Here is a 57,468-nt window from a genome sequence, read left to right on the forward strand (position 1 = left end):
CCACGTGTTACTCACCCGTTCGCCACTGATCCACCCCGAAGGGCTTCACCGTTCGACTTGCATGTGTTAAGCACGCCGCCAGCGTTCGTCCTGAGCCAGGATCAAACTCTCCGTGAATGATTACGGGGCCCCGACATTAAACAGAGCCCGTTCACACCCGCGTTGAGCGGCACGGCAACCACCGGAATAGGGCGGCCCCGCGCACTGCGTCCTCGCTGTGTTATTTCAAAAGGAATCTCCAACCCCGGAACAGGTCCGAGGCCGGGGATGTCAACATATCTGGCGTTGACTTTTGGCACGCTGTTGAGTTCTCAAGGAACGGACACTTCCTTCGGACCGCCTTCCAGCGGGCCCTCCGGGCGCTTCGTTCTTTCGTGTTCCCAGCTTAGCAGATGCTTTCCGCTCCGTTTTCCGGTGCTTTTCGCATCTGAAATCTGCTGTTAACCGTCGTCTTGCGGCGACTCGACCAACCATAGCGGGTCCCGAGCCGGAGCGCGAACCGGGCCACGCCGGGCATCACCCGGTCGGCGGCATGATTTGTTGCTCTCGCGAGCATATACAGCAATGGTCCCGATTCGCCAAGATGCCTGTAGAGTGCGGCGCATCGGTGAAGAGGACTAGACCACTGTCGGTCGGTGAGATGTCGGCCGAAGTGGGCGGACGGGCGCGGGTTCTTCGCCCGGGAAGTCAGCAGATGTCCGAAGTTGACATGATTTAGGCTTCACGCGATGTCCTGCCGCAGCTCGCGGCCGCTCGCTGTACTGCGCACTTGGGAGGCTCAACCATGACCACTGTGACGTCGCCGCTGACCGGCCGTGTCGTCGGGCTCGCCGGCGTGCCCGATCCGGTCTTCTCGGGCGCGATGGTCGGTCCCGGCACCGCGATCGATCCGGTTCGCAGGCCAACCGAGGCCGTGGCTCCGGTGGACGGTGTCGTCGTCTCCATGCACCCGCACGCGTTCGTCGTCGTCGACGCGGACGGGCACGGTGTACTGACGCACCTCGGGATCGACACCGTCCAGCTGAACGGCGAGGGCTTCGAGCTGCTCGTCAACAAGGGCGACACGGTGACCCGCGGCCAGGCCGTCATCAAGTGGGACCCGGCCGCCGTCGAGGCCGCCGGCAAGTCTCCGATCTCGCCGATCGTCGCGCTGGAGGCTGCGACCGACTCGCTCGGCGACGTCCGTGAGGACGGGGAGGTCGCCGTGGGCGACGCCCTGTTCAGCTGGAACTGACCTCCTCCCCCTTTATCCCGACACACCCGCCCCGCCGCACTCGCCGGGGCGGCCCGGCACACAGCGGTACCCGGCGGGGCCGCTTCTCTCAGCGGAGACAGTGAGTATGGAGAAGACGCTGCGCGGCGTGGGTGTCAGCCACGGGGTCGCGATCGGCCAGGTGCGGCACATGGGGACGGCGGTGCTGGAGCCGCCGGCCACCCAGATCCCGACCGAGGACGCCCCGCGTGAGCAGGCTCGCGCCCAGGCGGCCGTCGAGGCGGTGGCCGCGGACCTCAACGCTCGCGGCAACCTGGCCGGCGGCGAGGCCCAGGCGGTGCTGGAGGCCCAGGCGCTGATGGCGCAGGACCCGGAGCTGATGGCGGACGTCGCCCGCCGGATCGCCGTCGGCAGCAGCGCCGAGCGTGGCGTCTACGACGCCTTCGCCGCCTACCGCGCGCTTCTCGCGTCGGCCGGGGACTACCTGGCCGGCCGCGTCGCCGACCTTGACGACGTCCGGAACCGCATCGTGGCGCGGCTGCTGGGCGTCCCGATGCCCGGTGTGCCGGACAGCGACGAGCCGTACGTGCTGTTCGCCCGGGACCTGGCGCCGGCCGACACCGCGCTGCTGGACCCGACGCTGGTGCTCGGCTTCGTGACCGAGGAGGGCGGGCCGACCAGCCACAGCGCCATCCTCGCGCGCGCCATGGGCGTGCCGGCCGTGGTCGCGCTGCCGGGCGCCGCCGGCGTGCCCGAGGGCACCGTCGTCGCGGTGGACGGCAGCTCGGGCGACGTGCTGGTGGAGCCGTCCCAGGACAAGCAGGACGAGCTGCGCCGGATCGCCGCCGAGCGCAAGGCCGCCCTCGCCGCCTCCTCCGGTCCGGGGCAGACTTCCGACGGTCACCGGGTGCCGCTGCTCGCCAACGTCGGCGGCCCGGCGGACCTGCCGGCCGCTCTGAAGGCCGGGGCCGAGGGCGTCGGCCTGTTCCGTACCGAGTTCCTCTTCCTGGACGACTCCGCCAAGGCGCCCACCGAGGAGAAGCAGGTCGAGGCGTACCGCAAGGTGCTGGAGGCGTTCCCGGAGGGCCGGGTCGTCGTCCGGGCGCTGGACGCGGGCGCGGACAAGCCGCTGGACTTCCTGACGCCGGCGGACGAGCCGAACCCGGCGCTCGGTGTCCGCGGCCTGCGCACGCTGCTGGAGCACCCCGAGGTGATGCAGACCCAGCTGCGCGCTCTGGCGAAGGCCGCCGAGGGGCTGCCGGTGCACCTTGAGGTGATGGCCCCGATGGTGGCCGACCGCAAGGACGCCCGGGACTTCGCGGACGCGTGTCGTGAAGCCGGCCTGAACGCCAAGTACGGCGCGATGGTGGAGATCCCGTCCGCCGCGCTGCGGGCGCGGTCGATCCTGCAGGAGGTGGAGTTCCTCTCGCTGGGGACCAACGACCTCGCCCAGTACACCTTCGCCGCCGACCGCCAGGTGGGTGCGCTGGCCCGACTCCAGGACCCGTGGCAGCCGGCGCTGCTCGACCTGGTGGCGTTCTCGGCCGAGGCCGCGCAGGCCACCGGCAAGAGCTGCGGCGTCTGCGGCGAGGCGGCGTCCGACCCGCTGCTGGCCGTGGTACTGACCGGTCTCGGGGTCACCAGCCTCTCCATGGGTGCGGCGTCGATCCCCTACGTGCGGTCCACGCTGGCCAAGTACACGCTGGCGCAGTGCCGTCGGGCGGCCGAGGCGGCCCGGGCCGCGGACAGCGCCGAGGGCGCACGGGCCGCGGCGCAGCAGGTGCTGTCCGGCGAGTAGCGGACGCGTGGCTGCCGCGCCCGCACGCGTGCCAGCGCACCCGGACACGACGAAGGGGCGCCCCGTCATGGGGGCGCCCCTTCGTCGTGTCCGGGGTCAGGCCTGGCGGTCGCGGCGGAGCTGCTCGAAGAAGCGCAGGTGGTCGAGGTTGTCGACGGAGCCGGGGTTGACGGCCTGCTCCAGCGGGGTGCCGGAGAGCAGGCGCTTGACCGGGACCTCGATGCGCTTGCCGGTGAGGGTGTGCGGGAGGCCGCGGACGGCGATGACCTCGTCGGGGACGTGGCGCGGGGAGAGTTCCGTGCGCAGCGAGCTGCGGATCCGGCCGATCAGGTCGTCGTCGAGCGTGGCGCCGGGGGCGAGGACGACGAAGAGCGGCATCCAGTAGCCGCCGTCGGGCTCCTCCAGGCCGATGACCAGGGACTCGGCGATCTCGGGGAGGCGCTCGACGACCTCGTAGATGTCGGAGGAGCCCATCCGGACGCCCTGGCGGTTGAGGGTGGAGTCCGAGCGGCCGTGGATGACCACGGTGCCGCGCGAGGTGACGGTGATCCAGTCACCGTGGCGCCAGATGCCGGGGTACATGTCGAAGTAGCTGTCGTGGTACCGGGTGCCGTCGGGGTCGTTCCAGAAGCCGGTGGGCATGGACGGGATCGGCTTGGTGACGACGAGTTCGCCGACGGCGTCGGTGAGCGGGCGGCCCTGGACGTCCCAGGACTCGACGGCGGCGCCGAGGCAGGGGGCCTGGATCTCGCCGAGGTGAACGGGAAGGGTGGGGACGCCGCCGACGAAGCAGGAGCAGACGTCGGTGCCGCCGCTGACGGAGGCGAGCCAGACGTCCTCCTTCACCTCGTCGTAGATCCAGCGGAAGCCGTCGGGCGGGAGCGGGGAGCCGGTGGTCCCGATGCAGCGGACGGCGGAGAGGTCGAGGTCCCGGCCGGGGTGCAGGCCGGCCTTGCGGCTGGCGATGACGTAGGCGGCGGAGGTGCCGAGGACGGTGGCGCCGGTGCGGGCGGCCACCGACCAGAGGGCGCCGGTGTCGGGGTGGCCCGGGCTGCCGTCGTAGGTGACGATCGTGGACCCGGTGAGGAGGCCGGCGAGGAGGAAGTTCCACATCATCCAGCCGGTGGAGGTGTACCAGAGGAAGCGGTCCTCGGGGCCGAGGTCGAGGTGGAGGCCGGCCTGCTTGAGGTGTTCGAGCAGGATGCCGCCCTGGCTCTGGACGATGGCCTTGGGCAGGCCGGTGGTGCCGGAGGAGTAGAGGACCCAGAGCGGGTGGTCGAAGGGGACGGCCTCGAAGACCGGCTCGACGTCGTCGGCGACCAGGTCGTCCCAGTGCAGGGCGCCCTCGGGGGCGGGGCCGCCGAGCAGGGGGACGTGGACGACGGTGTGCAGGGTGGGGAGTTCGCGGCGGAGTTCGGCGACGACCTCGGTGCGGTCGTGGTCCTTGCCGCCGTAGTGGTAGCCGTCGACGGCGAAGAGGACGGCGGGTTCGATCTGCTGGAGGCGGTCGAGGACGCTGCGGGCGCCGAAGTCGGGGGCGCAGCTGGTCCAGACGGCGCCGACGGCGGCGGTGGCCAGGAGGGCGACGGCGGCCTGCGGGATGTTGGGCAGGTAGGCGCTGACGCGGTCACCGGGGCCGATGCCGCGGGCGCGCAGGGCGGCGGCGAGGGACCCGACCTGGCGGCGCAGCTCGGCCCAGGTGAGGACGACCGGGTGCTCGGTGGTCTCGTCGAGGTGCAGGACGGCCGGCCTGTCGGCGTTGGCCGGGGTCTCGGCGGCGCGCAGGGCGTGCTCGGCGTAGTTGAGGCGGGCTCCGGGGAACCAGCGGGCGCCGGGCATGGTCGCGTCGGCGAGGACGGCGTCCGGGGCCTGGGTGAAGCGGACGTCGAACCACTGGGTGACGGCGGTCCAGAAGCGGTCGAGGTCCTCGGTGGACCAGGCGTGCAGGTCGGCGTAGCGCTGGGCGGCCTGCTGGTCGTCGGTGGTGGGGGCGAGCGGTGCGGCCGGGGCGCCGTGCTGTTCGGCGGCCCAGGCCTGGAAGGCCACGATCGCGGTGGCGGCGGCGCGAGCGGGGGTGGGGCGCCAGAGCGGCTGGTCCTGGGGTGGGGTGCTCACGGTGGTGGTCTCCCGGCCGGTGGATGGGACGGGATGCTTGTGGCAGGGCCCGTCCGGTTGGGGCTGTCGGTGCAGACCCTGCCATGTGATCGCCCGGTGCGCCAGGGTCTGCCCCGGGGGTGCGGGCCTGGTCAGCCCGCTGCCGCTGCCGGTCAGCGAGGGGTGAACTCGCCGTTGAACCAGGACTGGGAGACCCGGGTGTGGAAGGCGAAGGCGAGTGGGGTCTCCGGGGTGGAGAGCTGCCAGCCGTCGGTCTCGTCGGTGGGCTTGGAGGGCGGGAGCTCGGCGAGCGGGCGCGCGGGGAGCAGGCCGAAGAGGCAGAGGAAGCCGCCGCGGGTGTCGGAGTCGGTGGCGACCAGGGTGATCTCGGAGGCGTCGGCGAGGATTCCGGTCTCCTCGCGGAGTTCGCGGACGCAGGCCTGCTGCCAGCTCTCGCCGTAGTCGACGTAGCCGCCGGGCAGGGCCAGTTCGCCGTAGCCGGGCTCGATGGTGCGGCGGATGACGACGAGGCTGGGCTCGCCGCTCCCCTGGGTGACCGGGAGGAGGGTGACGACGACGGGCAGCGGGTTGCGGTAGCTGATCTCGGAGCAGCCGGGGCAGGTGCGCGGCCAGGTCTTGGTGCCGGCGGGGTAGGGCGTGCCGCACCAGTGGCAGTGGGAGTTGGGCCGGTTGGTCGTCCTGCTCACCTCTTGAGTGGTCATGGCCGGATGGTAGTGCCGCCGGGTGCAGGACGGCAGCGGTCTGCTGATCTCGGTCGGCCGTCGGTGAACCGGCGGGCGCCGGGACGGCGGGTGCAGGGACGGGCCGCGGCGCGGCGGTCAGCGGATCTCGTCCTCGCGGGTGGGGCGCAGCAGGGCGGGGTGGAGCAGTTGGGCGTCGCCGGCGCAGTAGTTGCGGGCGCGGGGGCCGCCGCGGGCACCGCCGCGCTCGGTGGTGGTGCCGGTGCTCTCGACGAAGCCGGGGACGGAGAGGACCTTGCGGTGGAAGTTGCCGGCGTGGAGCTTCTCGTCCCAGACGGCCTCGTAGACGGCCCGCAGCTCGGGGATGGTGAAGTCGTGCCGGAGGAAGGCGGTGGCCAGCGGGCTGTACTCGATCTTGGCGCGGGCGCGGTCGAGGCCGTCGGCGAGGATGCGGGCGTGGTCGAAGGCCAGGGTGATGGGGGCGGACCGGTCCGCCTCCGCTCGGGACGTCTCGGCTGGGCGCGTCTCGGTTTCGGACGTCTCGGCTTCGGAAGAGGGGCCGGCAGGCCCGTCGACGCCACCCCCGTGGGTGTCGACGGGCCTGCCGGCGGCTGGTGACCGGCCGATGGACGGCCGGAGGTCAAGGCCGGTGACGGGGTGCCAGGCCGCCCGCGCCGCGTCCGAGCCGGCTTCGGGGTCCGGCAGGTCGGGTGCGAAGGCCAGGTAGGCGACCGAGACGACGTGCATGCGCGGGTCGCGGTCGGGGGCCCCGTAGGTGCCGAGCTGTTCGAGGTGTATGCGGCTGAGGGCGGCTTCGGCGCCGGAGCTGCCCTGCAGGCCCGTCTCCTCGGCGAGCTCGCGGGCGGCAGCCTCGTCGAGGCCCTCCTCGCCGGCCTTGAGGAAGCCGCCGGGCAGTGCCCACGAGCCCTGGTAGGGCGGGCCGGCCCGCTCGACCAGCAGGACGTGGAGGCCGCCGTGGCGCAGTGTCAGGGCGACGATGTCGACGGTGACGGCCACGGGGGTGTAGGCGCGCGGGTCGTAGGCGGCGAGCCAGGCCTGCTCGTCCGTGTCGGTGCCGACGGGGTGCTGCTCCACGGCCATGGCCGGCTCCTCTCCGGTGTGGCGCCCGGCTCGGCGTCGTCGTTCTCGGGATGAGCACAACGTAGCGACCCGTTGACTCTGCGGCAAATGGATTTCCGGGGAGGCGGTCTCGCCCGTCTTCTAGGCTGTGGCCAGGAGCTTTGCCCGAGGAGCAGGTCTTGGAGGCCGTCATGCCCGCCACTCCCCCGCCGGACTTCGCCGCCGCGGTGGCCGCCGGTCCGCTGGTGCTGGACGGCGGGATGTCGAACCAGCTGGCGGCGGCCGGGCACGACCTCGGCGACGCGCTGTGGTCGGCGCGGCTGCTGGCGGACGCGCCGGAGGCGGTCGCCGCCGCGCACCGGGCCTACTTCGACGCCGGGGCGGAGGTCGCGATCACCGCGAGCTACCAGGCGAGCTTCGAGGGGTTCGCGCGGCGCGGGGTGGGCCGGGCGGAGGCGGCCGCGCTGCTGGCGCGCAGCGTGGAGCTGGCCAGGGAGGCGGCGCGGCGGTCGGCGGCGGAGCGGGAGCGGGCGGGCCGGCCGCTCTGGGTGGCGGCGTCGGTGGGCCCGTACGGGGCGGTGCTGGCGGACGGGTCGGAGTACCGGGGGCGGTACGGGCTGACGGTGGACGAGCTGGAGGCGTTCCACCGTCCGCGGCTGGAGGCGCTGGCGGCCGCCGGGCCGGACGTGCTGGCGCTGGAGACCATCCCGGACGCGGACGAGGCCCGGGCGCTGCTGCGGGCGGTGCGCGGGCTGGGGGTGCCGGCCTGGCTGTCGTACAGCGTGGCGGGCGGGCGGACCAGGGCCGGGCAGCCGCTCGCGGAGGCGCTGGCCCTGGCCGCGGAGGCCGACGAGGTGGTGGCGGTGGGGGTGAACTGCTGCACGCCGCAGGACGCGGACGCGGCGGTGGCCCTGGCGGCGCAGGTGACCGGCAAGCCGGTGGTGGTGTACCCGAACAGCGGGGAGGAGTGGGACGCCGGGGTCCGGGACTGGCGCGGCGAGCCGACGTTCCGTCCGGACCGGGTGAGCGGCTGGCTGGCGGGCGGCGCCCGGCTGGTGGGCGGCTGCTGCCGGGTGGGCCCGCGGGAGATCGCCGCGCTGGCCGCCGAGGTGGCGCGCGGCCGGCGCTGAGCCGCCGGCCGGCGCCGGGCCTACCGTTCGGCCGGTGCCGGACTTTCCGAGGGGGAAGGTGCACGGACCGGGGGCGGCCTGGCAGACTCATCCCGTTACCACTGTGGTCGACATTGTCGACCACCTGTCAGCCCGGAGGTACCGAATGCCCGGCCCGATCCAGTCGCTCTCCCGGGCCGCCGCGATCATGCGCCTGCTGGCCGGCGGTGAGCGCCGCCTGGGCCTGTCCGAGGTCGCGACGGCGCTGGACCTGGCCAAGGGCACCGCGCACGGCATCCTGCGCACCCTCCAGATGGAGGGGTTCGTGGAACAGGACCCGGAGAGCGGCAAGTACCAGCTGGGCGCCGAACTGCTGCGGCTGGGCCAGAGCTACCTGGACGTCCACGAGCTGCGCGCCCGGGCCCTGGTCTGGGCGGACGACCTGGCCAGGGCGTCCGGCGAGACCGTCTACCTGGGCGTGCTGCACCAGCAGGGCGTGCTGATCGTGCATCACGTCTTCCGCCCGGACGACACCCGGCAGGTGCTGGAGGTCGGCTCGATGCAGCCGCTGCACTCCACCGCGCTGGGCAAGGTGCTGCTGGCCTACGACCCGGTGGCCCGCGGCGAGCTGGGCGACGGGCCGTACGAGGCGTACACCGCGCGGACGCTGACCGAGCCGGCGGACGTGGACGCCGAGGCGGCACTGACCCGCGAGCGCGGCTGGGCCGACTCGATCGAGGAGACCTGGGAGGGCGTGGCCTCGATCGGCGCGCTGATCCAGGACCGGCGGCGCAACCCGGTGGGCGCGGTCTGCATCAGCGGCGCGGTGGAGCGGGTCTGCGAGGACGGCTTCGTGAAGCCCTCGCTCGTCGCCTCGGTGCGCAGCGCCGCCCGCGCGATCTCGCGGGACCTGGGAGCCGGGCGGTTCTGACGCCGCGGGGCGGCTGTGCGGCGGGTCGGCGCCGGGAAGTCCGACGTTCACGCTGAGGCGCGGACAGGCGCGATGCCTGTCCGCGCCTTAGCGTTTTGTCCGTGTTTGCAATGATCCGTTTGGTGACTTCGAGTGAAGGGTCACAGCTGCGTAACCCGGCCTTGACGTGAAGGCGGCCCGGGGAGGAAGCTTCCGCATGACGGTCGACATTGTCGAACGATGGCCGAGCGGATCCCCCCCGCAGAGCGCTCACCCGCACAGTGATCGCTCGGCCACCTGCCCCCACCCGCACCTCCGGGCCATATGGACAAGGGAGTCTTTGTGTCCGCGTTCTCCACCGGCGACATCTTCGTCGGCGAAACCCTCGGCACCGCCGCCCTGATACTTCTCGGCGGCGGCGTCTGCGCCGCCGTGACGCTCAAGAAGTCGAAGGCCATCAACGCCGGCTGGCTGGCGATCACCTTCGGCTGGGGCTTCGCGGTGATGATCGCCGCCTACATGTCGGCCCCCAAGTCCGGCGCGCACCTGAACCCGGCCGTGACCCTGGCCCTCGCCGTCAAGAGCGGCGAATGGGGCGACGTCCCCGTCTACCTCGGCTCCCAGCTGCTCGGCGCGATGATCGGCGCCGTCCTCGTCTGGGCCACCTACCTCGGCCAGTTCCAGGAGAACAAGGAGCCGACCCTGGGCATCTTCTCGACCGGTCCCGAGATCCGGAACCCGGTCCAGAACATGCTCACCGAGATCATCGGCACCTTCGTGCTCTGCTTCGCGATCCTCACCCAGGGCACCAACGAGGGCCTGGGCAAGTCCGGCCTCGGCATCCTGATCGTCGCGTTCACCGTCGTCGGCATCGGCCTCTCGCTCGGCGGCCCGACCGGCTACGCCATCAACCCCGTCCGCGACCTGGGCCCGCGCATCGTGCACGCGCTGCTGCCGATCCCGAACAAGGGCGGCTCCGACTGGTCCTACGCCTGGATCCCGGTGGCCGGCCCGGTCATCGGCGGTCTGCTGGCCGGCGGCCTGTACAACGCGATCTTCTAAAGCCGGCCATCTTTCCGGAGCCAGGCTTCGCCCCACCCGAGCACGGGGACTGACCCCACGAGTCAGGCCCACCCACCCGAACCCCCATCTTGAGCCGAGGACCCTCATGACCTCCACTGGCACGGGCAACTACATCGCCGCGATCGACCAGGGCACGACCTCCAGCCGCTGCATCATCTTCGGCGCGGACGGGCGGATCGTCGCCGTCGACCAGCAGGAGCACCGGCAGATCTTCCCCCAGCCCGGCTACGTCGAGCACGACGCCGCGGAGATCTGGACCCGCGTGCAGTCGGTCGTCCGCGGTGCGCTGGAGAAGGCCGGACTGACCAGGGACGACATCCGCGCCATCGGCATCACCAACCAGCGCGAGACCACCGTCCTGTGGGACCGGAACACCGGCGAGCCGGTGCACAACGCGCTGGTCTGGCAGGACACCCGCACCGAGGCGCTCTGCCGCGAGCTGGGCCGCAACGTCGGCCAGGACCGCTTCCGCCGCGAGACCGGCCTCCCGCTGGCCAGCTACTTCGCCGGCCCGAAGATCCGCTGGCTGCTGGACAACGTCGAGGGCCTGCGCGAGCGCGCCGAGGCCGGCGACATCCTGTTCGGCACCATGGACACCTGGGTGATCTGGAACCTCACCGGCGGTGTCGACGGCGGCAAGCACGTCACCGACGTCACCAACGCCAGCCGCACCATGCTGATGAACCTGCACACCCTGCAGTGGGACGAGAAGATCGCCGAGTCGATGGGCGTCCCGATGTCCGTCCTGCCGGAGATCCGCTCCTCCGCCGAGGTCTACGGCGAGGCCGTCGGCGACCTCGCCGGCGTCCCGGTCGCCTCCGCCCTCGGCGACCAGCAGGCCGCGCTGTTCGGCCAGACCTGCTTCGACAAGGGCGAGGCCAAGTCGACGTACGGCACCGGCACCTTCCTGCTGCTGAACACCGGCGAGGACGTCGTCAACTCGTACCACGGGCTGCTGACCACCGTCGGCTACCGGATCGGCGACCAGAAGCCGGTCTACGCCCTGGAGGGCTCGATCGCCGTCACCGGCTCGCTGGTCCAGTGGCTGCGCGACCAGCTCGGCATCATCTCCACCGCCGCCGAGATCGAGACCCTCGCCAACACCGTCGAGGACAACGGCGGCGCCTACTTCGTCCCGGCCTTCTCCGGCCTGTTCGCCCCGTACTGGCGCTCCGACGCCCGCGGTGTGATCGCCGGCCTGACCCGGTACGTCACCAAGGGCCACCTGGCCCGGGCCGTCCTGGAGGCCACCGCCTGGCAGACCCGCGAGGTCGTCGACGCCATGCAGAAGGACTCCGGCGTCGAGCTCACCGCGCTCAAGGTCGACGGCGGCATGACCAGCAACAACCTGCTCATGCAGAACATCGCCGACGTGCTGGACGCCCCGGTCGAGCGCCCGTACGTGGCCGAGACCACCGCGCTCGGCGCCGCCTACGCGGCCGGCCTGGCCGTCGGCTTCTGGAACGACCTGGACACCCTGCGGGCCAACTGGCACCGCGCCGCCGAGTGGACCCCGCGCATGGACGAGGCCACCCGGGACCGCGAGTACAAGAAGTGGCTCAAGGCCGTGGAGCGCACCATGGGCTGGGTGGAGGAGGAAGAGCAGAGCTGACCGCGAAGCCGGTCGGGGCCCCCGTGGCCCCGACCGGCTTGCCCACGTTTCACCGGCCCGCCGCACCGGGCCGACCGGCCTCTCAGCAGGGGCCGCACCGCACACCGAGAGGAGTAACGGCGCCGCCCGACCCGCGTCGCCGTACACACACCATGGCAACCATCCCGACCCTGGGTGCCGAGCGCACCGCCGGCCGCACCGCCTCCCGCGCCGAGACCCGCGAGCTGCTGGGCAAGGCCACCTACGACCTGCTGGTGATCGGCGGCGGCATCCTCGGCACGGCCGTCGCCTGGACCGCCTCCCAGGCGGGCCTCAAGGTCGCCATGGTCGACGCCGGCGACTTCGCCGGTGCCACCTCCAGCGCCTCCTCCAAGCTGGTCCACGGCGGTCTGCGCTACCTGCAGACCGGCGCGGTCAAGCTGGTCGCCGAGAACCACAAGGAGCGCCGCGCGCTCGCCACCGACGTCGCCCCGCACCTGGTCAACCCGCTGACCTTCTTCGTGCCGGTCTACAAGGGCGGCCCGCACAGCGCCCCCAAGCTCGGCGCCGGCGTCTTCCTCTACTCGGCGCTCTCCGCCTTCCGCGACGGCATGGGCCGGGTCTCCACCGCCGCGCACGCCGCCCAGCAGGTGCCCGCGCTGCGCACCGAGGGCCTGCGCTCGGTGGCCGTCTACGGCGACCACCAGATGAACGACTCGCGCGTCGCCGTGATGACGGTGCGCGCCGCCGTCGACGCGGGCGCCGTGGTGCTCAACCACGCCGAGGTCACCGGCCTGCGCTTCACCGGCGGCCGGGTCACCGGCGCCGACCTGAAGGACCGCCTTGACGGCACCGAGTTCGGCGTCGACGCCCGCCTGGTGCTCAACGCCACCGGCCCCTGGGTCGACCACCTGCGCCGGATGGAGGACGCCGGCGCCGCGCCGTCGATCCGCCTCTCCAAGGGCGCGCACGTCGTGGTCAAGCGCCGCTCCCCGTGGCGCGCCGCGCTGACCATCCCGATCGACAAGTACCGCGTCTCCTTCGCCATCCCGTGGGAGGACCACGTCCTGCTCGGCACCACCGACGAGGAGTACACCGGCGACCCGCAGGACGTCCGGGCCACCGACGCGGACATCGACCAGATCATGGGCGAGGCCGCGCACGCCATCCGCGACGAGCACCTCGACCGCGACCTGATCACCTACGCCTTCGCCGGCCTGCGGGTGCTGCCCGGCGGCCCCGGGGACACCGCCGCCGCCAAGCGCGAGACCGTCGTCACCGAGGGCCGGGGCGGCATGCTGTCGGTCGCCGGCGGCAAGTGGACCACCTACCGGCACATCGGCCGCACCGTGCTGGAGAAGCTCGCCCACGTGCCCGGCACCAGCCTCGGCGAGGACATGTCGCCGATCGCCCCGACCGTGCCGCTGCCCGGCGTCGGCGCCCCGAACGCCGTCGCGCACCGCCTGCTGATCGACCGTGAGCCCGGCTCCCGGATGGAGCCGCTGGTCGCCAGGCACCTGGCCAGCCACTACGGCACGCTCTCCTTCGAGATCGCCCGCATGATCGACGAGAACCCGGAGCTGGGCCGGCCGATCCACGCGGACGGTCCGGACGTCTGGGCGCAGGTCGCCTACGCCGCCGACAACGAGTGGGCGTACACCACGGACGACGTGCTGCGGCGCCGCACCACGATGACCGTACGCGGCCTGGACACCCCGGAGATCCGCGCCGAGGTCGACGCCTTCCTGGCGAAGCGCGGGACCAAGTAGACGCAGCCCGGCGAAGCGCCGGGCCGGCGGACGCCGACGCGCAGGACTCGGAGGGCGGGCACCCCAGGGCTGGGGGCGCCCGCCCTCCGGCATTCCCGGACGGAACCACCGCGATCGTTTGCATACCGCGCGTCACAATCGCATCAAGTTCCCTAGGAAATCTTCGGCCATTGGGTATTTTTGTCCCGAATTACCATGATCATCTGACGGAATGTTTTCCCTATGCTCCGGCCATCACTGTTGACCAACAGTGGGTCAAGGAGCAGCAATGCACGTCTCAAGACGGGCCCTCTCGGGCCCGCTGGCCCTCACGCTGGCGCTGACGCTGGCGGGCGGGTCGCAGGTCGCCTTCGCGGCCAGGCCACAGCCCAAGCCCTCCCCCGGCAAGCCCCCGACGGTGGCCGCCACCGACCCGACCGGCAGCATCGCCGCCGCCAAGGTGGCCGCCCGCACGACCGGCAAGCGCATCGAGGCGGTGTCCGAACGCAGCGAGGTGTCGACCACCTGGGTCAACCCGGACGGCACCCTCACCACCGAGCTCTCGGCCGGCCCGGTGCGGTTCCTGCGCGACGGCCACTGGGCCGACGTCGACCTCACCCTGAAGGCCGCCGCCGACGGCTCGGTCGCCCCGGCCGGGCACCCCAATGCCATGAAGCTGGCGGGCGCCGGCGGCAAGCGCCCCCGCTCGCTCCAGGAGTCGCAGGCCGGCGCGGACGCGGCCCGTACGCTGGTCTCGCTCGGCTCCGGCGACGACGAGCTGGCCCTCCAGTGGAAGGGCGGCCTGCCCAAGCCCGAGCTGAACGGCCCGCGCGCCACCTACCGCGACGCCATCGGCGACGGCGCCGGCGACCTGGTCGTCGAGGCCACCCGCACCGGCTTCGAGCAGTACGTGACGCTCAACCGGCGCCCGGGCCAGGCCGGCTACTCGTACACCATGCCGTTCAAGGCCAAGGGCCTGAAGGCGGTCCCCCAGGCCGACGGCAGCGTCCTGTTCACCGACCGGAAGAACGGCCGCAAGCGCGCCGTCCTGCCGGCCCCCGTCGCCTGGGACGCCACCACGGCGCCCGGCTCCAGCGAGCACCCGCGGCAGGCCAAGGTCGACCTCAGGGTCGTCCAGCGCGGCGACGACGTCGACCTGGTCTTCACCCCGGACGCCGCGTTCCTCGACGACCCGGCCACCACGTACCCGGTGACCGTCGACCCGGCCACCGCCGGGCTCGGCAACGCCTTCGACACCCGCGTCCAGAAGGGCGAGACGGTCGACTGGTCGGCCGACACCGAGATCTACTGGGGCAACCCCGGCACCAAGAACGCCGACGGCAGCTCCCGCGAGGCCCGTTCCTTCATCAACTGGAACACCGCCTCGATCGCCGACGCGCTGGTCTCCGGCGCCACCCTGTCGCTGTACAACTTCCACTCCGGCAACAGCGACTGCCTGAACTACGCCTGGGACGTCTACGACACCGGCCTGGCCTCCACCGCCTCCCGGTGGACCGCCCAGCCGGCCTGGGGCACCAAGCGGGCCACGTCCACCGAGACCAGGGGCCGGGACGCCTGCGGCGGCGACGGGTGGATCAACGCCGACGTCACCACCATGGTGCAGGGCTGGGCCTCGGCGAAGAACAGCACCTCGGGCATGGGTCTGCGCGCCCCCGACGAGACCAGCACGAAGTTCTGGAAGGAGGTGAACTCCGCCAATGCCGCCACCAACGTGCCGAAGCTGACGGTGAACTACAACTACCGCCCGCGCACCGGCACCAAGCAGCAGGCCGGCCCGCCGTTCCTGCAGGACGGCACCGGCACCTGGCGGGTGGACACCACCACCCCGGTGCTCCGGGACACCTTCGTCGACCCCGACGGGGACAAGGTGACCGGCACCTTCCAGCTGGTGGACGCCATCTCCGGCGCCCAGGTCGGCAACGTCAACGTCTCCGGCTACGTGGCCAGCGGCACCCCGGCCGAGGTCACCGTCCCGGCAGGCCTGCTCCAGTACGGGCACACCTACCGGTTCCGGACGTCCCCCTACGACGGGCTGCACTACAACCTGGGCTGGTCCGCCTGGTCCACCTTCAGCGTCAGCCCGCTGCCGGACGTACCGACCGCACTGCAGAGCGGCGCCCAGCAGACGCTCACCCCCGTCCTGTCGGCCCTGGTGACCAACCCCAACCAGGGGCGCGTGCGCACCGAGTTCGCGCTCAAGGCCCAGAACGGCCAGCCGCTGCCGACCGTGCTCGCGCCCGTCTGGGTGGACAGCGGCAACCGGGCCTCCGTCCAGGTGCCCTCCGGCGCGCTGGCCGACGGCGGCAGCTACACCTGGGCGGCACGCGCCTGCGCCGCCGTCGGCTGCTCCGCCTGGAGCGCCGACCAGCCGCTGACCGTCCAGGTGCAGGCACCGCCGGTCCCGCCGGCGCCGACCACCGTGGTCCTCACCGGCCCCGCCCTCACCGACGCCTCGACGGCCACCGCCGGCGGCGGCTGCGACACCGGCGCCTGCCCGGCCGCGGACCCGGCCGAGCTGCGGATCGGCACGGTCGACGGCAGCAGCTGGAGCAGCTGGCTCAAGCCGGACCTGACGGCCGTCCCGGCCGGATCCCGCGTGATCGGCGCGAGGCTGGAGCTGACCCGCTCCGACTGCACGGCCGGCAGCCCCGGTTGTGACGAGGCCGCCGTGGACGTCTTCCAGCTCGGCTCGGCCTGGGCACCCGCCAACGGCGGCGCCGCGCTGAACACGGCCGCCGGCCCGGAGAGCTTCGCCTCCGCCGCCAAGCTCTCCGAGACCGACCTGGCCGCCCTGGCCGGCTCCTGGATCGAGAAGGGCGAGGCCTACGGGCTGGCCCTGCGCCCGCCGGCCGGCTGGACCGGCGCCGCCCGCTACCGGTCGGCCACCGCCGCCGACCCCGCGCAGCGGCCGAGGCTGACCCTGGACTACCTGGCACCGACCGCGCCGGGCGCGGCCGAGCTGGTCACCGTGACCGGCGGCGACGCCGGGCTGGTCGTCGGCTGGAACGCCCCGACCGACCGCGGCTCGGTCGGCGAGATCGGCTACACCGTCCGGGTCGAGACCTCCGACGGCACGCTCGTCAAGGAGCTCGCCACGGCCGACGTCCGGGCCGTCTTCACCGGCCTGGACAACGCCCGCTCGTACCGCGCGGTGGTCACCGCCCGGAACAGCTACGGCAGCGCCGCCCCGGTCGCCTCGGCGCTGGTCCAGGGCACCCCCGCGGCCGGCGGACCGGACCAGTACCGCGGCTTCGTCCAGGAGTACCTGGAGGCCCGCAACAAGGTGAAGATGAAGAGCGGGTTCACCGCGCCGGACGCCGCCGCCGAGGCCGCGCACGGCACCGTCTTCGTCGATCTGCTGGCCACCCAGGAGGCCTCGCTGGTCGCCAACCGCGAGGCGCTCGCCACCCAGAACCAGCTGTACACCGCGGCCGCCGTCACGCTGACGGACGTCGTCGTCGACCAGCAGACGGCCGGCAAGGTCGTGGTGCGGGCCACCGTCAAGGACTCGGTGATGATCCGGTCCAACGGCGTGGACTCCCCGAGCGAGAGCTCCGGCCCGGCGCGGTTCGAGTTCACCGTCGGCCCGACGGTGGTGCTCGCCTCCGAGGCCGACGACGTCGCGGCGCAGCAGAAGCTCTCCTCCTCCGCCGCGGCGCAGGCCCAGGTCGAGGTCGCGGACGCCGCCCAGCCCGACCCGGCGGACGGCCAGAAGGCGATCCCGCTGGACGCCAACGGCTTCCCGGTCCAGCCGGCGCAGCAGGCCGCCGGCGCCGTCCAGGCCGGGTACAACTACAACGGCACGGCGAACTGGGCCCGGAACAACGTCAACATTCCCAAGGAGTTCCCGCAGGACTGCACCAACTTCGTGTCCAAGGCGCTGTACTACGGCGGCGGTATGAAGGTCCGGTACGGTTTCAAGACCTTCGACAGCGCCTGGTGGACCAACGACTACTGGATGTTCGGCTGGCACATCAACCGGAGCTACACCTGGGCCGGCGCGGCCAACCTGCACCGGCACCTGCTCAATCACCGGTACTCGACCTGGCTCCGGTGGACCTCCGAGGCCCGGCCCGGTGACATCGTGTTCTTCAAGTGGAAGAAGGAGTCCCGGATCAACCACGCCGCGGTGGTGGTCAGCTGGGGCGCCTCGATGGAGCTCCGCCAGCACGGCCGGACGGGTGTCACCACCCTGAACGAGGTCCTGTCGTACTACCGGCAGAAGGGCGACCCGATCGAGTGGTTCGTCGTCGTCCGCCCGCTCGGGTCCAACTGATGGCGCCGGGGCGGCCGGTCGCGGCCACGCTGGCGGCCGTGCTCTCGGCCGCCCTGGCGGCGGGGTGCTCCAGCGGTGCCTCGGACGCCGAGCTCGCGTACGCGAGTGACTACGCCGGCCATCCGCACCTGCGGGTGACGGGCTACCCGGTGACCGGGACGCTGGACGTCGTCCAGCAGGTCGTCTGGCGGCTCGCCGACGGCGCCGGGGGGCGGCTGGAGAAGCTGGCCTCCTCGGACGGCTCGGCCGCCGAGCACCGGGCCGCCGCGGCCGCCTGGGTCGGCGAGTACCAGCAGGGTGCCAGGGGGCCGGTCACCGCCGACTTCGGCGACGACCCGGCCGACCGGCAGACCGTGCGGCTCAGCTTCCACGACACCGGCCAGGTGAAGGAGCTCACGCTCCGCCTGGACGGGCGGGCGGGCGACGCCGGCTGGCGGGTCCTGCTGAAGTAGTCCCCTGCTCGAACCCCCCGGCGACGGGCGGGCGTTCCTCCGGGAGCGCCCGCCCGTTCGCGTTCGACGGTCCGCCGGATCGCGTCCGCCCGCCCGTTCGCGTCCGCCCGCCCGTTCGCGTCCGCCCGCCCCGTCGAGGCCTCCGGGACGGCGCCTCTCCGGACCGGCGCCGACCGGACCACCGCCCGGGTCAGACCACCACGCCGGCCTTGACCACGTACTTCAGGTGGCGCTCCGGGGCCGTCAGCACCCCGAGGTCGGCCAGCGGATCGCCGTCCACGAGCAGCAGGTCGGCGTGGGCGCCGGGCGCGAGGGTGCCGAGCAGCCCCTCCATCCCGAGCAGCCGCGCCGCGGTACTGGTCGCCGAGCGGATCACGTCGGCGGCCGGCTGCACCTCCGCGCGGAGCCGGAACTCCTCCAGCTGAGCCGGGTGCAGCGGCCCGAGCAGGTCGCTGCCGTAGACCAGGTTGGCGCCCGCGCGGTGGGCGCGTTCGAGGGCCGACAGCCCGGCGTCACGGACCTCGGCCAGCTTGCGCTGCGAGGACTCGGGCAGGCCGGAGCGGGCGCCGAGCTTCGCCGTCTGCTCGTACGCGACCAGGGTCGGCACCAGGAAGGCGTCCTTCTCCACCAGCAGCGCGAGCGTCTCGTCGTCGATCAGGTTGCCGTGCTCGACGCAGCGCACGCCGGCCCGCAGTGCCCGGGCGATGGCGCGCGGGTGGTAGGCGTGCACGGTGACGTAGCGGTTGTGGTTCTCCGCCTCCTCGACGGCGGCGCGGATCTCCTCCTCGCTGTACTGGACGGCGGCGATCTCGTCGTGCGGCGAGGCGACACCGCCGGAGAGCAGCACCTTGAGGTGGGCGGCGCCCTTGCGGAACTCGTCGCGGGCGGCGGCACGGACGGCGTCCACGCCGTCGGCGATCCGGGCGAAGTTCGGGCGGGAGTCGCAGCAGGGCGGCGCGTCCTCGCCGAGCGGGCGCAGGTCGCCGTGGCCGCCGGTCTGGGAGAGCGCCTTGCCGCCGTGGATCAGCCGGGGGCCGGGCACCAGGCCCTCGTCGAGTGCGCGGGCCATGCCGTGGTCGGCGCCGCCGACGTCCCGGACGGTGGTGAAGCCGCGGCGCAGCATCCGGCCGGCCTCGGCGAGGGCCCGCACGGTGAGGTAGCCCGGGGTCATGTTCGCCACGGCCTGGAGGTCGAGGGTGGTCACCAGCAGGTGGACGTGGGCGTCGATCAGGCCGGGCAGCACGGTGGCCCCCGGGGCGTCGATCACCCGGACGCCGTCGCCGGGCATGGGCGGCCGGCCGGTGCCGGTGGCGGCGATGCGGCCGTCGGCGACCTCGATCCACCCGGCGTCGGTACGGGTGCCGGTCTCGGGGTGGAGCAGGTGGGCACGGGTGATCAGCAGTCGGCTCATGGCGAGGTTCCCCCGGAAGCAGAGTTCAATACGACATGTATTGAATACACCATGTATCGTGATGTTGTGAATCCACCCCCGGCCGGAGACGGCTCCCCCAGACCCCCGCGCCGACGCGTCCACACCCGGGCGCGGATCCTCGCGGCCGCGAGCGAACTGTTCCTGACCGCCGGGTACGGGCGGACCAGCATCGAGGACATCTGCGGCACCGCCGGCTACACCCGCGGCGCGTTCTACTCGAACTTCGCCACCAAGGAGGACCTGCTGCTGGCGCTCTTCGACGAGCAGGCGGCGGGCCGGATCGACGAGCTGGACCGGCTGGCGGCGGCCGCCGCGGCACTGGCACCGCAGGAGCGCGCCCGGCGGCTGGTCGAGGCGCTGCTGCGGGTGGAGCCGGCCGAGACCGGCTGGATCCTGCTCTTCCTGGAGTTCCGGCTGCTGGCCGCCCGGACACCGGGCCTGGCCGAACGCGTCGCGGAGCACGACCGGGAGGTGTCCGCGGCGCTGGCGGCCGTCCTGGAGCGGGCCCTGCCCGGGCTGGTTCCGCCGGGCGCGGGGGCCGGGCAGGCCGCCGCGGTGATCCTGGCCGCCCGGGAGGGCCTGCTGGCCCGGACCGCGGCAGGCGGGCCGGCGGCGGAGGAGCTGCTGGCGGCGACCACGGCGGTCCTGGGCGGGCTGCTGGGCTGAGCCCCGCGCCCCCACCGGTCGCGAACGCCCCGGAGGGCGGCACCCGTTGCGTACGGGTGCCGCCCTCCGGGGCGTGTGGCGGTGCCGTGACCGGCCGACGTGGCGGCGGGCCGGGGCCGCGAACAGGCGGTGCCGCGGTCAGATGACCAGGCTGAGCGGCATGATCAGGGCGATGGCGACCACCGAGATCACCGTCTCCATCATCGACCAGGACTTCACGGTCTGGCCGACGCTCATCCCGAAGTACTCCTTCACCAGCCAGAAGCCGGCGTCGTTGACGTGCGAGAAGAAGAGCGAGCCCGCGCCGATCGCCAGCACCAGCAGGGCCGCGTGGGTCGACGACATGTCGGCGGCCAGCGGGGCCACGATGCCCGCGGCGGTGATGGTGGCGACGGTGGCCGAGCCGGTGGCCAGCCGGATCAGGACGGCGATCAGCCAGCCGAGCAGCAGCGCCGAGATGTGCCACTTGCCCGCCCACTCGCTGACCGCGCTGCCGACGCCGACGTCGATCAGGGTCTGCTTGAAACCGCCGCCCGCACCGACGATGAAGACGATGCCCGCGATCGGGCCGAGCGACCTGCCCACGGTGTCGGCGATCCGGTCCTTCGAGAATCCGGCCGCCCGGCCGAGCGTCAGCATGCCCAGCAGCGTCGCGGCGAGCAGGGCGATCAGCGGCGAGCCGATGAAGTCGAACACCCGCTGCGGCATCGCCTTCGGGTCGTCGATCACGACGTCGGCCAGCGCCTTGCCGAGCATCAGCACGACCGGCAGCAGGATGGTCGCCAGCACGGCACCGAAGGACGGGGTCCGCTCGGGCTTCTCGGTCTCCACCGGGGTGGTGGTCGCCGGGATCGCCAGCGGACCGACCCAGCGCTCGGCGACCCGGGAGAACAGCGGGCCGGCGATGATCAGGGTCGGCACCGCGATCAGCAGGCCGAGCGCCAGGGTGACGCCGAGGTCGGCCTTCAGCGCGTCGACGGCCACCAGCGGGCCCGGGTGCGGCGGGACGAGCCCGTGCAGCACCGAGAGACCGGCCAGCGCGGGGATGCCGATCCGCATCAGCGGGACGTTGCCGCGGCGGGCGACCAGCAGGACGATCGGGATCAGCAGGACGACGCCGACCTCGAAGAACAGCGGCAGGCCGAGGACGGCCGCGATCAGGGCCATCGCCCACGGCAGCGCCCGGGGACCGGAACGGGACAGCACGGTGTCCGCGATGATGTTCGCCCCGCCGGAGTCGGCGAGCAGCTTGCCGAGCATCGCGCCCAGGCCGATCAGCAGGCCGACGCCGGCGACCGTGGCTCCGAAGCCCGTCGAGAAGCTGGAGAGCAGCTTGTCGAACGGAGCTCCCGCGACGGCGGCCAGCAGACCCGAACCTATGGTCAGGGCGAGGAACGGGTGCAGCTTCAGTCTGGTGATCAGCAGCACGATGGCGCCGATGCTGAGCAGCACCGCGAACAGCAGCCGGGAATCGCTGCCGATGTGCGGCAGGGCCGGTGGGGCGGCCGCGAGCACGAGGGTGGGGGACATCACGCGAGGTCTCCATTGACGGGCCGCAGCAGTGCCACGGCCATCTCGACGAGTTGGTCGGGGGACGGGCCGACGTCCAGGACGGCGCCGCGCTCGTCCGCTCCGAGGGGTTCCAGGGCGGCGTACTGCGAGTCGAGCAGCGACGGCGGCATGAAGTGGCCGGCGCGGCGGGCGAGCCGGTCCTCGACCAGCTCGTGACCACCGCTGAGGTGCAGGAAGAAGGCACCCGGGCAGGCCGCGCGCAGGGTGTCGCGGTAGCGGCGCTTCAGCGCCGAGCAGGTGACCACGCCGCCGGTGCCGGCTTCGGTCCGCTCCTCGAGCCAGCCGCCGAGGGCGTGCAGCCAGGGGGCGCGGTCCTCGTCGTCCAGCGGGATGCCGGCCGACATCTTGGCGATGTTGGCGGGCGGATGGAAGTCGTCCGCCTCGGCGTAGGGCAGGCCGAGGCGGTCGGCCAGGAGGCGGGCCAGGGTGGTCTTGCCGACACCGGAGACACCCATCACCACGACCGTGAGGGGGCCGGGGGTGGTGGGTCCGGGGGTGTCGTGGTTCTCGACGCTGAGAGCCATGGGTGGTGCTCCTTCGTTGCCAGGCCGCCACTATCGCCCCAAAGATATGATGTATTCAAGTGACGGAAACCAAATCGTCATACTTTTGATCCTGGGGGCGGCGGGGCCGGACCCGGGCGGGCAGCCCGCAGTACCCGCGGGCGGCGGGGACCGGACCCAAGCGGGCGACCCACCGGACCCCTGCAGCCGAACGGCCGGACCCGGGCCGCGGGGCGAGGGGCGCGCGGCACGGGGCGACGGGTGACGTCTAGGCTGGGCGGATGGAGATCCAGGGGCTGCCCGGCCGACTGCTTGCCGAGCTCGGACCGGCCATCGCGTCCGGGGAGGTTCCCGTGGGCGCGGTGCTGCGCACCGAGGAACTGGAGGAGCGGTTCGGGGTGTCGCGGACGGTGGTCCGCGAGGCGGTGCGGATCCTGGAGGGGATGCGCATGGTGGCGCCCCGCCGCCGGGTCGGCATCACCGTCCAGCCGAAGTCCGACTGGGACGTCTTCGACCCGCTGGTGATCCGCTGGCGGCTGGCGGGCAGCGACCGGCCGGCGCAGCTGCGTTCGCTCGGCTCACTGCGGGTCGCCGTGGAGCCGGCCGCGGCCGCCCTGGCCGCACGGCACGCCAGCGACGACGAGCGGCGTCAACTCAGCGCACTGGCGGTCGAGTTGACGATGACGGCACGCGCCGCCGACCTGGAGACCTTCCTCCAGCACGACATCGCCTTCCACGCCACGGTGCTGCGGGCTTCCGGCAACGAGATGTTCGCCCACCTCGGGGACACCGTCGGGGCGGTGCTGACGGGCCGCACCGAGTACGATCTGATGCCTCATCAGCCGGAGCCGTACGCGATCCGGCTGCACCGCGAGGTCGCGGAGGCGATCTGCGCGGGGGACGCCGCACACGCCGAGCAGGCGATGCGGACGATCGTGGCGGGGGCGCTGGAGGAGCTCGACCAGCAGCTGGGCCGGCCCGAGGCCCCGACGGGGCTTTCCGGCACAGATCAGACGATTTGACGGCAGTTCGGTGAATTCGGGCGCATAGTCCGGGTGTGGCAGGGCAGAGTGTCCTCCGGGGGCGCGTTTCGTGCGCCCATCCCGCACGCCTGCCACCGTCGACCGCGCTGGGGGTCGCCCGATGTCCGTCGCACGCCGTCGCCGCCGTCTGCCCGACGAGGTGCGGACCGCCGCCGTCCGGGCGGTGCTCTGCCTGGCCTTCACCCTGGTCGGCCTGCTGGTCGCGACGCTGGCCTCGTTCGCGGGCAGCTGGCTGCTGACACCCGCACTGATGGCGATGGGGCTCGGGGTGTTCGGCTCGGCGTGGTGCCTGCTGGAGATCATGATCTCGCGCCAGGTCGCCGCCCAGCGGATGCGCGGGCCGAACTCGGCGTCGCCGATGGCGGGCAGCCGGGCGCCCTCCGGGCCGCGGCCGCTCCCCCGCCCGGCCGGGCCGCCGCCGCCCGGCGGAACGCCACCCGGAGGCCCGGCACCGCGCGGCCCGGTGGCGGGAGGTCCGCCGCGTCAGCCGCGGGTGCCGACCGCGTAGCCGTACGGCCCGGGCCGCTCGCGGGCGGCGGGCGGTGACCGGCGTCAGGCCGGGACGACGGCCCGGAAGTGGGTGGTGAGCCGGCCCGCGTCGTCCAGGACGTGGAGGACGAGCATCGGCGGCTGGTCGAAGGTGACGTCGGCCGTGCCCTCGCAGGCCAGCGAGACGGTGGAGACCACGCCGGGGGCCACCAGCACCGGCAGCCCGGCGAGCGTGGTGGCCGCGCCCGTGTGGGCGTGGCCGCAGAGCAGGGCGGCGACCCGGGGGTGGCGGGCCAGCACCTCGGTGAGGCGCTCCTCGCCGAACTGGCGGATCGGGTCGACGTACGGCAGGTGCAGCTCGGCGGGCGGGTGGTGGAAGGCCACCAGCGCGGGCAGCTCCTGGCGGCCGTCGGCGAGGCGGGCGTCCAGCCAGGCCAGCGTCTCGTCGTCGAGCAGGCCGTCGTCGCGGCCGGGGATCGAGGAGTCGAGCATCAGGAGGTCGGCGCCCGGCAGTTCGTGCCGCCGGTTGACCGGTCCCGCGGTGGGCGCCTCGCCGAGCAGCACCTCCCGGTAGGCCTCGCGCCGGTCGTGGTTGCCCGGACAGGTGAGCACCGGGTGGCGGGAGGCCAGCACCTTGGCGACCTGCTCGTACTCCGCCGACAGGCCGTGGTCGGCGAGGTCGCCGGTGACCAGCACGGCGTCCAGCGGGCCGGGCAGGGCGTTGAGGTACGCCATCACCTGCTCGGCCCGCCGGTACGCGCGGGCGCCAAAGTCGCCTTCGTGGTCCTGACCGATGTGGATGTCACTGAACTGAGCGATCGTCACCATGCGCACACGCTAATACGATCACCGGACAGCTGGCACCTGACAAAGCGTCACGAAGTGGGGGCCTCCGCGGGGCGCTTGAACATCCGGGTGGCGGTGATCTCGCCGTGGATGACCGGGCCGTCCGGGTCCGGGGCGGCCGGCAGGCCCGGCCGCAGGTGCTCCTCCACCGAGATGTACTTGAGGCCGGCCCGCAGGTCGGCGTCGTTGCGCAGCCGGATGACCAGCGGGAACTCCGCCAGCGCGGTGGTGTCGAAGAGACCGGTGGTGTAGATCAGCTGGACGCCGAGCGCGTCGGCCACGGCCCGCTGGAGCTCCAGCAGGTACGTAGCGTTGGCGCGGCCGATCGGGTTGTCCAGGAAGAGCGTCCCGGCGTGCCGCAGCTGCGACTGGCCGCGGTCGTTGGCGCGCAGCGCGGCCATGGTGCAGTACAGCGCGATGGCCGCGGTGAGCAGCTGGCCGCCGGAGAAGACGTCGGACATCTGGCCGACGCCGACCCGTTCGGCGCGCAGCACGGCGTCGGGCTTGAGGATCTCGACGGAGACGCCGCGCGGGCCGATCGCGGCGGCGACGCCGCGCAGCAGCAGGGACATGCCGTCGCGGCGCAGGTCGCTGTTCTTCTTGACGGCGGCGCGGGTGGCCTCGTCGATCACCTCGCCGAGGCGCTCGACCAGGGTGGCGTGGTCCGGGTCCTCGAAGCGGATCCGGAGGAACTCCTGGCCGGACCACTCCCCGAGGCCCTCCGGCAGGCGGGAGAGCCGCTGGGCGGCGCGCAGCGTGGTGAGGGAGGACTCGACCAGGCCGCGCAGGCGGTCGACGATCGAGCCGCGGTTGCGCTCCAGCTGGGCGAGTTCGTCGGTGAGCACGCGCAGCCGGGGGGCGAAGGCGGTGGCCCAGGCGGCGGCGTGGTCGGGCAGGGCGGAGGCGGGCAGTTCGCGGATCTGCTGCCGGGCCGGGGTGCGGACGGCCTCGTAGCGGGCCGCGTTGGCGTGCCGGACGAGCGCGTCGGAGGCGTCGCGGACGGCGAGTTCGGCGGAGGACAGCTCGCCGGCGGCGGTGCGCAGGGCGCGGCGGGCGTCGGCGGCGGCCGTCCGGGCGTCGGCGAGCGCGCCGAGGTAGGGCTCGGCCGGCTGGCCGTCGTCGTCCTGGTGCTCGCGCAGGCCGTCCCTGAGCTGGCCGGCGTGCTCGTCGAAGTCGGCGGCGGCGGCCTGGGCGGCGTCGAAGGTGCGCTGCAGGTCGGCGTGGGCGGTGCGGGTGTTGTCCACCGTCTCGCGGCGCTCGGCGAGGCGGCTGGTGGCGGTGCGCAACAGGGCCTGGGCGTGCTCGGGGTCGGTGGGGACGAGGTCCTCGGGCAGCTCGGTGTGGGCCTCGCCGTCGGCGGGGGCGGAGCGCTCGGCCTCGCCCCGCAGGCGGCCGAGCTGCTCGCTGGCGGCGGCGGCGCGGGCCTCGATGGTGGCGACCAGCTCCTCGGCGCGGGCTGCGGCTGCCTGCCGCGCCGGGCCGTCGGCGCCGTCGGGGCTGCCGAGCAGTTCCTCGGCACGGGTGCGGACCTTGTTGGTGAGGCGGTCGAGTTCGGTCGCGGCGGCGGCCTCGTCGCCCTCGGCGCGGGCCTGTTCGGCGCGCAGGTCGGCACCGACGCCGACCTTCTCGTAGAGCTGGGAGGCCGCGCGGTAGGCCTCGCGCAGGGCGGGCAGCGCGGCGGGCGCCGTGTCGGACGGGCCGTCGGCCTGCTCGGCGGCGGGGATCTCGGCACGCTCGGCGCGCAGCGCGCGGGCGGTGCGGCGGGCGTCGTCGGCGGCGCGCTGGGCGGCGCGGCGGTCCTCGTCACAGGTGCGGGCGCGTTCGGCGCACTGGGCCTGGCGGCGGTCGCACTCGGTGGCGTCCTCGGCGAGCTCCCGCAGCGAGCGCGTCCAGCCGGCGCGTTCGCGCAGCCGGAAGGCGAGGCCGGAGAGGGCGTCGGCGCGGCGGCGGGCGCGCTGGGCGGCCTCGCGGTGCTCCTCGTGGGCGAAGGCGGCGGCGGCGTGGTCGGTCTCCGCCTCGTCGTGGTCGGCGCGCAGGGTGCCCAGGGCGGCGCCGGCCTGCTCGGCGTGCTCGCGGGCCGCCTGGGCGGCGGCGGCGAGCTCGGCGAGGGTGCCGGGCGGGCAGCTGGCGTGCCAGGAGGCGAGGCGGGCGGCGAGGGCGCGGTCGCCGCCGAGGCGGGCGGCGAGTTCGCGGATGTGCTCCTCGCGGGCGGTGGCGCGGGCGCGCAGTTCGCGGCGCTCGCCGTCGGCGGCGGACTCGTCGTGCATGGCCGGGTTCGGCGGGACGAGGAAGAACGCGGGCTCGCCGGTGATCGGGGCGACGAGCGAGGCGGCGGCTCCGACGGCGACGGTGGAGCGCGGCAGCAGGGCGGCGGCCTGGAGGGTCTCGCGGGCCCGGTCCAGCGAGTTGGGGTCGGTGATGACCACGCCGTCGACGAGTTCGGGGCGGGCGGCGAGGAGCGCCTCGTGGTCCGCCGGGTCGACGGACTGGGCGAGGTAGCGCCAACCGGGAAGGGCGGGGATGCCGTGCTCGGCGAGGTACTCGACGGTGGCGAGGACGTCCGGGCCGGGCGGCAGCAGGCCGCCGTCGCCGAGGGCGGCGAGGATGCGGGAGTCGTCGGCGGCGGCGGTGCGCAGGTCGAACAGGGTGCGCTCGGCGGTGGCGATGGCCTCGTCGAGCAGCTCGCGCAGGTACTCGGCGTTGCGGTCGAGGACGGCGGGGGTGAGGAAGCCGGCCTCCTCCTCGGAGCCGTCCTGGTAGGGCGTGAGGGAGAGCAGGTCGGCCAGACGGGGCTCGGTGGCGAGCAGGGCGGCGGTGCGCTGCTCGGTGGCGAGGGCCTGGGCGGCGGCCTTGCGGCCGTCGTTGGCGCGGGCGGCGGCGAGTTCGGCGCGGCCGGTGGCGGCGGCGGACTCGCGCAGCCGGGCGGCGGCGGACTCCGCGGCGGTCCGGGCCTGGGCGAGCGCGGCGCTGGCGGTCTTCTCGACGTCGGCGGCGTGCAGGGCGGCCCGGGCCGGGTCGACACCGCCGTCGGCGTCGATGAAGCCGGCCGCGACGGCGGCCTCGGTCTCCTGCTCGACCTCGGCGAGGCGCTGGCGCAGGTGGTCGGCCTCGCTGCGGGCCTTCTGGGCGGCGGTGGCGGCCTCGGTGGCGTCGGTCTGGGCCTTGGCGCCGTCGGCCTGGAGCTCGCCCGCGCGCTCCTCCTCGGTGTCGGCGCGGCCCTCGGCCGCCGCGGCGGCGGCTTCGAGGGCGCGGGCCAGGGTGGTGGCGGCGAGGGCGCGGGCGGCCAGCGCGGGGGCGGCGTCCAGCTCGGCCTCGCGGATGGCGGCGGCGACCCGGGCCACCCGGTCGGCGGCGGCGCGCTGGCGGAGCACGGCCTCGGCGGCCTGCCACGCGGAGTGCAGGGTGCGGGCGTCGGTCAGCTCGCGGCGCAGCGCGGCGGCCTCGGCGGTGGCGGCGGCCAGGCCCAGGGCGGCGTGCCGGTGGGTGAGTTCGGCGGTGATCAGGGTGTGCCGGGTGCGGTCGGCCTCGGCGGCGGTGACGGCGCTCGCGGCGGCGGCGACCTCGATGGCGAGGTCCTGCGCGCGGTCGCGTTCGGCGGCGGCGCGGGAGGTGAGGGCGTGGGCGAGCCGGCGGGTGCGGCGCTCGGCGGTGCGGTGGGCGTCGCGGACGGTCTCGCGGGCGGCGGTGGCCTCGGCGATCCGCTCCAGCAGGTCGAGCGAGCCGGCGGTGAAGTCGCGTTCGGCGGTGAGTTCGGAGCGGCGGCCGAGCTTGGCGGCGAAGCCGTGGACGAGGTCGGCGAGGCCGTCGGTGTCGCGGGTGTCGGTGACGGCGCGCAGCAGGAGGTCGGTGAAGTCGCTGTCGTGCTTCACCGCGAAGAGTCCGGCCGCCTCGCCCTCGTCGGCGTTCATCTCGCGCTGGTAGCGGAAGAGTTCGGGGTCGAGGCCGAGGTCGCCGAGGTGTTCCGTCCAGCGGTCGTGGCCGTCCTCGAAGACCAGGTCCAGGTGGGGGTGGGCCTTGCCGGCCTCGGTGAGGGCGTCGCGGAAGCCCTTCATGGTGCGGCGCCGGCCGCGGGCCTTCTGGTCGCCGGCCAGGCTGACCCGCTCGGCGACCGGCAGCGAGTCCAGGGTGAGGCCGGGACCGGGGCGGAACGAGTACCAGGTCTCGGCGAACTTGCGCGGGTCGGAGGAGACCTGCCGGCCGCGCCACTCGCTGACCTTGCCGACCACGATCAGCTCGCCGGTGACGGTGTGCTGCCACTCTAGCGCGACGTGGCCGCAGTCGTCGGCGAGCAGGAACTTGCGCAGCACGCCGGAGCTGGCGCCGCCGAGGGTGTTGCGGTGACCGGGGAGCATCACCGAGAAGATCAGCTTGAGCAGGACGGACTTGCCGCCGCCGTTCTCCAGGAAGAGCACGCCGGCCGGGGCGGGGCGGCGGACCGGGCCGTCGGTGTTCTCGCCGAAGAGGCCGATCTGCTGCGGGGCCGGGTCGGCGACGGGCTCGCCGACACCGCGCAGGTCGAGCACCGTGTCGGCGTAGCGGGCGCCGGCCGGTCCGATCGAGTAGAGGCGGACCCGGTTGAGCTCGTACATGTGCGGCGGTTCTCCAGTGCGGGTGGGTCAGAAGGCTCGGGTGGGGCTCTGGGCGCTCGGAGGCCCGGGAGGGCTCAGAGCGAGTGGAACGGCAGGCCGGCGTCGGCGACCAGCTCGTCGCCGGTGTCCGGCGGCAGCAGGCTGGCGGTCCCGTCGGACACCGGGACGACACCGAGGTCGAGCAGCTCGGCCATGGCGGCGCTGCCGGCCAGGTCACGGACCTGGAGCTGGTAGCGGGCGGTGGTGCGGTAGGTGCCGCCGGCGTCGTCCGAGGTCTTCTGCAGGAAGCCGGAGTCGACCAGGAACATCACCGCCTTGGCGACGATGCCGATGGTCGAGCCGGAGAGCCGGCGGGCGTCCTTGGTGGCGCCGGTGGCGGTGCGCCGGGCCCAGACCCGCCAGGCGGCCTCCAGGCCGGGGGCGTCGCTCTGCGGGTCGGTGTTGGCGCCGTCCACCTCGGCCTGCTCCTCCAGCCGGCGGCAGGCCTGGCGGACGAAGGAGTCGACGCCGTTGACGGTGATCCGGCCGAGGTAGCCGTCGTCGGCGAGGTCCTCGGGGCGGGGGAAGGCCATCGCGGCGACGGCGAGGTGGGCGAGGCCGTGCAGGAACCGGTCGGTGGACTCGGAGGCGGCGCGCCGCGAGTAGTCGCCCATCCGGACGGCGAAGACGGAGTCCTCGGCGGCGGCCACGGCCATGCCGGCGCGCGGCGAGACCTCCAGGACGACCAGGCCCATGCCGGTCGCGACGGCGTCGGCGAGGCGGGCGAACGGGGGGTCCTCCCGGTGGCGGCGGACCAGCTCGGCGTACTCGGCGTCACGGGCCGGGAGCAGCTTGGCCTGGAGGCCGAAGGAGACCAGCCGGGCCGCGTCGGCGACGTCGGCCGGGGTGATCGCGGCGGGCGCGGCCGGCTCGGTCTCGGGCGCCCAGGACGTGTCGTGGTGGGTCGTCACGGGCGGTGCTCCTCGGTGCTGTTGCGGTGCGGGCGGGGCTGGCAGGGCTGGCGGGCGCAGGTACGGCGGGCACCGGGGAGGCCGGTGCCGTTGCGGTGCGTACGGGGGTGGCCGGCTCGGGGGTCGCCGGTACGGGGCCGGCCGGCACGGGGGTGGTGACCGGTCGTCAACTGGCGTCCTTGCGGTCCGCCGCCATGCCGGCCGCGTCGAGCAGGGCGCTGCCGACGATGAGGTCGGCGCCGCCGAACTCCGGGTCGCGCAGCGGGGTGCCGTCGTCGACCGCGAAGAGCAGCCGCTCCTCGCCCTGCCGGTAGGCGGTGCCGACCGGCGGGCTGGCCGCGTGCACGGCCAGCAGGGCGACCAGGTAGGGCAGCTCCGGGTCCTGCTTGCGGGCGTCGGCGAGCAGGCCGGAGAGCCGGCGGGGGGCGTCGGCCGGCAGGTCGAGCAGCTCCAGCGCCGACTCCAGCTGCGCCTCGGAGAACCGGCTGTCGTCGGGGGTGGCGACGAGGTCCGGGTCGGGCAGCTCGGCGCCCAGGTGCTCGCGCTCGACCGGCGGCGTGAGCAGCAGGTCGACCAGGTCGGCGACGCGGACGGAGACGGGCGTGCGCAGGCCGGTGCCGCGGGCGAAGAAGGCGCCGGTGGGCCGGACGGCCTGCTCCAGCGGCAGACGCAGCACGGGCGCGAGCAGCTGGCCGTAGAGGTCGATGCCGCTGCGGGCGCCGGGGGCGGCGAAGGCCTGGCGGTCCTGTTCGGCGCGGAATAGCGGGCCGGCCTCCAGCAGGCGGGTCTGCAGCTGGGTGTGGCGGCGGATGCAGTCCTTGACGATGTCGACCAGCTCGGCGGCCCGGCGCTTGTGCTCGGGCTCCACGGCCTCGTCGCGGGCCTTGCGGATGTTGGTGAGAATCGCGTTCTCGTGCCGGTAGCGGTCGGCGATGTGGTCGAGCGCCTCGTCGATGAGGTCCGGGATGGCCTGCATCCAGTCGACGGCGCGGACGTTGCGCCGGGTGGCGTCGAGGGCGCGGCGCAGCGTCTCGGCGTACTGGACGGTGCGGTAGCGGGCCTGCTCGGCGGCGAGCTGGGCGTCGGCCAGGCGGCCCCGGCGGATCAGCACCTCCAGCTTCACCTCGGCGGCGATCTGGGCCGAGGTGACGTCGGTGTCGAGCGCCCCGACCAGGACGTTGACCGCCTCGTCGGTGGTGCGCAGGTAGACGCCGCCGTCGGGGCCGGGCACTTCCTCGATCAGCTTGAAGTCGTAGTCGCGGCGCACGTACGCGCCGTCCGCGCCGAAGGTGCCGTAGACGGCACGGAAGCCGCGGTCGACACTGCCGACGTTGATCAGCGACTCCAGCACCCAGCGGGCCACCCGCTCGTGCTCGGGGGTGGGCCGGCCGGCGGCCTGGGCGGCGACGCGGGGCAGCAGCCGGGCCAGCACTATGTCGCGGTCGGCCCCGGTGTCGAAGTCCATGTGCAGGGTGACCAGGTCGATCGCGGCGAGGCCGACCTCGGCCATCGCGTAGCCGCCGTACTCGCCGGCCAGCATGCCCTTGCGGTTGTCCAGGTCGTGCAGCGGGGCGGTGCAGGCCAGCGCCTTGAGCCGGCGGGCGAGGCCCTCGTCGGCTGCGGGGCCGGGCGCGGGCCGCGCGGCGGCGGTGGCGGGCCCGGCGGGCGGCCGGAGCCCGTGCTCGGTGGGCGGGTCAGCGATGGCGGTCACGGAGGACAAGATTAGAGGTAGTCACCGACATCGACCGAAACGGACCTTACAGGCGGGCGGGAGCAGGGGTCGAAGGCGGTCCACTAGAACTGGATTTCGAGAAAACCACCTCGCGGCGCACCCGGCCCGGCCATCATGCGTCCTATGATCACCAGACTGGTACGAGGCGGCCTCGCCGCCGCACTGGCCGCGACCACCCTCGCCGCGGGCGCCGCCGTCTCCGTCGCCGCGACCACCGCCCGCACGGCGGTCACCGGCCCGAACGTCAGCGTGACCCAGGCCGGGAACTACCCGATCTTCCCGGTCGACAGCACCAACTTCGCGGTGACCTGGACGTCCAACGGCACCGCCGACCTCACCGGGCCCACCCGGCTGACGGTGGACCTGCCGCCGGGACTGACGACCAGCGGCGCCGCCTTCACCGCCTCCCCGGCCGACTACACCTTCACCGAGACCGTCTCCCCCGACGGCCGCCGCCTGGAGGCCGTCTTCACCGGCACCCGGGCCCCCGGGCGCAGCGACTTCATGAAGGTCTACGTGGCCTCGCACGGCACCAAGCCGTCCGGAGCGATCACGGTCACGGTCGCCAACGCGGGCGACTCCGACCCCTCCGACAACGTCTCCACCTACCTGCTCGGCAGCGGCCTCCAGCCGCGGGCGACCGCGCCCGCGCCGGCCGTCACCGGGATCGGCACCACCACCGGCCCGGGCGCCGGCGGCACCGCCGTCACCGTGAGCGGCAGCCACCTGTCCAACGGCTTCGTGCTGTTCGGCGGCACCCCGGCGAACGGCTCCTGCACCGACACGGCGTGCACCGTGACGGCGCCGGGCGGCTCGGGGAACGCCCCGGTCACCGTGGTGACGCCGGGCGGCTCGGCCACCGCGCCGGCCACGTTCGACTACACCGGCGCACCGCCCGCACCGCCGGCCGCACCGGTGGTCACCAATCTGACCACCAGGAGCGGCCCGGCCGCCGGCGGCACCCAGCTGTACGTCCAGGGCTCGAACCTGACCTCGGGGACGGTGGCCTTCGGCAGTGTGCCGGCCGGCCACGTCTCCTGCGGGCCGACGTTCTGCTCGGCCACCGCTCCGGCCGGGACGGGCACGGTCGACGTGACCGTCACCACGGCGGGCGGGACCAGCGCGGTCGGCACGGCGGACCGGTACACGTACACCGCGTAGCGGAGGTTCGCGAGGGGTGGCCGGGCGCGGTTCGCGTCCGGCCACCGGCGTTTCCGGAGGCCGGCGCTTCCGGGCAGCGGCTTTCCGGAGGCCGGCTTTCCGGGCGGCGCCGCGTCCGGACGCCGGTGGCGCGTGCGGACCGCGCCCGGGGCCGTCGGCGGCCCCGGAGCCCCGGCACTCCCCCGGGGCAGCCAGGCGTTCCCGCGGGGCGTTCGGACACTCCCCCGAGATGGAGTTGAACACGTTCAATTCCGAGGTCTAGAGTCGTCCTGCGCGGGTGGGACATGGCCTCACCTGCTCTTCGGCATGTCGGCATGGAGGTTTGCGCGATGGGCACTGAATCCGAGGCGGCGCTGCGGCGGGTACGCCGGTGGCTGGGGATCTTCGTGGTCTGCCTGGTGCTGAGCGGTCTGACGGCCTTCCCGCTGGAGGCCGAGACCAGGTGGCTGGCCGACTTCGCGACCGGGCCGGCCGCCCCCGTCACCGACCACCTGCCGGCCCTGGTCGGCCGGCTCGAACGGGTCCGCGACGGCATCGCCGAGACCAACGCCCGCTACCCCTTCCTCGCGTACGGCACCGACTGGCTGGCCTTCGCCCACCTGGTGATCGCCGCCGCCTTCTGGGGCCCGCTCAAGGACCCGGTGCGCAACGTCTGGGTCATCCGCTGGGCCGTCCTCGCCTGCGCCGGCATCATCCCGCTGGCGCTGGTCTGCGGCCCGCTCCGGGGCATCCCGCTGTACTGGCGATTCATCGACATGTCGTTCGGCGTCGTCGGCGTCGTCCCGCTGCTGATCGTGCTGCGCGCGCTGCGTCCGCTGGAGCGGCTTGCCGACGCCGAAACCCGCGCCGCCGCCCGGGCCGGCGCCCGGGCCTCCGCCACCGGCTGATCCGTCCGGGGGAACGGCCCGCCGCCCGCCCGGCCCCCGCGCACGGGCGGGGCCCGCACGGGCGGCACCAGCCGTCACGCGCAGGCCCTACGATCTGGCTCAACAGCTGTGGGAGGCGGACCGGCGTGGCCGATGCGGTGATCGATCTCAATGCGGACCTCGGTGAGGGGTTCGGACGGTGGACGCTGACCGACGACGAGGCGCTGCTCTCCGTGGTGACCAGCGCCAACGTCGCCTGCGGCTTCCACGCCGGGGATCCGTCGACCATGCGCCGGGTCTGCGCGCTGGCTGCCGAACGCGGCGTCCGGATCGGCGCCCAGGTCTCCTACCGTGACCTGGCCGGCTTCGGCCGGCGCGCGATGGACGTCCCCCCGGACGAGCTCGCCGACGAGATCGCCTACCAGATCGGCGCCCTCCAGGTCTTCGCCCGCGCGGCCGGCTCCCGGGTCTCGTACGTCAAACCGCACGGCGCCCTCTACAACCGGGTGGTCGGCGACTCCGAGCAGGCCGAGGCGGTGGTCGCGGGCGTGCTGCGGGCCGGGGCGGTCTGCGACGGCCCGCTGCCCGTGCTCGGCCTGCCCGGCTCCCGGTTCCTGGCGGTCGCCGAAGGCGTCGGGCTCCCGGTGGTCACCGAGGCGTTCGCGGACCGCGCGTACACCTGGGCCGGCACCCTGGTGCCACGCCGCGAACCGGACGCCGTGGTGCACGACCCCGAGACGGTGATCACCCGCGCGGTCGGCATCGCCCGGGACGGCACGGTGGAGGCCGTCGGCGGCGAGCCGATCGCCGTCGAGGCGCGCTCGCTCTGCGTCCACGGGGACACCCCCGGCGCCGCGCAGCTCGCCTGGCGGATCCGCGGCGCGCTCGCCTCGGCCGGGGTACGGGTGGAGGCGTTCGCGTGACGGAGGCGGGGGACGCCGGCGCGGCGGGGCCGGCCCGGGGCGCAGCGGACGTCGAGGACACGGGGCGGGCCGGGGGCGCAGCGGGCGTCCCGGGCTCGGAGGGCGTCCCGGGCTCGGAGGGCGTCCCGGGCTCGGAGGGCGTCCCGGGCTCGGAGGGCGTCCCGGGCTCGGAGGGCGCGGGCCCTGCGGCGGAACACCCGGGGCCTCCGGAGATCCGAGCCGTCGGGGAGCAGGCGCTGCTGGTCGAGGTCGCCGGGGCGGCCGAGGTGGGCGCCCTGTACGCCTGGCTTCGCGAGCGGCAGGCGGTCGGCGAGCTGCCCGCCGTCGAGGAGATCGTCCCCGCCGCCCGGACCGTCCTGCTGGACGGCGTGGCCGACGTCCCCGCACTGGCCGCCCTGCTCCGGGCGGCCCGCCCGACGGCGGCGACCGCGGCACCGGGCCCGCTGGTGGAGGTGCCGACCGTGTACGACGGCGCCGACCTCGCCGAGGTGGCCGGGCTCTGGGGGGTCTCCCCCGAGGCCGCCGTCCGGATCCACACCGCGCCCGAGTACGTGGTCGCCTTCTGCGGCTTCGCCCCCGGCTTCGGCTACCTGACCGGCCTGCCGGAGCAGTACGCGGTGCCGCGCCACGCCACCCCGCGCAGTTCCGTCCCGCCCGGCTCGGTCGCCCTGGCCGGCCCCTACACCGGCGTCTACCCGCGGTCCTCCCCCGGCGGCTGGCAGCTCCTGGGCCGTACCGGCCTGCCGCTCTGGGACGCCGCCCGCGAACCGGCGGCGCTGCTCGCACCTGGCGTACGGGTCCGGTTCACGGCGGTGCGGGGTGACCGTGACTGAGCCGGGAGCCGTGTCCGGGCCGGGAGCCGCGGCCGAACCGGGCGCTGCGATCGAACCGGGGGCCGTGTCCGAGCTGGAGGTCGTGGCCGAGCTGGAGGTCGTCCGGCCCGGCCCGCTGACCACCGTGCAGGACCTCGGGCGCCGCGGCGTCGCCCACCTCGGTGTGCCCCGGGCGGGTGCGCTGGACGAGCCCGCGCTGCGCGCCGCCAACCGGCTGGTCGGCAACGAGCCGGGCGCGGCCGCGCTGGAGACCACCCTCGGCGGGGTCGCCCTGCGCGCGAGCCGACCGGTGACCGTGGCCGTCACCGGCGCGCCGTCGGCGGTACGCGTGGACGGGCGGGCCGCCGCCTGGGGCGCGCCCGTCGCCGTGCCGGCGGGCGCGCTGGTCGAGGTCGGCGCCACCACCCACGGCGTCCGCGGCTACCTGGCGGTGGCGGGCGGGATCGCCGTCCCACCCGTGCTCGGCAGCCGCTCGGCCGACCTGCTCTCCGGCCTCGGCCCCGCTCCGCTGGCCGCCGGCGACCGGCTGCCGGTCGGCCCTCCCCCGCGCCCACGGCCGACGCCGGACCTGGTGCCGCTCCCCGCACCCCCGGCCGAGCTGGTGCTGAGACTGCACCTCGGGCCGCGCGCCGACTGGTTCGAACCCCGGTCGGTGGCCTGGCTGGCCCGCGACCACTACCGGGTCGCCCCGGCCAGCAACCGGATCGCCCTGCGGACGGAGGGTCCTGCGGTCACCCGGTCGCGCGGCGGCGAACTGCCGAGCGAGGGCATGGTGCTGGGCGCCGTCCAGATCCCCCCGGACGGCCTGCCGGTCGTCTTCCTCGCCGACCACCCCACCACCGGTGGTTACCCCGTCCTCGGCGTCGTCCCGCCTGCCGACCTCGCCGCCGCCGCACAGGCCCGCCCCGGGACGCCGCTCCGGTTCGTGCTGCTGCGGGGCCGGTAGGCGCGACGCTGCAGGGAGCAGGACGTTCCGTAGCAGTGGGGCGCGGGCCTGGAGGTCACGCCGGACCGGCCGCGGGGCCGGTCAGCGGGACCGGTCAGCGGGACCGGCCCAACAGGGCCTCGGCAATGGCGCGTTGGTCCGGGCTGACGACCGCCCCGCCGTCCTCGACGTCCCAGAGGGTGTTCTGCAGGACGCGGGCCAGCGTCCAGCAGGTGGCGCGGGCCGGGTCGAGGGCGAGGGTGTCGGTCAGCAGGTCGAAGCGGCGACGGAGGGCGCGGGACGTCGCCGGTCGCGGTGAGATCGTCCCAGCGGTTCCGCAGGGCGGGGAGGAGCTCGAACCCCGGTTCGCCGGCCAACGGCTTGGGGTCGATGGCGAGCCAGGGCGCCCGGCCGTCCGCGCCCGCCGGGGCAAGCACGTTGGCGTAGTGCAGGTCCCAGTGGAGCAGGCGGTCGCCCGGTTCGTGCCGGACCTCGCGAAGGGCCGCGGCGCAGTCGGCGAGCAGACGGCGGTCGGCCGGGTCGGCCAGTGCGGCGAGCGCCTCCTGCACCCGGGCCGGCATCGCGTCGGCGACCTCGGCCAAGCTCCGCAGACCGGGCGGGGCCTGCTGCTCCGTCAGGCCGGCCAGCAACTCGGCGAGGACGTGCAGGGCGGCGAGGTCGTCCGGGACGGTGAGCAGGGAGCGGTCCGGGTCCAGGCGCTCCAGCAGCATCGATCCGGTCGCCGGGTCGTGGGCGAGCAGCCGGACGGCGCCCCGGCCGTCCCAGGCGCGCAGGGCGACGAGCTCGCCGGCCGTCTCCTCGTCCAGCGGCTGGAGCTTGAGCGCGGCCGGCGTGCCGTCCGCGCTCAGCACCGGGAGGACCAGCCCGACCATGCCGTGGGCGGGCCGTCCGTCGGGGCGCAGCGACCAGCGTTCCAGCAGCCCGGCGGCGAGTGCCGGAAGGCCGGCAGCCCAGTCGCGGCCCTGGTCCCCGCAGAACTCGGCGAGGAAGGCGGTGAGCGCGGCGGGGACGCGGAACCACGACTCGGGGGCCGTCGGCATGTGGGCGGCTCCTCGGCGACGGGAACGTGCGCGTGTCGTGCCACGGCGGCGTGACGTGTCGGGGTGGCGTGACGGTGTGGCGTGTCGCGTCATGGGGCACGACGTGCCGTGGGGGCGCGACGTGCCATGTAGACGTGGCGCGCCGTGGGGATATGACGTGCCGCGGGGAAACGGCGCGTCACATCAGCGTGTCACTCTCCCGCCGTACGGCGTGCCAGGGCGGCAGCGGCGGCCGCGGTGAAGCCCTCCGGATTGTCGAACATGATGTTGTGCCCGCAGTCCGGGACCGCCACCAGTTCCACCCCCGCCTCCCGCAGCCGGTCCGCGCCCGCCGGCTCACCGTCCGCCGCCGGGTGGAGGAACGTCCGCGGGACCTCCAGGCCGAGGAGGAGTTCACGCATGGTCGGGACGGTGCCGCGGGCGAGGTTGACCGCGCTGCGGTGGAGGGCCTCGGGGCCGGCGAGCCGCATGGTGGACCACCAGAACGGGCCGACCCACCGGCCGACCCGCTCCCGGCCGCCGGCCAGGAACTCCTCCTCGGTGAAGGTGGCGATCCCGCTGCTGCCCGGACGGCGGGCGGGCGCGATCGGGTCGAGGTTGGCGTCGACCAGGAGGAGATTGGCGACGAGCCGCGGGTGCCGGTGGGCCAGGACGATCGCGACCGCGCCGCCCATGCTGTGCCCGACCACCTCGACCTCGGCCAGTCCGGCCTCCTCCACCGCAGCCGCGACCGCGTCGGCGTGGGCCTCCAAGGTGTACGGGAAGTCCGCGGGCCGGTCGCTGATGCCGAAACCCAGCAGGTCGAGCAGGAGCGAACGACGCCCGCCGAGCAACGGATGAGCGGCCGCCGCCGCGAAGTAGACCGGCGAACTCGCACCCAGACCATGCAGGAACAACCGGGCCGGCTCGGCACCCGGCAACTCCACCCAACGAATCCGGTCGCCGTTCGGGGTCACGGTGGCTTGACGCACGGTCGTACTCCTCCTCGATTCGGGGCACTACTTCGGGGCACTCCAGCGAAATGCGGCGGGACGCAGCACAAGCACCGCACGCAGCAGCGCACGCAGCGCCACACGCAGCGCCGGCACAGCGGCAGCGCGGCACCAGCGCAGCGGCACGTCGGGAACGATACCTCGGACCCGAGGTATAGCGGTAGCGATATAATTGGCGGACGCCCGAGAACGACCCCCTGAGAGAGTGACCCCATGCTGAAGCTCGCGATCCTCGGGTTCCTCCATGACCGGCCCCTGCACGGCTACGAGCTGCGCCGCCACCTCGCGGCACTCACCGGGCACGTCCGACCGATCAGCGACGGCACGCTCTACCCGGCGATCAAGCGCCTGGAGTCCGACGGCCTGCTGGTGCGCGAGACCGAGCCGGGAACGACGGCCGCCCCCCGTCACACCCTCCATCTCACCGACGCGGGGCGGGCCGCGCTGCTCGACCGGCTCCGCGCACCCGACGAGCTCGACATCAGCGACGAGAACCGCTGGTTCACCGTGCTGGCCTTCCTCCGCCATCTCGACGGCGAGCCGGCCGCCCAGGCCGCCGTGCTCCGCCGCCGCCTCGCCTTCCTGAGCGAGCCGGCCAGCTTCTTCTACGCCGGGGCGCGCCCGCTCGGCGCCGAGGACGTGGCGGACCCGTTCCGCCACGGCATGCTGCTCATCGCGCGGGCCACCACCGAGACCGAACTCGCCTGGCTGCGAGCCACCCTGACGGAGCTGGACCGCAACGCGCAGTAGGCCCCGCGGGCCGCATCCCCACCACCCATCCCATACACACAAAACGCCGCGGCCCGCACCGACCGTCGAACAGTCGGTGCGGGCCGCAGGCGAGTCCCCGGCGCCTCGGGGTACGGGGTCAGTGCTGGTGGTGGGCATGGACGACCGCGTGGCCGCGGCCGCGCCCGATCATCCACTTGTTGACCGGCACGGTCAGGCTGAAGGCGAGGACGAGTGAGCCCGCCAGCGCGATCCAGAACAGCAGGTCGCCGAGGCCGGCGTCCATCGCCCCCGGGACGGTGACCATCACGGTGTTGTCGATCAACTCCATGACCAGGATCGACACGGTGTCGGCGGCCAGCGCGACCTTCACCGCGGCCCCGACGTCCAGGCCGGCCTTCAGCACGCCGCGCATGGTGAGCGCGTAGCCGAAGACGAAGGCCAGCAGCACCGAGAGCACCACGGTCGCACCGTTGTGCAGGCCGAACGCGGTACCGAGCACCATGCCGAGGATCTCGCCGATGGCGCAGCCGGTAAGGCAGTGCAGGGTGGCCTGCGCGGCGGTCCGCCAGCTTGCCCCGCCGCCGTGCGCGGCACCGTGGCCGGCGTGACCCGCATGACCTGCGTGACCTGCGTGACCTGCGTGCACATCGTGACCCGCGTGCGCGTCGTGACCCGCAGGGATGTCGTGGCCGACATGGCCGACATGGCCCTCGTGCCCGGCCGGGTGGCCGTGGTGCTCGTGGTGCTGGTGACCCGCGTGCTGCTCGTGCTCGTGCTGTGCGGGGTGTGCCATGTCGTCCTCCGCTTGCTCCGGCGCTTCGTTCCTCGCTCCGTCGACGATGAATGTATACCCCCTAGGGGTATGTAGCAACCCTCGTCCCGACGCCCTCTTCCCCCCTCCCGTCGACCCGTGTTCCGATGAGACGCATGACCGATGAGCGACGTAAGGGTTACGACGGCACGGGACCGGGCGCGATCACACCGGACGGATGCGCCGTCGAGATGTACAGCCGGCTGCCGGCCGGGGGTGAGCCGGAGGTGATCGAGAAGGCCGTCCCGGCGGGCGCGAGCATCCTCGAACTGGGCTGCGGCGTGGGCCGGATGACGCACCCGCTGCTCGACCGGGGCTTCGCGGTGACGGCCGTGGACGAGTCCGCCGAGATGCTGGCCCGGGTGCGCGGGGCCAGGACCGTCCGGAGCCCGATCGAGGAGCTGGACCTCGGCGAGCACTTCGACGTCGTCATGCTGGCCTCGTTCCTGGTGCACGCCGGCGACCCGGTGGTCCGGCGTCGGCTGCTGGAGACCTGCCGGCGCCATGTCGCGGCGGACGGCTGCGTGCTGATCCAGCGCGAGGGCGAGGAGTGGCACCTGAACGTGCCGCGCGAGCGCCCGATCCCTCCGGACGGACTGGTCCGGATCACCTCGTCCACGCCGGTCGGCGACGGGGTGAACTCGGTGCACGTCGAGTACGAGTTCCCGGACGCGCGCTGGACCCAGACCTTCCTCTCCCGGCCGCTCGGCACCGCCGAGTTCGAGCGGACGCTGGCCGAGGCGGGCCTGTCCGTGGACGCCTATCTGACCGAGGACCGGGTCTGGGTGCGGGCACGGCCGGACACCGCCTGAGCAGCGCCTGAGCAGCGCACGAGCACCGTCCGGACAACGGTCCGGGCGGTGCGGCGGGCCCGGAGCGGGGGTGAACGACAACCCGTCACCTTCACCGCGTACCATCAGGCGCGCGCCGGGCCCTCGCGCGACCCGTGCGTCGGGCGGGACCGGCGGTTCGCATGCCATCGGCATGTGCCCCGCGCATGCCGATGGCATGCTCCCGCACCGACCACCACACAAGGACCGCTGATGCGCATCGACCGACGGATACCCCGGGCGGGTGTCCGGTGATCGAATGGTTCCACGGGGCCGTCCTCGGCCTGATCCAGGGACTCACCGAATTCCTGCCGATCTCCTCCAGCGCCCACCTCCGGGTCTTCTCGGCCCTGCTGGGCTGGGACGACCCGGGCGCGGCCTTCACCGCCGTGACCCAGCTCGGCACCGAGTCCGCGGTGCTGATCTACTTCCGCCGCGACATCGCCTCGATCGTGAAGACGTGGACGCTCTCGCTGTTCCGACCGGCGCTCCGCTCGCACCAGGACGCCCGGATGGGCTGGTTCGTGATCATCGGCACCCTGCCGATCGGCATCCTGGGCAAGCTGTTCCAGGACACCATCGAGACCAACCTCCGTGACCTGCGGATCATCGGCACCACGCTGATCGTGTTCGGCCTGGTCCTGGCGGTGGCCGACCGGACCCGGGCGGTCCGCAACGCCAAGCCGATCACCGATCTCACCCTTCCGCACGCCGCCGGGTACGGCTTCGCACAGGCCCTGGCGCTCATCCCCGGCGTCTCCCGCTCGGGCGGCACCATCAGCGCCGGCCTCCTGCTCGGCTACAGTCGCGAGGCGGCGGCCCGGTACTCGTTCCTGCTGGCGATCCCGGCGGTGCTCGCCTCCGGCCTGCTGGAGCTGTTCAAGATCGGCGAGGGCCCTGCCCCTGCCTGGGGGCCGACCGTCCTGGCCACCCTGATCGCCTTCGTGGTCGGCTACGCGGCGATCGCCTGGTTCCTGAAGTACATCTCGAACAACAGCTTCATGCCGTTCGTGGTGTACCGGGTGGCGCTCGGCATTCTGATCATCGCGCTGGTGAGCATGGGCACTCTGGCGCCCGACGCCGGGGTCGTGAAGTAGAACGCGGTTCCAGCGGTTCCACCCGGCGCTCCAGCCCGGCAGCCCCGCCCAACGGTCCCGCCCAACGGCTCCCACCCCACCGGTCCCACCTCGTACCGACAGCAGCGGGCCGGGGCACCACTCCAGGTGCCCCGGCCCGTTTCGTCCGTCCAGGAAGCGACCCGGCCCCCGAACGGCTCGGTCGCAGACCGGTGGCGCGCGGCCGCAGCTCGGCCGCGGCACACAGGCGGATCCGGCCCGCAGGCGGATCAGGCACGCGGCCCCGCCCCGGCCCGCAGGTGGCTCGGGATTGGCCCCGGGGCGCCCGTGGCGCCCCCTCCGGGTGGCTACCGGCTGCGCTCGCGGGCGGCGGTCAGCCGGCCCCGCACGGCGGCGTGGACCTCGGCCTCCTCGGCCGGGTCGGCGGCGAGCCGGCGCAGGCGCTCCAGCACACGGGCGTCGCCGGTGGTGGCGACGTGTCTCGCGGCGAGCTCCCGGGTGGACTCCTCGCAGTCCCAGAGGCACTCGACGGCCGGGCCCTCGGGGAAGTGCACGTCGGTCGCGGCGAGCGCCTGGGCGGCGCGGCCACGCAGTTCGGAGGAGGCGGCCTCGCCGTAGATGTGGCGCAGGACGGGGACGGCTTCGGCGGCGGCAAGCCGCCCCGCACCGTCGACCAGCGCCCCGAGCCCGGAACCGGTGCCCGTCACCCCGCGCACCGAGATCCAGCGGCGCAGGCCGGCTACCACGAGGGGCGCGTCGCAGGGCTCGCCGGCGTCGGCGAGCAGCTGGACGGCGGCCTCGCCGAGGGCGCTGTCCGCGCCGCCGGCGGTCGGATCGGCCCAGCGGCGGGCGTGGGCCAGCACCTCGGGGCCGCGCATCCGGCCGAGCAGCTCCAGGGCGGCGCGCACCATCCGGTCGTCCACGTCGGCGGCAGCGGCCTCGATCAGGCCGGCGGCGGCCGGGTCGCGCTGGTCGACCAGGTAGCGCAGCGCTGCCCGGCGGGCGCCCGGCAGGCCGCTGCGGGCGGCCTCCAGCACGGCCGGACGGTCCTCGGGGCGGACCACGGCGGCCAGGCAGCGCGCGGCCGCGGCGGCGCGGCGGTCCACGGCGTCGGGGCCGGTGAGGTCGCCGGCGTCGCGGGCCGGTTCGGGGCGGTCGGGCTGTCGGGCGAAGGCGCCGGCGCTCAGGCCGCCCAGCTCGCCCTGGTCGGCCCAGGCGAGCACGTCGGCGGTGGACCAGCCGGGGGTGACGCCGCTGCGGTTGAGCTGGCGCTGCCAGAGGTCGAAGGGGGACTGCTCGCTCGCCGCGGCGACCCGCGGGTGGTAGGCCGCCCAGAGTCGCCACGGCCGCGGCTCGTACGCGCCGCGGATGAACTCGCGCAACTCGGCGTCGCCCTCGGGGCCCGGCGGGAAGCGGTCCAGCACGGCGGTGCCGAGCAGCAGCAGGCCGCGGTCGTCGTCCCGCAGCGCGAGCTCGTCCAGGGCCCAGGCCCAGTTGGTGCCGGTGGCGGCGTACTCGCGCAGCATCAGCAGCGCGTCGCGCCGGCCGTAGGCGGCGAGGTGGCCGAGGACGGAGAGCGCGAGGCCCGTGCGGGTCTCGTCGTCGTCGAGGAGGTCCTCCGGGTCGTGGAGGTGGTCCTCGATGCCGCCGAGCGGCGCCTCCAACTCCATGTAGAGGCGCGCGTAGTAGAGGGAGCGGTTCTCGACCTGCCAGTCGGCCCTCGGGTCCCTGGTGACGCACTCCTCCAGCGCGGTGATGGCCTCGGTGCGGTCGGCGGCCAGCGCATGGAGCTGCCCGTCACCACGGCCTCGCTGAAGGAGGCCGAGGAGGCTGGCACTGGGTGCTATCACTGGCTCGAACATGAGGTCAGCATCCGTTGCGGCGGTCGTAGTGGCAACGGGATTTCCGTCGCCGGGGTCACTGGTCGGTACTGCGGTGGGCGCCCGGGCGCCGGAATCACCGAAGGTTACCGCCTCGGACACCCCGCCGCACACAGGGCAATGGACCCTTCTGTCCGTTTGGCATATGCCGGAGGAATTTTGCCAGAGATCTGCCCAAATCCCCCGCAGGGGTGAGGCCGCTGTGCGACAGTCTTCTCACCACCCGAACAGACTGTAACCCGGCCGTCACCCGAGCAATGGAACCGTCATGAACATGCCCAGCACCGCCGGCCGTCCGCCGGGCACCGCCGTGGCGGACAGGCCGGCGGACAGCCGGACGACCGGCGACACCCGGACCGCACCGGGCGCCCCGACGAGCCGCCCGGCCGACGGCGGGGCGGGCACGGGACCGGAGACCGGGGCGGCCGACGACGCGGTGGACGGCAGAGTGGACGACAGAGCGCACGGCACGACACAGGCGCCGTCCGGCCCCGGAGTCGGCTCGGCCGAGTGGGACCTCCTCACCGACGACATCCGGTGGTCCGACGAGGTGTTCCGGCTGCTCGGGTGCGACCCGGGGCGCGGCCCGCTCAGTCTCGACCGGCTGCCCGACCGCGTCGACGAGCCGGACCGGCCGCAGCTGCGCCGGATGATGACCGACGCACTGGTCCACGGACGACACGCCTACGGCACCCTCCAGGTCCGCCACCCCTGCGGCGGCCGCGGCGCGATCGAGTGCGCGGGCGAGCCCGTGCTCGGCACCGACGGCACCGTCACCGCGCTCCGCCTGCTGCTGCGCGCCGTCGTCGACCACCGCTGAACCACCGGCGGCACCTGAACCACCGGCGGCACCTGAACCGCCGGCCACGCCTCGGCCAACGACCCGCGCAGGCCGACACGGACCCGTCCCGGCTCGCCCCGGCCCGAATCCACGAACCGCCGAGCCGCCGAACCGCCGTACGACCAGACCGCCGAGCCGCCGTGTCCCCGAACGACCGGACCGCCGGCCGGCTCAGGCGAGCTTCGGCCGGTTCTTGGCGTCCGCCTGCCGCAACTCCCGCCCCAGCTCCGCGCGGAGCTCGTCCACCACCGGCATCCCCCGGTAGCGGGCGGTCAGCCGGTACATCTCGCGCAGCCGGTCCCAGGTGCGGTGCGAGGAGTTCTGGCCGATCAGGTTCATCACCATCTTGGCCTGGAACTCCGCCGCGTCCGGCTCCCCGGTGAGCCAGTGGACCGAGGCCAGGGTGATCCGGTCGAACAGCGCCGAGCGCAGCTGGCCGGTGCCCTCGCGGAGCTTGATCACCCGCTCGGCCTGGCTCCGGGCCTGCACGGCCGCCACCGGGTGGTGCTCGGCCAGGGTGCGCAGCACCAGCGCCTGCATGCCGCGCAGCTCCGCCTCGTCGAAGACCTGCATCCAGGACGGCGGCGGCTCGGGGACGTCCTCGGCGAAGAGGTCCTCGGCCTCGCCGAGCAGCCGCCAGGTGTCCTGGGAGTGCCCGATCGAGGCGTGCGCCCAGGCCTCCACGGTGTTGAGCATCGCCCGGGTTCTGGGCAGCACCTGGCCGCCGCCGGCCTTCGCCGCCGACATCAGGTCGAGCGCGTCGTCGGCCCTGCCGAGGTGGACCATCTGCCGGGCCGCGCGCGAGATCGCCTCGCCGGCCCGCGGACGGTCGCCGGCCTCCTTGGCCGACTCGGCGGCGATCACGAAGTACCGCTGCGCGGTGGGCTCCAGGCCGACGTCGTGCGACATCCAGCCGGCCAGCACCGCGAGGTTGGCGGCGACCAGCCACAACCGCTGCTCCACCACCGGACTGTGGCGGTGCGTCAGGAGCCCGCCCACCTCGTTGAGCTGGCCCACCACCGCCTTGCGCTGGAGGCCGCCGCCGCGCGCGGCGTCCCAGGCGCGGAACACCTGCACCGAGCGCTCCAGCGCCTCCACCTCGTCGAGCCCGACCGGGCCCGCGTCGTACACGTCCACCACCGGACGGGCGGCGCCCTGCCCGGTGACCACCGGTCGCGGCCCGGGCACGGAGGCCGCGTACGCGACCGCGTCCCCGCCCAGCCAGCCCTTCAGGGAGTCGGCGACGACCGCCCCGGCCGTGAGCGCGGCACCCGCGCCCACCAATCCACGTCGGTTCAGCATGAGGTCCATTCCCGTGAACTCGGTGAGGACCGCGGCCGTACGATCCGGCTCCCATGGATGTGCTGCGGGCTGCGCCGCTCCGGTCCTGGTGGGCCGGTGTCGTTCCAGACCGAGGTCCTCAGTGGTGACGACACGGCCGAGCCGCTCCGTGAACACGGCTGCCAGCACCCTCGGCACCGGATCGCGCGGGATCTCCCCCTGCTCGATCCACCGCCGGACCCGCGAGGTGTCGGTGGACAGCTGCTGCTGTCCGATCGCGGCGCCACGCCTGTTGACCAGCCGCGCGAGCTCGCCCTTCGACCATCCGGTCAGGACGAACAGATCGGCGAGTCGGGTGTTGGGTTCCCTGCTCACGTGAAGCCCCCAGGTTCCTCGGCTGGTTCGAGGCTAGAGGCTCCGTCATGTGCCAGGCGAGCATTCGCCAGGCTTCGCCAGGGTCCGCCACATTACCAACCAGTGCCGTCCGGGTGTGATGTAGAGGTGCGCCACCTCGCCCCTCGGGTCGGGCGGCGCCCCAGGCCACGGCGGGGACTCCCCCGCCCGTGTCAGGGGCGTCCCCGGTCCTCACCCGAGGGGGTGGCGCGGCCGGGTGGCGCGGGGGCGCCGGGCACGGCCACGGCAGTCCGGCCGACCGCATTCCCCAGGGTGCGGACGGTCGGAACACCGCCGCAGCAAGGGGCTTCGGCCCCGCGTCCGTGCCCGGCGCCCGCGCTCCACCCACCGCACCGAAGACAGGGCCGCCGTCACGCCAGGAAGCACGCGGCACCGGCCCTCCCCGCACCGCGGGGCGCACCCGCCGACGGACAGGAAGGGACCTCCCTCACCCCATGTACCCCTCAGCGACCTCCCCCTCGCCGACCGTGACCCGCACCGCGCTGCGACCCCCCACCGCAGCCACCGGCCGTCCCGGCCCCAAGCAGGTCCCGCCGCCGAGCCGCCCCGCGGACGCGCGGGGCCAGGCCGCCCGTACGGCACTGGGGTTGCGCGCCCCCGACTCCGTCCTGCCGGGAGGCGCACGGATCCCGGCCGCCCGGCCGGGCGACGGCCGGATGCTGCGTCAGCCGATGCGGCCCGGGCAGGCCGGCGGTCCCGAGCGGATCGACCCGTCGGCGCTGCAGACCCCGGCGGTCCGGGCCGCGCTGGCCGGCGTCGCGCGGATATGCCCCGCCTTCACCCCGCGCCAGGTCCTGCGCGAGGGTAGCCGCCACATCCTGGTGGCGGGCACCATCGGGCGGGCGCCGGTGGTCGCCAAGTGCCTGGCGCCGCAGGCGGTGCGGAGTGAGTACTTCGAGCAGCTGGTGGCCGACTTCCACCACGAGGTCGCGGTCTACCGGGCGTTCGTCCGGCACCGTCCGCCGGTGCGGCTGCCCCGGCTGGTCGCGGCCGACCACGACCGCTGCGTGCTCGTCATGGAGCGCGTCCCCGGCCGTCCGGCCGCCCGGGAGCGCCACCCGGTCAACGCGCCCACCCCGGGCGAGGTTCGGGCGCTGCTCACCGCCGTCCGGACGCTCAACCTGTGGCGGCCGCCGACCGACGTCTTCCAGCCGCGGCTGGACTACCAGTTGGAGATCGCCCGGTACCACTCGGTGGGCCAGCTCACCGACCGGGACGCCGGCGACCTCCGCGGCCTGCTGCACGGTCTGGGCCACACCCCGCTCCAGCTCTGCCACGGCGACGCACTGCTCAGCAACATGCTGCTGGCGCCGTCCGGGCCGGTGCTGGTCGACTGGGAGCAGGCCGGCTGGTACCTGCCCGGCTACGACCTGGCGGTGCTGTGGAGCGTCCTCTCCGGGGACACCGCGGCCCGCCGCCAGATCAGCCAACTCGCCCAGAGCGGCGGCACGCTGGCCCGGGACGCTTTCCTGGTCAACCTGGTGCTGGTGCTGATGCGGGAGATCCGGCTCTACGACGTGCCCGGGGCGGGCGAGGAGCAGCGGATCATGATCCGTCGGCTGTACGACGACGCCGCGCTGGCCCGCCGTGCCGTCCGCGCCGCGGTCGGCACGCGCTGAGGCAGGCGTGCGCCGCTGGGCGCGGCTCCGCTGGGCGGCGGCGTGCGCTGAGCCCCGTCAGGCCTGCTGACGGGGCTCAGTCCTCAGGGCCGGGCCCCGCGATCGAGGGCCGCCCGGCCGACGGCGTCCAGGACGGCCTCGTCCGGGGCGAAGTGCACCCGGCTGCTGAGCACGTCGCGCAGGTAGCGTTCGAGCGGGTGGCGTCGGCTGAGGCCGGGATTGCCGGTGAGCGCGACGGCCTGCTGGACGGCGGCCGTCGCGGCCCGGGTGACCAGCAGATGGGCGGGCCCGGTCCGGGCGACGGCGTCCGGCTCGCCCCTGTCGACGCGCGGGGCAAGGCCGTTGACCAACTCCTCCGCGCCGATCAGCTGGGCCTCGATCTCGCCGAGCGCACAGCGGTACCGGGGCAGGCTGCCGAGCGGCTCGGTCAGATTGGCCGGGGTGCGCTGGTGCAGGAAGCGCACCAGCCAGTCCTCGGCGGAGCGGGCCACCCCGAGGGCGATCGCGGAGAGGGCCAGGTCGTGCCAGGCCCGGGTGAGTTCGGCGGCCGGCACGGTGGAACCGACTGCTCCGCTTCCCGAAGGTGCGGTTCCGGCCACCGCGGAGGCGGTTCCGGAAGGGCCGGTTCCGGCTCCCGAAAGGGCCGCTCCGGCGGCGGACTTCGGCACCGCGAGCCCGAGGGCGTGCTCGGCCGGCACCCGGACGCCGTCCAGCACCACGTCGTGGCTGGCACTGGCCCGCAGGCCGAGTTGGTCCCAGGTCGGGTCGACCTCGACGCCCTCGCTCTCGCCCCGGACCAGGAAGGTCCCGACCCGCGGCACCGGCTCGTCGGTCCGTGCGGTGACCGCCATCCAGGTCAGCGCCTCGGCGCCGGCGCAGTACGTCTTCCGGCCGGTGAGCAGCCACCCGTCGCCGTCCCACCGGGCCACCGTGGCCGGAACCGCACTCCCGTGAGCGCCGCCCTGGTCGCCGGGCTCCGCCTGCAGGGTGCTGACCAGCGCCGGCCCGCGCCGGGACTCCGTGAGCAGCCGCCGGTAACCGGCCGTCGGCCAGCTCGCGACCCGGGCCTGCTCGGCGTGCCGGAGCAGGGTGAACGCGGTGACCACGGCCACCGAGGCGTCTCCACGCCCGAGTTGGGCAAGTACCCGGACGGTGTCGGCGAGCGTGCCGCCCGGCCCGCCGTACCGCCGGGCGACGGTGAGGGTGAGCAGTCCGGCCTCGTGCACCGCCTCGATGCCCTGGTACGGGAAGGTGGCGTCGCGGTCGTGCTCCTCGGCCCGGGCGGCCAGCAGGTCGACGACCCGGGGCAGCCCGGCGAGGGCGGTGGCGACGGGCGACTGGTCGGCGGCGACGGCGGTCGCGGTACTGGTCATGGTGCTGGTGCCTCCGGGCGGCAGCGTGGGCTCGGCAACTGCGGGCGGCACGCCGGACGGGCGCGCGGTACCGGGTTGGCGGCACCGGAGGTCAGCGAAACGCCCGCCCCCGGATCGGCGCCGACCGCTCGGCCGGCCGCCCGCCGCCTCGGGGACGAGTCCCCCTCAGTGGCCCGGACACGCCGCGCTGGCGGTGCGCCGCAGGTCCAGATAGCTGCGGCGGGTCAGCAGCGGGAGACGGCACGACATGTTCGCGACTGTACGAAGCGGTGATCGAAACCGTCAAGCAGCGCCCGGGGCGCGGGACGCCCCGCCGTTCCCGCCCGCCCCCGATTCCCGGTGCCTCCGACGCCCCCAGCGTTTCCCGATCGGGAATCCGGCCGGGAACGGAACCGGGCAGGAGGGACTGAAACGGGCACTGGGGGCGAAGCGGACACGAGGGAGCGAAGCAGGTACCAGGGGCAAAGCGGACGCCGGAGACGGCGCCGGTCAGCCCTGCTGGAACATGTCCGCCGGGAGCGGCTTGAGCAGCTGGTAGAGGTCGTCCGAAATCGGTCGGTCCCAGGAGGCGATGGTGACCTGGACGCCGTCACTGCGCCCGAACTGGGAGCAGAACACCCGACCCTCGCTGACCTTGACCTTCTTCACGATCAGCAGGTCGTCCCCGAGCATCACCGGGAAGTCCTCGGCCGAGACGAACTCGACCGGTTCCTCGTTCTCCAGTGCCGCGAGCAGCTGCCGGACCTCGAAGGGCACGTCGTCCCCGGTGTCGCGGGCCGGCGAGCCCTCGGGGAGGTTGCCGATGAACATCGCCGGGCCTCTACCGCCGAACAGGTCGTAGCGCAGGAAAATCCCCTGGCAGGAGCCGTCCGGACCGGTCATCATGGCCGCACCGAAGTCGCCGGGCCAGTCGCCCGGGTCCATCGCGAGCACGTCGAAGTCCGGGCCGGCGGGCTGTCCGGAGCGACGGCGGAGAAAAGACATGGGAACATCGTACGTGCCCGGCACACCGCTCTCACGGGGTGGGTGGGGCACCGGACGGAGATCCACGCTCAGAGACCAATGTTGACTCTGAGCAACCGTCCGGGCTACGTTCGGTTCAGCACGACGGCCGTTCTGGGTTTCACCCTTCGGGGGGACGGCATGTCGCAACGCGGCCCTACACGCGTATCCCTCACTGTGCGCATCGTCGTGCCGATCCGCCGAGCACCCAGCTTCGTCGTCGCACACCGCACAGCACAGCGAGCACAACACACAAGCCAACAGTTCCATGCCACACAAGCAAGGTCCGCGGGGCCCCGGCCCGTCGCTCCCGCGGATCTGCTCGGGACGCCGCCGCGTGGGGGCGTGCGGGTCCCGAGCACCCGGTACCGACTCCGAGTCGCTCTCGGCTTCGGTGCCAGCCTCCCGGCGACTGCCGGCCCCCTTGTGGGGTCGGGAACGGCCGACGCACCCCCGGTGCGCAGGGGATGACTGGGAGGCAGGCCTGGCAGCACTGCCGGGCTGCACAGCAGGCGCCGTGTCTGGCCGCGTGGGGGCGGTGGGCACGGCGTCTGCCTGTGCTCATACTCTGAGCTGCGTTTGTCTAACAGTCAACAGAAATAATGACGGGGTACGCTCAAACGAGATCGGACCGATGCGCCCCCGATGCACAAGCGTGCGCCGGGGGCGGGCCCCTGGCCGGGGCCCGTCCGGCATCCTGCGCCCGGCACCCTCGGGAACCGGCCAAGGCGAGGCCCCGGGAACCGGCAGGCGCGAGGTCCCGGGTCTCGGGTGAGGGCTCGGGACTTGGGTCGGGCCTCAGGCCCCGGGCCCCGGGCGTCCGGCTCGGGCGAGGCCCCGGGCAGGTCCTGGCGCGGGACCTCAGGTGAGGTCGAACTCCCCGTCCCGGGCGCCGAGCACGAAGGCCCGCCACTCCCCCGGCGTGAAAACCAGGACCGGGCCGTCCTCCTGGCGGCCGTCCCGCATGCCGATGTACCCGTCGACGAAGGCGATCTGGACGTCCCCGACGCCCTGGCTGCTGCACAGCCAGGTGGCCCCGCTGAAGTCGACCTTCGGCTTCCCGTTCGGTGCGAGCTCCGGCGCCGCGCCGGGCGCCGGCACTCCCCCCACCCCGGCCACCTCTGCGGCCGATTCCACGTCAGTCCCGATGTTGGCTGCCACTACTGGTCTCCTCCCGACGGTCTTCCGGGGCCAGCCTAGCCATCGCCGCCGCCCCGGTCAGCGGGTTGCCGAGGACTCCCCCGACCGGGGCCGAGGCCCGGCCCCCGCCCCCGGGCATCACCCGTGTGCTGCGGCCCACCCCTCGGCGCGAGCCCCGCGGAGCGTGTCCCGCCCGGGCGGGCGGCACGGGAGCTGCCAGAGTGAGGGAAGCCCGCACCACGAGCCCGCACCGCCACCCCGCACCGCCACCCCGCACCGAAGCGACACCACCCGCACCCCGCATCCTCCACCCCGCGCCCACAGGAGCAGCCGATGAGCCGCCGGGACGGCACCCGCGCCGATGTCATCCCCATCTCCGAAGCCCCCTCGGCCCACCCCCCGGCGCCCCGCACACCGCCCTCGCGCACCCCGCTGCCGCGTCCGACGCCCGGCCGGCCGCCCACGCACGGGCGGGTCGGCATCGTGCTGGTCTCGCACAGCCAGGATCTTGCCGTGGCCGTCCGGGCCCTGGCGCTCGCACTCGCCGGCTCCGACACCCCCGCCCCGGTCGCCGGGACCGGGGGCGACCTGGTCTCCGGCCCCGGCATCAGTGCCGTCCTGGTGGCCGCCGCCACCCGCCGGGTCGACCAGGGCCACGGCGTGGTGATCCTCGCCGATCTGGGCGGCGCGGTGTCGACCGTCCGCGCACTGCTCGCCAACGCCGACGAGCACGGCCTGCCGTTCCCGGTCCGCTTCGCCGACGCCCCATTCGTGGAGGGCGCGGTCGCGGCCGTCGCCACCGCCACCGCGGGCGGCGACCTCGCCGCGGTGCTGGACGCCGCCGAGGAGGCGTACCGCCAGCACAAGGACTGATCCCACGTCACCGCCCCTTCCCCACACGGCACTTCTCGGCGTTCCACCCCACGGCGGGTGACCGCCCGGCTACCATCGGGCAGGACCGGCCGGCCGGGCGGGCCGGACGGTCGGAGGGGGGAACCTCGGCCATGCGCGTGGTCGTCACCGGCGGGGCCGGATTCATCGGAGCCAACCTGGTCAGGACCCTGCTGGCCCGCCCCGAGGTGGACCAGGTCCGGGTGGTGGACGACCTGTCCACGGGCAGCAAGGCCAACCTCGCGGGCACCGGCGCCGTCCTCCTGGAGGGCAGCATCCTCGAACCCGCCCTGCTGGACGAGGCGTTCACGGGCGCCGACGCGGTGGTGCACCTGGCCGCACTGCCCTCCGTCCCGCGCTCGGTGGCCGACCCGCTCGCCAGCCACCACGCCAACGCCACCGGCACCCTGGAGGTCCTGGAGGCGGCCCGCCGGGCCGGCGGTCCGTACGTGGCCGCCGCCTCCTCGTCCTCGGTCTACGGCGCCAACCGCGAACTGCCCAAGCGCGAGACCATGCGCACCGCGCCGATGAGCCCGTACGCGGTGAGCAAGCTGGCCACCGAGGCCTACCTGGCGGCCTACCACCACTGCTACGGGCTCGGCGTGCTGCCGCTGCGGTTCTTCAACGTGTTCGGCCCGCTCCAGCCGGCCGGTCACGCCTACGCCGCGGTGGTGCACGCCGACCCGGTCAACCTGGCCTTCGGCACCCGCATCTCGCTGCTGGAGCTGGTCGGCGAGCTGGAGTCGGTGCTCGGCCACCCCGTCGAGGTCGCCCACACCGAGCCCCGGCCCGGCGACGTCCGGGACTCCCAGGCCGACAACTCCCGGCTGCGCGAGCTCTTTCCGGACATCCGGCCGGTGCCGCTGCGCGAGGGGCTGGAGCGTACGGCGGAGTGGTTCCGGACGCTCTGAGGCATCCCTCGGAGCACGGCGGCCATGCGCGGAGGGGGTTGGCCTCGGAGCACGGCGGCCGTGCTCCGAGGCGCCCCCTCAGGACGTGGCCACGGTGGCGGCGAAGGGCCCGCCCGGGCCGAAGGCGAGTGCGGCGAACCGCTCGCCGATCCGCCGGTGCCCGGCCGGGTTCGGGTGCAGCAGGTCGCCCAGTCCGTCGGCGTCCTCCCGACCCAGGAGCGCGAGCCCGTCCAGGTGGTGCAGGTGCGGGTCGGTGGCCGCCCGGGCGGCGGTGATCGCGGCCAGCTCGGCGCGGACCACCTCCAGGGTGAGCGCACCCGCAGCGGTGTCGGCGGGGTCGCCGAGCGCCGTGAACCGACGCCCGTCCGCCGTCGGCTCGTACCCCGCCGGACCCGGAGTCCGTTCGAACGGCGGGCAGAACAGCGGGGAGACGACCAGCAGCGGGGTGTCCGGGTGCCCCTCGCGGACGGTGTCCAGGAAGCCGTGCACGGCCGGGACGAAGGTGCGCAGGCGGAACGAGGCCGCCGTGATGACGTTGATGCCGATCTTGAGGCTGATCAGGTCGGCCGGCTGATCCCGGATGGTGCGGGCGGTGAACGGGTCCAGATGGGCGTTGCCGGCCAGCGAGAGGTTGAGCAGGTCGACGCCGGCCCGCCCGGCGGCAATCCACGGCCAGACGTCGGCGGCCGAGTCCGCCTCCGGGGCCTGGCTGATCGAACTGCCGTGGTGCAGCCAGCGGAGCCGCCCGGTCGGCCGGGGCGGGTGGACCGGGGCGTCCGCGCGCAGCGCGACCAGCTCGACGGAGGTCCACTGCGGCAGCCACAGCTCCACCTCTCGCCCGCCGTCCGAGGCCCCCGGGTCGAACCGCAGGACGGTCGGACCTCCCGCCGCCGGCAGCGGGGCCCGGCCGGCCCGGACACCGTCCAGCATCAGCTCGATGGCCCCCGGGTACGGGGACTCCGGCGGCGCGTGCAGGGCGAGTTCGAGCACCGTCGCCGCCGTCCGGAAGGCCAGCCGCACGCCGGACGGCATCATCGCCACGCGGCGCAGCGCGTCGCCCGGGGCCTGCGCGGCCGTCCAGGCGGGCAGCCGCCAGGGGCGCAGGCCGACCGCCGTACGCTCCAGGTGCAGCGCGCCGCGGAACTCCACCGGCCCGTCGGACAGCGGGACTTCGGCCAGTCCGGGCGGGGCGGGTTGTCCGGGTTCTGCCGGCTGTGCGAGTTGGCCGGGCTGCGCGGGCGGGGCCGGTCGTCCGGGCTGTGCGGCTTCTGTGGCCGGGTCGCCGGTCACGGGCGCTCCTTGCCGTCCCACTCGAAGAGGGTCGCCCCCTGGGAGTCCCGGGCCTGCCGCAGGCACTCGTGCTCCTGGTCGATCATCGGCGGCAGGTCGTCCAGGTCGAACCAGCCGACGGCGAGCGACTCGTCGTCGTTCACCCGGGCCTCGCCACCGACCGGGCGGCAGCGGAAGACGAGCACCAGGTACTGCGTCACATCGCCGTTGGGGTAGGTGACGTCGCCCGTGACGCGCACGGCGGCGAGCACCTCGGGGACGACCTCGACACCGGTCTCCTCCAGGCACTCGCGCACCACGCCGTCGGCGGGCTGCTCCCCCGGTTCGAGAATGCCGCCGGGCAGCGCCCAGCGGCCGTCGTCGGCCCGCTGGGCGAGCAGCACCCGGCCCCGGTCGTCGAAGACGACGGCGGCGGCGGCACTCAGCCAGAGCTTGCGGGTGCCGACGAGGGCGCGGAGGTCGGCGAGGAAGGTGGGAATGGCCATGCCCCGCACCCTATCCGGCGTCAGGAAGCGGAAGCCGGGGACGGGAGCCGGGCGTCCGCGAGCCGGGGCCTCGCCGCTGGCCGGCCGGGGCCTGGTGTGAGGGGAGAGGCATGGCGTCAGGGGCGGGCCGCCCGGAGCGGACGGGCGGGCGAGCCGACCACCACCTCGCCGGGCGGGACGTCCCTGGTCACCACGGCGGCCGCGCCGACGAAGGCACCCGCACCGATCTTGCGGCCCTGGAGGACGACGGCGTTGCTGCCGACGGTGGTGTCGTCGGCCAGCAGCACCGCCCCGGACACATTGCCGCCCGGGTAGACCGTCACCCGCTCGCCGAAGACGGTGTCGTGGCCAACGGTCGCGTTGTAGTGGACCTGGCTGTGCGCGCCAAGGCGCACGCTGCTGGACACGTACGCACCCCCCATGACCAGGCAGCCCGGCTCCAGCACGGTGCCCGGAGCGATCAGCGCCCTGGGGTGGACCAGGGTGGCGGGCGCCGCCCCCCGGGCGTCCAGCACGGCGGCGAGCCGCTGCCGGACCGCCGGGTCGGCGATGCCCACCAGGTACCGGGCGCCGGACGGGATGTCGGCGGGCCTGCGGACGGGCAGGCCGCGGACGGTGGCGCCGTGCTGCCGATCGTCCAGGAAGCCCGCCACCGGGACGCCGGCCGCGAGCGCGGTGTCCAGCGCCTCGCGGCCGACACCGCCGACGCCGGCGATCCAGAGTTCCGGGTGGGCCTGGTAGGGCTCATGGGCTTGGTGGGGCTGGCAGGCTTGGTGGGGCTTGTGGGTTTGCCTGCTGGTGGCGGCCGTGGCAGTCATGACGTCATCCTGCCCGCTCCCCGCGCCGGCTTCCGGATTCAGGACGCCTCCTCGACGACGGTGCGGACGGGCTGCGCCAGCCGGGGGCCGGTGGCCTGCCGGGGCAGGCTGATGGTCTTGGTCGGGAACGGGGCGACCGGCGCGGGTGCGGTCACCGGCGCAGGTGCGGTCATCGGCGCAGGTGCGGTCACCGGCGCGGCATACGCGACCGGGGCGACCGGGGTGACAGGTGCGAACGGAGCGGGCGCCACGGGCGCCACGGGCGTCTCGGCGGGCTCGGTGGTCTCGGTGGGCGCCGGGAATCCGGGGTTGACCCCGCCGGCGGCGGTGATGCCGCTGGGGTTCAGCAGCACCCCGACGGTGAGCGCGAGGATGCGTAGGTCCAGCAGCAGCGAGCGGTGCTGGACGTACCGGAGGTCCAGCTCGATCCGTTCGGGCCAGCTGATCGAGTTGCGGCCCCTGACCTGCGCCCAGCCGGTGAGGCCGGGCCGGACGTCGAGCCGGCCCCGCTGGCGTCGGGAGTAGTGGACGACCTGCTCGGGCAGCGTGGGCCGGGGCCCGATCACGCCCATCTCGCCGCGGGCGACGTTCCAGAGCTGCGGCAGCTCGTCGAGGCTGGTCTTGCGGAGCATTTCGCCGAGCCAGGTGATGCGGGGCGCGTCCGGCTCCTCCGGAAAGCGTCTGTCCCGCATGGTGCGGAACTTGAGGATCTCGAACTCCTTGCCGTGCCACCCGGTCCTGGTCTGACAGAAGAGCACCGGTCCGCCCGTCGTGCAGCGGATCAGCAGGGCGATCACCAGGCCGAGCGGAATCGCGACGATCCCGGCCAGGACGGTGACCGCGAGGTCCCCCCTCGCTTCATGACGGTCCTTCCCCCTGATGCGGTGCGGTGAAGTACGCGGGCTCAGCCGACCGTCCAGGGCAGGGCCTTGGCGCGGGCGACGGCCGCGTAGGTCTCCAGCGAGACCCTGGCGACGGCGCGCTGGTCGAAGTGCGCCGCGGCACGGCACCGGGCTGCGGCGCCGAGCCGGTCGCGCAGGCCGGGCTCGGTGAGAAGCCGGTCCAGCGCGGTGGTGAGGGCCCGGGCGTCCCCGGGCGGGACGAGGAGCAGGTGCTCGTCGTGGGTGCCGATCTCGCGGCAGCCGCGGATGTCACTGAGCACCATCGGGAGACCGCCGGCGGCGGCCTCCATGGCGGAGCGCGAGAACCCCTCGCGGTAGGAGGGGAGCACGAAGACGTCGAGGGCCGCGTACACCGCCGGCATGTCGCGGCGCGGGCCGGGGAACTCGACGCCGGACTCGGCGCCGTGGGCGTCCGGCTTCTCCGGGTCGTCCGGGCCGATCCAGACGAAGCGGGCCTTCCCGGCCAGCGCCCGGGCCGCCTCCGCGTACTCGCGGATGCCCTTCTCGGCCACC

47 protein-coding genes and 2 pseudogenes (1 of these 49 running past the window's edge) are annotated in these 57,468 nt (G+C 74.3%); 26 read left to right on the forward strand and 23 right to left on the reverse strand.

The genetic code is table 11. The features are described 5' to 3' along the window. The first annotated feature begins 784 nt into the window (after positions 1–784). Complete coding sequence (locus C2142_RS06470; RefSeq protein WP_148641496.1) at positions 785–1,234, forward strand: PTS glucose transporter subunit IIA; 450 nt, start codon at positions 785–787, stop codon at positions 1,232–1,234. A gap of 106 nt (positions 1,235–1,340) precedes the next feature. Then, positions 1,341–3,011, forward strand: coding sequence for a phosphoenolpyruvate--protein phosphotransferase (gene ptsP / locus C2142_RS06475; RefSeq protein ID WP_148641497.1), 1,671 nt, complete (start codon positions 1,341–1,343; stop codon positions 3,009–3,011). 96 nt (positions 3,012–3,107) lie between these two features. Here ptsP and C2142_RS06480 read toward each other — a convergent pair whose 3' ends face one another. From C2142_RS06480 to C2142_RS06490, 3 genes are all read right to left on the reverse strand, one after another. Continuing rightward, positions 3,108–5,126 carry an acetoacetate--CoA ligase gene (locus C2142_RS06480; protein ID WP_148641498.1) on the reverse strand — a complete coding sequence of 673 codons (2,019 nt, stop codon included), beginning with the start codon at positions 5,124–5,126 and terminating at the stop codon, positions 3,108–3,110. A 152-nt stretch (positions 5,127–5,278) separates the two neighbouring features. Continuing rightward, the gene (locus C2142_RS06485) at positions 5,279–5,827 is read right to left on the reverse strand and encodes an NUDIX domain-containing protein (protein ID WP_148641499.1); all 549 of its coding nucleotides are present in this window, start codon (positions 5,825–5,827) and stop codon (positions 5,279–5,281) included. Between the two features lie 117 nt (positions 5,828–5,944). After that, positions 5,945–6,907, reverse strand: coding sequence for an NUDIX domain-containing protein (locus C2142_RS06490; RefSeq protein ID WP_148641500.1), 963 nt, complete (start codon positions 6,905–6,907; stop codon positions 5,945–5,947). A 170-nt stretch (positions 6,908–7,077) separates the two neighbouring features. On the opposite strand from C2142_RS06490, the gene mmuM reads away from it, so the two are divergent. The 8 genes and pseudogenes from mmuM to C2142_RS06525 all read left to right on the forward strand — a co-directional run bounded on the left by mmuM (position 7,078) and on the right by C2142_RS06525 (position 18,076). Beyond that, positions 7,078–8,016: a homocysteine S-methyltransferase gene (gene mmuM / locus C2142_RS06495; RefSeq protein ID WP_148641501.1), complete on the forward strand. Its 939-nt coding sequence runs from the start codon at positions 7,078–7,080 to the stop codon at positions 8,014–8,016. 145 nt (positions 8,017–8,161) lie between these two features. After that, a complete protein-coding gene (locus tag C2142_RS06500; RefSeq protein WP_148641502.1) occupies positions 8,162–8,926 on the forward strand; it encodes an IclR family transcriptional regulator in 765 nt (254 codons plus the stop codon). Between the two features lie 321 nt (positions 8,927–9,247). Beyond that, complete coding sequence (locus tag C2142_RS06505; protein ID WP_277347238.1) at positions 9,248–9,967, forward strand: MIP/aquaporin family protein; 720 nt, start codon at positions 9,248–9,250, stop codon at positions 9,965–9,967. A 106-nt stretch (positions 9,968–10,073) separates the two neighbouring features. Next, positions 10,074–11,600, forward strand: a complete 1,527-nt coding sequence (gene glpK / locus C2142_RS06510) for a glycerol kinase GlpK (RefSeq protein ID WP_148641504.1) — start codon at positions 10,074–10,076, stop codon at positions 11,598–11,600. A gap of 152 nt (positions 11,601–11,752) precedes the next feature. Continuing rightward, complete coding sequence (locus C2142_RS06515; protein ID WP_148641505.1) at positions 11,753–13,348, forward strand: glycerol-3-phosphate dehydrogenase/oxidase; 1,596 nt, start codon at positions 11,753–11,755, stop codon at positions 13,346–13,348. Between the two features lie 268 nt (positions 13,349–13,616). Continuing rightward, a pseudogene (locus tag C2142_RS39450) lies at positions 13,617–15,425 on the forward strand (DNRLRE domain-containing protein); the annotation flags it as partial. Positions 15,426–16,862: 1,437 nt separating this feature from the next. Beyond that, a complete protein-coding gene (locus C2142_RS39455) occupies positions 16,863–17,624 on the forward strand; it encodes an amidase domain-containing protein (protein WP_241003126.1) in 762 nt (253 codons plus the stop codon). After that, positions 17,624–18,076, forward strand: a complete 453-nt coding sequence (locus C2142_RS06525; RefSeq protein WP_148641507.1) for a hypothetical protein — start codon at positions 17,624–17,626, stop codon at positions 18,074–18,076. The genes C2142_RS39455 and C2142_RS06525 overlap by 1 nt, the downstream gene beginning before the upstream one ends. A gap of 190 nt (positions 18,077–18,266) precedes the next feature. Here the strand turns inward: C2142_RS06525 and C2142_RS06530 are convergent, their stop codons facing one another. After that, complete coding sequence (locus tag C2142_RS06530) at positions 18,267–19,487, reverse strand: amidohydrolase family protein (protein ID WP_148641508.1); 1,221 nt, start codon at positions 19,485–19,487, stop codon at positions 18,267–18,269. Positions 19,488–19,553: 66 nt separating this feature from the next. On the opposite strand from C2142_RS06530, the gene C2142_RS06535 reads away from it, so the two are divergent. Next, positions 19,554–20,174 carry a TetR/AcrR family transcriptional regulator gene (locus C2142_RS06535; RefSeq protein WP_162002420.1) on the forward strand — a complete coding sequence of 207 codons (621 nt, stop codon included), beginning with the start codon at positions 19,554–19,556 and terminating at the stop codon, positions 20,172–20,174. A gap of 138 nt (positions 20,175–20,312) precedes the next feature. On the opposite strand, the gene C2142_RS06540 is transcribed toward C2142_RS06535, so the two are convergent. Continuing rightward, complete coding sequence (locus C2142_RS06540; protein WP_148641510.1) at positions 20,313–21,704, reverse strand: gluconate:H+ symporter; 1,392 nt, start codon at positions 21,702–21,704, stop codon at positions 20,313–20,315. Beyond that, positions 21,704–22,270, reverse strand: a complete 567-nt coding sequence (locus C2142_RS06545) for a gluconokinase (protein ID WP_148641511.1) — start codon at positions 22,268–22,270, stop codon at positions 21,704–21,706. Before C2142_RS06545 ends, C2142_RS06540 begins: the two co-directional genes overlap by 1 nt. Positions 22,271–22,530: 260 nt before the next feature. Here C2142_RS06545 and C2142_RS06550 point away from each other — a divergent pair, with 260 nt between their 5' ends. Together C2142_RS06550 and C2142_RS06555 are read left to right on the forward strand one after the other, a co-directional pair. Beyond that, the gene (locus C2142_RS06550) at positions 22,531–23,271 is read left to right on the forward strand and encodes an FCD domain-containing protein (protein WP_148641512.1); all 741 of its coding nucleotides are present in this window, start codon (positions 22,531–22,533) and stop codon (positions 23,269–23,271) included. 121 nt (positions 23,272–23,392) lie between these two features. Continuing rightward, positions 23,393–23,800 carry a hypothetical protein gene (locus tag C2142_RS06555; RefSeq protein ID WP_148641513.1) on the forward strand — a complete coding sequence of 136 codons (408 nt, stop codon included), beginning with the start codon at positions 23,393–23,395 and terminating at the stop codon, positions 23,798–23,800. A gap of 44 nt (positions 23,801–23,844) precedes the next feature. Here C2142_RS06555 and C2142_RS06560 read toward each other — a convergent pair whose 3' ends face one another. The 4 genes from C2142_RS06560 to C2142_RS06575 form a co-directional block, all read right to left on the reverse strand. Beyond that, positions 23,845–24,609, reverse strand: a complete 765-nt coding sequence (locus tag C2142_RS06560) for a metallophosphoesterase (RefSeq protein WP_148641514.1) — start codon at positions 24,607–24,609, stop codon at positions 23,845–23,847. Positions 24,610–24,656: 47 nt separating this feature from the next. Continuing rightward, a complete protein-coding gene (locus C2142_RS06565) occupies positions 24,657–29,216 on the reverse strand; it encodes a hypothetical protein (RefSeq protein ID WP_148641515.1) in 4,560 nt (1,519 codons plus the stop codon). Positions 29,217–29,290: 74 nt separating this feature from the next. Next, entirely contained in the window at positions 29,291–30,166 is an 876-nt protein-coding gene (locus C2142_RS06570) for a hypothetical protein (RefSeq protein WP_148641516.1), read from the reverse strand. Between the two features lie 166 nt (positions 30,167–30,332). Then, positions 30,333–31,868: a hypothetical protein gene (locus C2142_RS06575; RefSeq protein ID WP_148642229.1), complete on the reverse strand. Its 1,536-nt coding sequence runs from the start codon at positions 31,866–31,868 to the stop codon at positions 30,333–30,335. A gap of 153 nt (positions 31,869–32,021) precedes the next feature. Here C2142_RS06575 and C2142_RS06580 point away from each other — a divergent pair, with 153 nt between their 5' ends. The 5 genes from C2142_RS06580 (at position 32,022) to C2142_RS06600 (ending at position 36,627) form a co-directional block, all read left to right on the forward strand. After that, positions 32,022–33,059, forward strand: coding sequence for an IPT/TIG domain-containing protein (locus C2142_RS06580; protein WP_148641517.1), 1,038 nt, complete (start codon positions 32,022–32,024; stop codon positions 33,057–33,059). 329 nt (positions 33,060–33,388) lie between these two features. Beyond that, positions 33,389–33,946 (forward strand): hypothetical protein, encoded by a 558-nt coding sequence (locus tag C2142_RS06585; RefSeq protein ID WP_148641518.1) that lies wholly within the window; start codon positions 33,389–33,391, stop codon positions 33,944–33,946. A 125-nt stretch (positions 33,947–34,071) separates the two neighbouring features. Next, positions 34,072–34,848, forward strand: coding sequence for a 5-oxoprolinase subunit PxpA (locus C2142_RS06590; RefSeq protein ID WP_241002414.1), 777 nt, complete (start codon positions 34,072–34,074; stop codon positions 34,846–34,848). Positions 34,849–35,060: 212 nt separating this feature from the next. Next, positions 35,061–35,681, forward strand: a complete 621-nt coding sequence (gene pxpB, locus C2142_RS06595; RefSeq protein ID WP_148642231.1) for a 5-oxoprolinase subunit PxpB — start codon at positions 35,061–35,063, stop codon at positions 35,679–35,681. A 64-nt stretch (positions 35,682–35,745) separates the two neighbouring features. Next, entirely contained in the window at positions 35,746–36,627 is an 882-nt protein-coding gene (locus C2142_RS06600) for a biotin-dependent carboxyltransferase family protein (RefSeq protein WP_241002415.1), read from the forward strand. A gap of 94 nt (positions 36,628–36,721) precedes the next feature. Here the strand turns inward: C2142_RS06600 and C2142_RS06605 are convergent. Next, positions 36,722–37,667: pseudogene (locus C2142_RS06605) on the reverse strand (aminoglycoside phosphotransferase family protein). A 191-nt stretch (positions 37,668–37,858) separates the two neighbouring features. Further along, positions 37,859–38,638 carry an alpha/beta hydrolase gene (locus C2142_RS06610; protein ID WP_148641519.1) on the reverse strand — a complete coding sequence of 260 codons (780 nt, stop codon included), beginning with the start codon at positions 38,636–38,638 and terminating at the stop codon, positions 37,859–37,861. A 234-nt stretch (positions 38,639–38,872) separates the two neighbouring features. Here C2142_RS06610 and C2142_RS06615 point away from each other — a divergent pair, with 234 nt between their 5' ends. Then, entirely contained in the window at positions 38,873–39,409 is a 537-nt protein-coding gene (locus C2142_RS06615) for a PadR family transcriptional regulator (protein ID WP_148641520.1), read from the forward strand. A gap of 118 nt (positions 39,410–39,527) precedes the next feature. On the opposite strand, the gene C2142_RS06620 is transcribed toward C2142_RS06615, so the two are convergent. Next, positions 39,528–40,037, reverse strand: coding sequence for a DUF4396 domain-containing protein (locus C2142_RS06620; RefSeq protein WP_148642233.1), 510 nt, complete (start codon positions 40,035–40,037; stop codon positions 39,528–39,530). Here C2142_RS06620 and C2142_RS06625 point away from each other — a divergent pair. From C2142_RS06625 to C2142_RS06635, 3 genes are all read left to right on the forward strand, one after another. Further along, complete coding sequence (locus C2142_RS06625; protein ID WP_162600479.1) at positions 39,996–40,259, forward strand: hypothetical protein; 264 nt, start codon at positions 39,996–39,998, stop codon at positions 40,257–40,259. The genes C2142_RS06620 and C2142_RS06625 overlap by 42 nt on opposite strands. A 59-nt stretch (positions 40,260–40,318) precedes the next feature. Beyond that, the gene (locus tag C2142_RS06630; RefSeq protein ID WP_148641521.1) at positions 40,319–41,014 is read left to right on the forward strand and encodes a class I SAM-dependent methyltransferase; all 696 of its coding nucleotides are present in this window, start codon (positions 40,319–40,321) and stop codon (positions 41,012–41,014) included. Between the two features lie 269 nt (positions 41,015–41,283). Next, on the forward strand, positions 41,284–42,129 hold the full coding sequence (locus C2142_RS06635) for an undecaprenyl-diphosphate phosphatase (protein ID WP_241002416.1): 846 nt from the start codon (positions 41,284–41,286) through the stop codon (positions 42,127–42,129). Between the two features lie 326 nt (positions 42,130–42,455). Here C2142_RS06635 and C2142_RS06640 read toward each other — a convergent pair whose 3' ends face one another. Continuing rightward, positions 42,456–43,970, reverse strand: a complete 1,515-nt coding sequence (locus tag C2142_RS06640; RefSeq protein WP_148641522.1) for a HEAT repeat domain-containing protein — start codon at positions 43,968–43,970, stop codon at positions 42,456–42,458. A gap of 286 nt (positions 43,971–44,256) precedes the next feature. Here C2142_RS06640 and C2142_RS06645 point away from each other — a divergent pair, with 286 nt between their 5' ends. Continuing rightward, a complete protein-coding gene (locus C2142_RS06645) occupies positions 44,257–44,808 on the forward strand; it encodes a hypothetical protein (protein ID WP_148641523.1) in 552 nt (183 codons plus the stop codon). A gap of 192 nt (positions 44,809–45,000) precedes the next feature. Here the strand turns inward: C2142_RS06645 and C2142_RS06650 are convergent, their stop codons facing one another. Further along, positions 45,001–46,485, reverse strand: coding sequence for a hypothetical protein (locus tag C2142_RS06650; protein WP_148641524.1), 1,485 nt, complete (start codon positions 46,483–46,485; stop codon positions 45,001–45,003). 473 nt (positions 46,486–46,958) lie between these two features. On the opposite strand from C2142_RS06650, the gene C2142_RS06655 reads away from it, so the two are divergent. Beyond that, the gene (locus C2142_RS06655) at positions 46,959–48,143 is read left to right on the forward strand and encodes an aminoglycoside phosphotransferase family protein (RefSeq protein WP_148641525.1); all 1,185 of its coding nucleotides are present in this window, start codon (positions 46,959–46,961) and stop codon (positions 48,141–48,143) included. Between the two features lie 83 nt (positions 48,144–48,226). On the opposite strand, the gene C2142_RS06660 is transcribed toward C2142_RS06655, so the two are convergent. The 3 genes from C2142_RS06660 to C2142_RS06670 all read right to left on the reverse strand — a co-directional run bounded on the left by C2142_RS06660 (position 48,227) and on the right by C2142_RS06670 (position 51,619). Then, positions 48,227–49,516, reverse strand: coding sequence for an acyl-CoA dehydrogenase family protein (locus C2142_RS06660; RefSeq protein WP_148641526.1), 1,290 nt, complete (start codon positions 49,514–49,516; stop codon positions 48,227–48,229). Positions 49,517–50,005: 489 nt separating this feature from the next. After that, on the reverse strand, positions 50,006–50,500 hold the full coding sequence (locus tag C2142_RS06665; RefSeq protein WP_148641527.1) for a hypothetical protein: 495 nt from the start codon (positions 50,498–50,500) through the stop codon (positions 50,006–50,008). Positions 50,501–51,379: 879 nt separating this feature from the next. Then, positions 51,380–51,619 carry a DUF397 domain-containing protein gene (locus C2142_RS06670; protein WP_148642235.1) on the reverse strand — a complete coding sequence of 80 codons (240 nt, stop codon included), beginning with the start codon at positions 51,617–51,619 and terminating at the stop codon, positions 51,380–51,382. A gap of 471 nt (positions 51,620–52,090) precedes the next feature. Here C2142_RS06670 and C2142_RS06675 point away from each other — a divergent pair, with 471 nt between their 5' ends. Continuing rightward, positions 52,091–52,531: a PTS fructose transporter subunit IIA gene (locus tag C2142_RS06675; protein ID WP_241003127.1), complete on the forward strand. Its 441-nt coding sequence runs from the start codon at positions 52,091–52,093 to the stop codon at positions 52,529–52,531. Positions 52,532–52,662: 131 nt separating this feature from the next. Further along, positions 52,663–53,460, forward strand: coding sequence for an NAD-dependent epimerase/dehydratase family protein (locus C2142_RS06680; protein WP_148641529.1), 798 nt, complete (start codon positions 52,663–52,665; stop codon positions 53,458–53,460). 78 nt (positions 53,461–53,538) lie between these two features. Here C2142_RS06680 and C2142_RS06685 read toward each other — a convergent pair whose 3' ends face one another. The 5 genes from C2142_RS06685 to C2142_RS06705 form a co-directional block, all read right to left on the reverse strand. After that, a complete protein-coding gene (locus C2142_RS06685) occupies positions 53,539–54,609 on the reverse strand; it encodes a GDSL-type esterase/lipase family protein (RefSeq protein ID WP_148642236.1) in 1,071 nt (356 codons plus the stop codon). Positions 54,610–54,746: 137 nt separating this feature from the next. Continuing rightward, positions 54,747–55,235, reverse strand: a complete 489-nt coding sequence (locus C2142_RS06690) for an NUDIX domain-containing protein (protein ID WP_148641530.1) — start codon at positions 55,233–55,235, stop codon at positions 54,747–54,749. Between the two features lie 116 nt (positions 55,236–55,351). Beyond that, positions 55,352–56,053, reverse strand: coding sequence for a NeuD/PglB/VioB family sugar acetyltransferase (locus C2142_RS06695; protein WP_148641531.1), 702 nt, complete (start codon positions 56,051–56,053; stop codon positions 55,352–55,354). Between the two features lie 38 nt (positions 56,054–56,091). Further along, positions 56,092–56,961: a sugar transferase gene (locus C2142_RS06700; RefSeq protein ID WP_346766431.1), complete on the reverse strand. Its 870-nt coding sequence runs from the start codon at positions 56,959–56,961 to the stop codon at positions 56,092–56,094. After that, on the reverse strand, positions 56,958–57,468 hold the 3' portion of the coding sequence (locus tag C2142_RS06705) for a glycosyltransferase (RefSeq protein ID WP_241002417.1). 848 nt of this gene lie beyond the right edge of the window; only the last 511 of its 1,359 coding nucleotides appear in the window; its start codon lies beyond the right edge, outside the window; its stop codon occupies positions 56,958–56,960. Before C2142_RS06705 ends, C2142_RS06700 begins: the two co-directional genes overlap by 4 nt.

This window comes from Streptomyces sp. CB01881, assembly GCF_002953255.1.
Classification (GTDB): domain Bacteria; phylum Actinomycetota; class Actinomycetes; order Streptomycetales; family Streptomycetaceae; genus Kitasatospora.

Bases quoted from the DNA above. Each gene is read 5' to 3' on its own strand.
- C2142_RS06640 (WP_148641522.1), bottom strand. From the start codon at position 43,970: ATGTTCGAGCCAGTGATAGCACCCAGTGCCAGCCTCCTCGGCCTCCTT.
- C2142_RS06525 (WP_148641507.1), top strand. From the start codon at position 17,624: ATGGCGCCGGGGCGGCCGGTCGCGGCCACGCTGGCGGCCGTGCTCTCG.
- C2142_RS06615 (WP_148641520.1), top strand. From the start codon at position 38,873: ATGCTGAAGCTCGCGATCCTCGGGTTCCTCCATGACCGGCCCCTGCAC.
- C2142_RS39455 (WP_241003126.1), top strand. From the start codon at position 16,863: ATGATCCGGTCCAACGGCGTGGACTCCCCGAGCGAGAGCTCCGGCCCG.
- C2142_RS06645 (WP_148641523.1), top strand. From the start codon at position 44,257: ATGAACATGCCCAGCACCGCCGGCCGTCCGCCGGGCACCGCCGTGGCG.
- C2142_RS06655 (WP_148641525.1), top strand. From the start codon at position 46,959: ATGTACCCCTCAGCGACCTCCCCCTCGCCGACCGTGACCCGCACCGCG.
- C2142_RS06690 (WP_148641530.1), bottom strand. From the start codon at position 55,235: ATGGCCATTCCCACCTTCCTCGCCGACCTCCGCGCCCTCGTCGGCACC.
- C2142_RS06485 (WP_148641499.1), bottom strand. From the start codon at position 5,827: ATGACCACTCAAGAGGTGAGCAGGACGACCAACCGGCCCAACTCCCAC.
- C2142_RS06545 (WP_148641511.1), bottom strand. From the start codon at position 22,270: ATGGCTCTCAGCGTCGAGAACCACGACACCCCCGGACCCACCACCCCC.
- C2142_RS06500 (WP_148641502.1), top strand. From the start codon at position 8,162: ATGCCCGGCCCGATCCAGTCGCTCTCCCGGGCCGCCGCGATCATGCGC.
- C2142_RS06550 (WP_148641512.1), top strand. From the start codon at position 22,531: ATGGAGATCCAGGGGCTGCCCGGCCGACTGCTTGCCGAGCTCGGACCG.
- C2142_RS06580 (WP_148641517.1), top strand. From the start codon at position 32,022: ATGATCACCAGACTGGTACGAGGCGGCCTCGCCGCCGCACTGGCCGCG.
- C2142_RS06695 (WP_148641531.1), bottom strand. From the start codon at position 56,053: ATGACTGCCACGGCCGCCACCAGCAGGCAAACCCACAAGCCCCACCAA.
- C2142_RS06630 (WP_148641521.1), top strand. From the start codon at position 40,319: ATGACCGATGAGCGACGTAAGGGTTACGACGGCACGGGACCGGGCGCG.
- C2142_RS06555 (WP_148641513.1), top strand. From the start codon at position 23,393: ATGTCCGTCGCACGCCGTCGCCGCCGTCTGCCCGACGAGGTGCGGACC.
- glpK (WP_148641504.1), top strand. From the start codon at position 10,074: ATGACCTCCACTGGCACGGGCAACTACATCGCCGCGATCGACCAGGGC.
- C2142_RS06660 (WP_148641526.1), bottom strand. From the start codon at position 49,516: ATGACCAGTACCGCGACCGCCGTCGCCGCCGACCAGTCGCCCGTCGCC.
- C2142_RS06540 (WP_148641510.1), bottom strand. From the start codon at position 21,704: ATGTCCCCCACCCTCGTGCTCGCGGCCGCCCCACCGGCCCTGCCGCAC.
- C2142_RS06530 (WP_148641508.1), bottom strand. From the start codon at position 19,487: ATGAGCCGACTGCTGATCACCCGTGCCCACCTGCTCCACCCCGAGACC.
- C2142_RS06680 (WP_148641529.1), top strand. From the start codon at position 52,663: ATGCGCGTGGTCGTCACCGGCGGGGCCGGATTCATCGGAGCCAACCTG.
- mmuM (WP_148641501.1), top strand. From the start codon at position 7,078: ATGCCCGCCACTCCCCCGCCGGACTTCGCCGCCGCGGTGGCCGCCGGT.
- C2142_RS06490 (WP_148641500.1), bottom strand. From the start codon at position 6,907: ATGGCCGTGGAGCAGCACCCCGTCGGCACCGACACGGACGAGCAGGCC.
- C2142_RS06665 (WP_148641527.1), bottom strand. From the start codon at position 50,500: ATGTCTTTTCTCCGCCGTCGCTCCGGACAGCCCGCCGGCCCGGACTTC.
- C2142_RS06565 (WP_148641515.1), bottom strand. From the start codon at position 29,216: ATGTACGAGCTCAACCGGGTCCGCCTCTACTCGATCGGACCGGCCGGC.
- C2142_RS06585 (WP_148641518.1), top strand. From the start codon at position 33,389: ATGGGCACTGAATCCGAGGCGGCGCTGCGGCGGGTACGCCGGTGGCTG.
- C2142_RS06560 (WP_148641514.1), bottom strand. From the start codon at position 24,609: ATGGTGACGATCGCTCAGTTCAGTGACATCCACATCGGTCAGGACCAC.
- C2142_RS06470 (WP_148641496.1), top strand. From the start codon at position 785: ATGACCACTGTGACGTCGCCGCTGACCGGCCGTGTCGTCGGGCTCGCC.
- C2142_RS06515 (WP_148641505.1), top strand. From the start codon at position 11,753: ATGGCAACCATCCCGACCCTGGGTGCCGAGCGCACCGCCGGCCGCACC.
- ptsP (WP_148641497.1), top strand. From the start codon at position 1,341: ATGGAGAAGACGCTGCGCGGCGTGGGTGTCAGCCACGGGGTCGCGATC.